This is a genomic window from Micromonospora sp. PRAS1, from assembly GCF_059553435.1.
In genome coordinates this window covers 1-55,628 of the sequence record NZ_JCANNB010000003.1, presented here as the reverse complement: position 1 = coordinate 55,628, position 55,628 = coordinate 1, and the positions used below count along the sequence as shown (strand labels likewise).

The 55,628-nt window shown below is 71.1% G+C and carries 55 protein-coding genes and 2 pseudogenes; 16 read left to right on the top strand and 41 right to left on the bottom strand.

Going from position 1 to position 55,628, the window contains the following annotated elements; genetic code table 11:
* Window positions 1-85: 85 nt before the first annotated feature.
* The 3 genes from AC507J_RS04060 (at window position 86) to AC507J_RS04050 (ending at window position 2,312) form a co-directional block, all read left to right on the top strand.
* Window positions 86-799: an NTP transferase domain-containing protein gene (locus tag AC507J_RS04060; protein WP_496287692.1), complete on the top strand. Its 714-nt coding sequence runs from the start codon at window positions 86-88 to the stop codon at window positions 797-799.
* A complete protein-coding gene (locus AC507J_RS04055; RefSeq protein WP_496287691.1) occupies window positions 796-1,053 on the top strand; it encodes a DUF6457 domain-containing protein in 258 nt (85 codons plus the stop codon). Before AC507J_RS04060 ends, AC507J_RS04055 begins: the two co-directional genes overlap by 4 nt.
* A 179-nt stretch (window positions 1,054-1,232) precedes the next feature.
* A complete protein-coding gene (locus AC507J_RS04050; protein WP_496287690.1) occupies window positions 1,233-2,312 on the top strand; it encodes a T3SS (YopN, CesT) and YbjN peptide-binding chaperone 1 in 1,080 nt (359 codons plus the stop codon).
* Between the two features lie 6 nt (window positions 2,313-2,318).
* On the opposite strand, the gene AC507J_RS04045 is transcribed toward AC507J_RS04050, so the two are convergent.
* The 4 genes from AC507J_RS04045 to AC507J_RS04030 form a co-directional block, all read right to left on the bottom strand.
* Entirely contained in the window at window positions 2,319-3,275 is a 957-nt protein-coding gene (locus tag AC507J_RS04045) for a zinc-binding dehydrogenase (protein WP_496287689.1), read from the bottom strand.
* 119 nt (window positions 3,276-3,394) lie between these two features.
* Entirely contained in the window at window positions 3,395-5,308 is a 1,914-nt protein-coding gene (locus AC507J_RS04040) for a beta-propeller domain-containing protein (RefSeq protein WP_496287688.1), read from the bottom strand.
* Between the two features lie 86 nt (window positions 5,309-5,394).
* Window positions 5,395-7,260, bottom strand: a complete 1,866-nt coding sequence (locus AC507J_RS04035) for a beta-propeller domain-containing protein (RefSeq protein WP_496287687.1) — start codon at window positions 7,258-7,260, stop codon at window positions 5,395-5,397.
* 117 nt (window positions 7,261-7,377) lie between these two features.
* Window positions 7,378-7,836 carry an Lrp/AsnC family transcriptional regulator gene (locus tag AC507J_RS04030; RefSeq protein WP_496287686.1) on the bottom strand — a complete coding sequence of 153 codons (459 nt, stop codon included), beginning with the start codon at window positions 7,834-7,836 and terminating at the stop codon, window positions 7,378-7,380.
* A 59-nt stretch (window positions 7,837-7,895) separates the two neighbouring features.
* On the opposite strand from AC507J_RS04030, the gene ddaH reads away from it, so the two are divergent.
* The gene (gene ddaH / locus AC507J_RS04025; RefSeq protein ID WP_496287685.1) at window positions 7,896-8,729 is read left to right on the top strand and encodes a dimethylargininase; all 834 of its coding nucleotides are present in this window, start codon (window positions 7,896-7,898) and stop codon (window positions 8,727-8,729) included.
* A gap of 97 nt (window positions 8,730-8,826) precedes the next feature.
* Here ddaH and AC507J_RS04020 read toward each other — a convergent pair whose 3' ends face one another.
* On the bottom strand, window positions 8,827-10,029 hold the full coding sequence (locus AC507J_RS04020) for an ABC transporter substrate-binding protein (protein WP_496287684.1): 1,203 nt from the start codon (window positions 10,027-10,029) through the stop codon (window positions 8,827-8,829).
* An 80-nt stretch (window positions 10,030-10,109) separates the two neighbouring features.
* Window positions 10,110-10,907, bottom strand: coding sequence for an alpha/beta hydrolase family protein (locus tag AC507J_RS04015; protein ID WP_496287683.1), 798 nt, complete (start codon window positions 10,905-10,907; stop codon window positions 10,110-10,112).
* An 89-nt stretch (window positions 10,908-10,996) separates the two neighbouring features.
* Between AC507J_RS04015 and AC507J_RS04010 the strand changes: the two genes are divergently transcribed.
* On the top strand, window positions 10,997-11,599 hold the full coding sequence (locus AC507J_RS04010; protein ID WP_496287682.1) for a bacterial proteasome activator family protein: 603 nt from the start codon (window positions 10,997-10,999) through the stop codon (window positions 11,597-11,599).
* An 89-nt stretch (window positions 11,600-11,688) separates the two neighbouring features.
* On the opposite strand, the gene AC507J_RS04005 is transcribed toward AC507J_RS04010, so the two are convergent.
* From AC507J_RS04005 to AC507J_RS03995, 3 genes are all read right to left on the bottom strand, one after another.
* Window positions 11,689-12,504, bottom strand: coding sequence for a Cof-type HAD-IIB family hydrolase (locus AC507J_RS04005; protein WP_496287681.1), 816 nt, complete (start codon window positions 12,502-12,504; stop codon window positions 11,689-11,691).
* Window positions 12,504-13,325, bottom strand: a complete 822-nt coding sequence (locus AC507J_RS04000) for an HAD family hydrolase (protein ID WP_496287680.1) — start codon at window positions 13,323-13,325, stop codon at window positions 12,504-12,506. Before AC507J_RS04000 ends, AC507J_RS04005 begins: the two co-directional genes overlap by 1 nt.
* Before the next feature lie 160 nt (window positions 13,326-13,485).
* The gene (locus AC507J_RS03995) at window positions 13,486-14,217 is read right to left on the bottom strand and encodes a hypothetical protein (RefSeq protein WP_496287679.1); all 732 of its coding nucleotides are present in this window, start codon (window positions 14,215-14,217) and stop codon (window positions 13,486-13,488) included.
* Window positions 14,218-14,384: 167 nt separating this feature from the next.
* Between AC507J_RS03995 and AC507J_RS03990 the strand changes: the two genes are divergently transcribed.
* Both AC507J_RS03990 and AC507J_RS03985 read left to right on the top strand, forming a co-directional pair.
* On the top strand, window positions 14,385-14,816 hold the full coding sequence (locus AC507J_RS03990; protein WP_119663789.1) for an OsmC family protein: 432 nt from the start codon (window positions 14,385-14,387) through the stop codon (window positions 14,814-14,816).
* Between the two features lie 113 nt (window positions 14,817-14,929).
* Window positions 14,930-15,274 (top strand): metallopeptidase family protein, encoded by a 345-nt coding sequence (locus tag AC507J_RS03985; RefSeq protein WP_496287903.1) that lies wholly within the window; start codon window positions 14,930-14,932, stop codon window positions 15,272-15,274.
* Window positions 15,275-15,290: 16 nt separating this feature from the next.
* Here the strand turns inward: AC507J_RS03985 and pheA are convergent, their stop codons facing one another.
* From pheA to AC507J_RS03965, 4 genes and pseudogenes are all read right to left on the bottom strand, one after another.
* Window positions 15,291-16,247 carry a prephenate dehydratase gene (pheA, locus tag AC507J_RS03980; RefSeq protein WP_496287678.1) on the bottom strand — a complete coding sequence of 319 codons (957 nt, stop codon included), beginning with the start codon at window positions 16,245-16,247 and terminating at the stop codon, window positions 15,291-15,293.
* A 142-nt stretch (window positions 16,248-16,389) separates the two neighbouring features.
* A pseudogene (locus tag AC507J_RS03975) lies at window positions 16,390-16,926 on the bottom strand (hypothetical protein); the annotation flags it as partial.
* 137 nt (window positions 16,927-17,063) lie between these two features.
* Complete coding sequence (locus AC507J_RS03970) at window positions 17,064-17,522, bottom strand: hypothetical protein (RefSeq protein ID WP_496287677.1); 459 nt, start codon at window positions 17,520-17,522, stop codon at window positions 17,064-17,066.
* A gap of 166 nt (window positions 17,523-17,688) precedes the next feature.
* Window positions 17,689-18,429, bottom strand: a complete 741-nt coding sequence (locus AC507J_RS03965) for a hypothetical protein (RefSeq protein WP_496287676.1) — start codon at window positions 18,427-18,429, stop codon at window positions 17,689-17,691.
* Window positions 18,430-18,593: 164 nt separating this feature from the next.
* Between AC507J_RS03965 and AC507J_RS03960 the strand changes: the two genes are divergently transcribed.
* Window positions 18,594-19,793: an arginine deiminase gene (locus AC507J_RS03960; protein WP_496287675.1), complete on the top strand. Its 1,200-nt coding sequence runs from the start codon at window positions 18,594-18,596 to the stop codon at window positions 19,791-19,793.
* Window positions 19,794-19,816: 23 nt separating this feature from the next.
* On the opposite strand, the gene AC507J_RS03955 is transcribed toward AC507J_RS03960, so the two are convergent.
* The 13 genes and pseudogenes from AC507J_RS03955 to AC507J_RS03895 all read right to left on the bottom strand — a co-directional run bounded on the left by AC507J_RS03955 (window position 19,817) and on the right by AC507J_RS03895 (window position 33,169).
* Window positions 19,817-20,701 carry a DUF5926 family protein gene (locus tag AC507J_RS03955; RefSeq protein WP_496287674.1) on the bottom strand — a complete coding sequence of 295 codons (885 nt, stop codon included), beginning with the start codon at window positions 20,699-20,701 and terminating at the stop codon, window positions 19,817-19,819.
* Between the two features lie 142 nt (window positions 20,702-20,843).
* Window positions 20,844-21,257, bottom strand: coding sequence for an ATP-binding protein (locus tag AC507J_RS03950; protein ID WP_496287902.1), 414 nt, complete (start codon window positions 21,255-21,257; stop codon window positions 20,844-20,846).
* 68 nt (window positions 21,258-21,325) lie between these two features.
* Window positions 21,326-22,783 carry a PAS domain-containing sensor histidine kinase gene (locus AC507J_RS03945; protein ID WP_496287673.1) on the bottom strand — a complete coding sequence of 486 codons (1,458 nt, stop codon included), beginning with the start codon at window positions 22,781-22,783 and terminating at the stop codon, window positions 21,326-21,328.
* Window positions 22,784-22,832: 49 nt separating this feature from the next.
* Entirely contained in the window at window positions 22,833-23,624 is a 792-nt protein-coding gene (locus tag AC507J_RS03940) for a glycerophosphodiester phosphodiesterase (protein ID WP_496287672.1), read from the bottom strand.
* A 9-nt stretch (window positions 23,625-23,633) separates the two neighbouring features.
* A complete protein-coding gene (locus AC507J_RS03935; protein ID WP_496287671.1) occupies window positions 23,634-23,969 on the bottom strand; it encodes a rhodanese-like domain-containing protein in 336 nt (111 codons plus the stop codon).
* A 31-nt stretch (window positions 23,970-24,000) separates the two neighbouring features.
* Window positions 24,001-25,062 carry an LCP family protein gene (locus AC507J_RS03930; protein WP_496287670.1) on the bottom strand — a complete coding sequence of 354 codons (1,062 nt, stop codon included), beginning with the start codon at window positions 25,060-25,062 and terminating at the stop codon, window positions 24,001-24,003.
* A 92-nt stretch (window positions 25,063-25,154) separates the two neighbouring features.
* The gene (locus AC507J_RS03925; RefSeq protein WP_496287669.1) at window positions 25,155-26,339 is read right to left on the bottom strand and encodes an LCP family protein; all 1,185 of its coding nucleotides are present in this window, start codon (window positions 26,337-26,339) and stop codon (window positions 25,155-25,157) included.
* A 174-nt stretch (window positions 26,340-26,513) separates the two neighbouring features.
* Window positions 26,514-27,734: an LCP family protein gene (locus AC507J_RS03920; RefSeq protein ID WP_496287668.1), complete on the bottom strand. Its 1,221-nt coding sequence runs from the start codon at window positions 27,732-27,734 to the stop codon at window positions 26,514-26,516.
* Window positions 27,735-27,800: 66 nt separating this feature from the next.
* Window positions 27,801-29,570 carry an NAD-dependent epimerase/dehydratase family protein gene (locus tag AC507J_RS03915; RefSeq protein WP_496287901.1) on the bottom strand — a complete coding sequence of 590 codons (1,770 nt, stop codon included), beginning with the start codon at window positions 29,568-29,570 and terminating at the stop codon, window positions 27,801-27,803.
* 15 nt (window positions 29,571-29,585) lie between these two features.
* A pseudogene (locus AC507J_RS03910) lies at window positions 29,586-30,152 on the bottom strand (GDP-mannose 4,6-dehydratase); the annotation flags it as partial.
* A gap of 230 nt (window positions 30,153-30,382) precedes the next feature.
* Window positions 30,383-32,050: a monocarboxylic acid transporter gene (locus tag AC507J_RS03905; RefSeq protein WP_496287900.1), complete on the bottom strand. Its 1,668-nt coding sequence runs from the start codon at window positions 32,048-32,050 to the stop codon at window positions 30,383-30,385.
* A gap of 5 nt (window positions 32,051-32,055) precedes the next feature.
* Complete coding sequence (locus AC507J_RS03900) at window positions 32,056-32,409, bottom strand: DUF485 domain-containing protein (RefSeq protein WP_496287667.1); 354 nt, start codon at window positions 32,407-32,409, stop codon at window positions 32,056-32,058.
* Window positions 32,410-32,638: 229 nt separating this feature from the next.
* Entirely contained in the window at window positions 32,639-33,169 is a 531-nt protein-coding gene (locus tag AC507J_RS03895) for a flavin reductase family protein (RefSeq protein ID WP_496287666.1), read from the bottom strand.
* 185 nt (window positions 33,170-33,354) lie between these two features.
* Here AC507J_RS03895 and AC507J_RS03890 point away from each other — a divergent pair, with 185 nt between their 5' ends.
* Entirely contained in the window at window positions 33,355-34,152 is a 798-nt protein-coding gene (locus tag AC507J_RS03890; protein WP_496287665.1) for a DUF559 domain-containing protein, read from the top strand.
* A gap of 5 nt (window positions 34,153-34,157) precedes the next feature.
* Here AC507J_RS03890 and AC507J_RS03885 read toward each other — a convergent pair whose 3' ends face one another.
* From AC507J_RS03885 to AC507J_RS03865, 5 genes are all read right to left on the bottom strand, one after another.
* Complete coding sequence (locus tag AC507J_RS03885; RefSeq protein WP_496287899.1) at window positions 34,158-35,861, bottom strand: ABC transporter permease; 1,704 nt, start codon at window positions 35,859-35,861, stop codon at window positions 34,158-34,160.
* 20 nt (window positions 35,862-35,881) lie between these two features.
* The gene (locus AC507J_RS03880) at window positions 35,882-36,646 is read right to left on the bottom strand and encodes an ABC transporter ATP-binding protein (RefSeq protein WP_496287664.1); all 765 of its coding nucleotides are present in this window, start codon (window positions 36,644-36,646) and stop codon (window positions 35,882-35,884) included.
* Window positions 36,647-36,733: 87 nt separating this feature from the next.
* Window positions 36,734-38,374 carry a sodium/solute symporter gene (locus AC507J_RS03875; protein WP_496287663.1) on the bottom strand — a complete coding sequence of 547 codons (1,641 nt, stop codon included), beginning with the start codon at window positions 38,372-38,374 and terminating at the stop codon, window positions 36,734-36,736.
* A 1-nt stretch (window position 38,375) separates the two neighbouring features.
* Window positions 38,376-38,846 (bottom strand): DUF485 domain-containing protein, encoded by a 471-nt coding sequence (locus AC507J_RS03870; RefSeq protein ID WP_496287662.1) that lies wholly within the window; start codon window positions 38,844-38,846, stop codon window positions 38,376-38,378.
* Window positions 38,847-38,956: 110 nt separating this feature from the next.
* Complete coding sequence (locus AC507J_RS03865) at window positions 38,957-39,196, bottom strand: flavin reductase (protein WP_496287661.1); 240 nt, start codon at window positions 39,194-39,196, stop codon at window positions 38,957-38,959.
* 184 nt (window positions 39,197-39,380) lie between these two features.
* On the opposite strand from AC507J_RS03865, the gene AC507J_RS03860 reads away from it, so the two are divergent.
* Window positions 39,381-39,602, top strand: a complete 222-nt coding sequence (locus tag AC507J_RS03860; RefSeq protein ID WP_341718162.1) for a helix-turn-helix transcriptional regulator — start codon at window positions 39,381-39,383, stop codon at window positions 39,600-39,602.
* 36 nt (window positions 39,603-39,638) lie between these two features.
* On the opposite strand, the gene AC507J_RS03855 is transcribed toward AC507J_RS03860, so the two are convergent.
* The 4 genes from AC507J_RS03855 to AC507J_RS03840 form a co-directional block, all read right to left on the bottom strand.
* On the bottom strand, window positions 39,639-40,412 hold the full coding sequence (locus AC507J_RS03855; protein WP_496287660.1) for a LytR/AlgR family response regulator transcription factor: 774 nt from the start codon (window positions 40,410-40,412) through the stop codon (window positions 39,639-39,641).
* A complete protein-coding gene (locus AC507J_RS03850) occupies window positions 40,409-41,635 on the bottom strand; it encodes a sensor histidine kinase (protein ID WP_496287659.1) in 1,227 nt (408 codons plus the stop codon). The genes AC507J_RS03855 and AC507J_RS03850 overlap by 4 nt, the downstream gene beginning before the upstream one ends.
* A gap of 43 nt (window positions 41,636-41,678) precedes the next feature.
* On the bottom strand, window positions 41,679-43,250 hold the full coding sequence (locus AC507J_RS03845; RefSeq protein ID WP_496287898.1) for a sugar transferase: 1,572 nt from the start codon (window positions 43,248-43,250) through the stop codon (window positions 41,679-41,681).
* Between the two features lie 267 nt (window positions 43,251-43,517).
* Window positions 43,518-44,378, bottom strand: a complete 861-nt coding sequence (locus AC507J_RS03840) for an Fpg/Nei family DNA glycosylase (RefSeq protein ID WP_496287658.1) — start codon at window positions 44,376-44,378, stop codon at window positions 43,518-43,520.
* A 24-nt stretch (window positions 44,379-44,402) separates the two neighbouring features.
* Between AC507J_RS03840 and AC507J_RS03835 the strand changes: the two genes are divergently transcribed.
* Window positions 44,403-45,710 carry a glycosyltransferase gene (locus tag AC507J_RS03835; protein ID WP_496287657.1) on the top strand — a complete coding sequence of 436 codons (1,308 nt, stop codon included), beginning with the start codon at window positions 44,403-44,405 and terminating at the stop codon, window positions 45,708-45,710.
* Between the two features lie 4 nt (window positions 45,711-45,714).
* On the opposite strand, the gene AC507J_RS03830 is transcribed toward AC507J_RS03835, so the two are convergent.
* The gene (locus tag AC507J_RS03830) at window positions 45,715-46,479 is read right to left on the bottom strand and encodes an SDR family oxidoreductase (protein WP_496287656.1); all 765 of its coding nucleotides are present in this window, start codon (window positions 46,477-46,479) and stop codon (window positions 45,715-45,717) included.
* 529 nt (window positions 46,480-47,008) lie between these two features.
* Here AC507J_RS03830 and AC507J_RS03825 point away from each other — a divergent pair.
* Entirely contained in the window at window positions 47,009-47,539 is a 531-nt protein-coding gene (locus AC507J_RS03825) for a GntR family transcriptional regulator (RefSeq protein ID WP_496287655.1), read from the top strand.
* Window positions 47,540-47,541: 2 nt separating this feature from the next.
* The gene (locus tag AC507J_RS03820; protein ID WP_496287897.1) at window positions 47,542-48,318 is read left to right on the top strand and encodes a GntR family transcriptional regulator; all 777 of its coding nucleotides are present in this window, start codon (window positions 47,542-47,544) and stop codon (window positions 48,316-48,318) included.
* A gap of 149 nt (window positions 48,319-48,467) precedes the next feature.
* Here AC507J_RS03820 and AC507J_RS03815 read toward each other — a convergent pair whose 3' ends face one another.
* The 5 genes from AC507J_RS03815 to AC507J_RS03795 form a co-directional block, all read right to left on the bottom strand.
* Window positions 48,468-49,181 carry a CDP-alcohol phosphatidyltransferase family protein gene (locus AC507J_RS03815; protein WP_496287654.1) on the bottom strand — a complete coding sequence of 238 codons (714 nt, stop codon included), beginning with the start codon at window positions 49,179-49,181 and terminating at the stop codon, window positions 48,468-48,470.
* A complete protein-coding gene (locus tag AC507J_RS03810) occupies window positions 49,165-50,232 on the bottom strand; it encodes an iron-containing alcohol dehydrogenase family protein (protein ID WP_496287653.1) in 1,068 nt (355 codons plus the stop codon). The genes AC507J_RS03815 and AC507J_RS03810 overlap by 17 nt, the downstream gene beginning before the upstream one ends.
* Window positions 50,220-50,951, bottom strand: coding sequence for a phosphocholine cytidylyltransferase family protein (locus AC507J_RS03805; RefSeq protein ID WP_496287896.1), 732 nt, complete (start codon window positions 50,949-50,951; stop codon window positions 50,220-50,222). The genes AC507J_RS03810 and AC507J_RS03805 overlap by 13 nt, the downstream gene beginning before the upstream one ends.
* Before the next feature lie 118 nt (window positions 50,952-51,069).
* Complete coding sequence (locus tag AC507J_RS03800; RefSeq protein WP_496287652.1) at window positions 51,070-51,852, bottom strand: hypothetical protein; 783 nt, start codon at window positions 51,850-51,852, stop codon at window positions 51,070-51,072.
* The gene (locus tag AC507J_RS03795) at window positions 51,849-52,298 is read right to left on the bottom strand and encodes an NUDIX domain-containing protein (protein ID WP_496287651.1); all 450 of its coding nucleotides are present in this window, start codon (window positions 52,296-52,298) and stop codon (window positions 51,849-51,851) included. Before AC507J_RS03795 ends, AC507J_RS03800 begins: the two co-directional genes overlap by 4 nt.
* Window positions 52,299-52,415: 117 nt before the next feature.
* Here AC507J_RS03795 and AC507J_RS03790 point away from each other — a divergent pair, with 117 nt between their 5' ends.
* The 3 genes from AC507J_RS03790 to corA all read left to right on the top strand — a co-directional run.
* Window positions 52,416-52,874, top strand: a complete 459-nt coding sequence (locus AC507J_RS03790; RefSeq protein ID WP_496287650.1) for an ester cyclase — start codon at window positions 52,416-52,418, stop codon at window positions 52,872-52,874.
* Window positions 52,875-53,003: 129 nt separating this feature from the next.
* Entirely contained in the window at window positions 53,004-54,098 is a 1,095-nt protein-coding gene (locus tag AC507J_RS03785) for an aminotransferase-like domain-containing protein (RefSeq protein WP_496287649.1), read from the top strand.
* Between the two features lie 344 nt (window positions 54,099-54,442).
* A partial coding sequence (corA, locus tag AC507J_RS03780) for a magnesium/cobalt transporter CorA (protein ID WP_496287648.1) occupies window positions 54,443-55,628 on the top strand: 1,186 nt, incomplete at its 3' end.

Below are 55,628 nucleotides of genomic sequence, written 5' to 3'. Positions count from 1 at the left end.
GATAGCGGCTTTGGCGGTATTTGTCGAGGCAGGAAGTGCAAGATCAGCGGCGGGGGGTGAGCGTGTCGCGGGATAGCGTGGCGGGGTGAGGGTGTACGCGGCGATGGTGCTCGCGGGGGGCGCTGGGCGCCGGATGGGCGGGCTGGACAAGACGGCGCTGCCGGTCGGTGGAGTACCGATGCGCGAGCGGGTGCTCGCCGAGGTGGCCGACGCGTCGGTCCGGATCCTGGTCGGACCGGGGCCGGCACCTCAAGGGGTACGCCTGACCCGGGAGGTGCCAGCGGGTGGTGGGCCGGTCGCCGCCATCGCCGCCGGGCTGGCCCTGCTCGACGCCGACGTGCCGGCCATCGCCCTGCTCGCGGCCGACCTGCCGCTGCTTACCCGCACCGCAGTCGGTGAACTGCTGCGTCACCTCGATGAGTCGCCGGCCCATGCGCTGGGCAGGATCGATGAGCGGCCCGCCGACGCGCTGGGCAGGATCGATGAGCCGCCAGCCCACGCGCTGGGCACGTTTGACGAGCCACCCGCCGGCGCGCTCGGCGCTGTGGACGGGGTGTGCTTCGTGGACGGGGGCGGGCGTCGGCAGACGCTCTGCGGGGTGTGGCGCCCCGATGCCCTGCGCGCCGCCCTCCACCGGCTCGCCGTCGAACGCGGCGGAGAACTGGCCGACGCCCCGCTGCGGGAGTTGCTCGCGGGGCTCGTCGTACGCGAGGTGAGTTGGTCCGGTGCTGGTCCGCCGCCGTGGTTCGACTGCGACACTGAGCGCGACGTACGCCGAGCGGAGGAGTGGATGCGGTGACCGTGATGGACGACTGGGTCACGGCGGCCTGTGCGGAGTTGGGTCTCGATCCGGCGCAGGTGCCGGTGCCGACCGTGCTCGACCTCGCCCGGGACGTGGCCCATCAGGTGCTGCGACCGGGTGCTCCGGTCACCGCGTACCTGCTCGGCCTGGCCGTCGGTCGCGGTGCCGATCCCGCCGCGACGGCCGCCCGCCTCACCGAGCTGGCCGGCACCTGGCCGGTCGAGCTCGGCCGCGACCGAACCGCCACCTGACCGGTCAGCCCCGTACCGGACCGCCACCTGACCGGTCAGCCCCGTACCGGACCGTTGACTGACCGGTCAGCGTCCGTGCCGTGCCGGGCAGCGGTCACATCGAGGGTGTCCGATCGCCGTCCGGGTCGAGTCCTCCGGCGGGCGGCTGGGTAGGGTGACCGGAACGGACGGAGGCGATCATGACGGCAGACCACCCCTCGGCGCCGCCCGGCGCCACGGCGCACCACGAGTCGATCCTGCTCGACGAGCCGAGCACGGCCGACCTGCGGGCGAAGGTGACCCAGGCGTGGCAGGAGTTCGCCCGGGCGCTGGCCGACCGGTTGGCCGCCCTGCCGCCGGGAGCACATGTCGAGCTGACCCTGGACCCGACCGCCTCCGGCACCGATGATGCCGTCTACTCCGTCGGCGTCGACATCGGCGAGGGTCGCTTCGAGGCGCGGGCGGTGGGCAACGCGGCGCTGCCCCAGGGACACCGGCTGGACCGGGCGGCCGTCGCTGACATGGTCGCGCTGGGCTGGTCGCCGCCGGGCGTGGTGGAGGGCTCCGGGGACCAGTTCGGGCTGCACAGCGCGGCCGAAGAGAGCGGTCGGTTGGCCGCCCTGCTCTCGCGTACGCTCCGCGACATCTACGGGGCCCCGCACCCGGCCTTCCTGGTCTACGTGATCGAGGACGCCGAGGGTGAGGCGCTGCCCGGACCGCCGCTGGGTACCGCGCGCGGTGGCTCCCTGCTGCTGCGGGAGATCGCGACCGACCTGGAGGAGGCGCTGGCCGTCGCCGGTGAGGCCGGGGCGGAGACCGAGGTGCTGGAGCTGGCCGAGCGGGTCCGGACGGTCGTCTCGACGATGCTCAAGTCCGACTCGGACCGGCTCCAGGTCGACTCCGACGGTGACATCAACATCCGCGCCGGCTCGGCCATGGTCTTCGTCCGGGTCCGCGACAATCCACCGCTGGTCGACGTCTTCTCGCCGGTGCTGACCGAGGTCGAGCCCACCGAGCGGTTGTACGTCAAGCTCTCCGAGCTGACCAACCGGATGCCCATCGGCCGTCTCTACTGCGCCGACGACACGGTGTGGGCGTCGATCCCGGTCTTCGGCCGCAACTTCCAGCCCACCCATCTGATGCTCGCGGTGCAGGTGATGACCGGGCTGGCGGACGAGTTGGACGACCGGCTGCACGGCGAGTTTGGCGGCAAGCGCTTCTTCAGCGAGGGGGACACGCCGGTCCGGCGCGGGGAGCACCGCACCGGCATGTACCTGTGAGCCCGGTCAGCCGAGGTCGAGCAGGGTCTTGCCGACGGTCGCCCGGGAACCGATCGCCGCATGCGCGTCGGCCGCGCGCTCCAGCGGAAACCGCTGGCCGATCACCGCGCGGAGCCGACCGGCCGCCGCCTCCGCGAGCGCCCGCTCGGTGTACGCCCGAAACTGCTGTGGCGTCGGCGTCGGCCGGATCAGCGTCACGCCCCGCCCGGCGGCCACCTCTGCGCCGATGCCGGCCCACTCGCCGCTTGCCAGCCCGAAGCTGAGCATCCGCCCGCCCGGGGCGAGCAGCTCGAACGCCGTGCGCCCGACCGCGCCGCCGACCCCGTCGAAGACGACGTCGACCCCGTCGACCGCCGCGCGGACCCGGTCCGGCCAGCCCGGCTCCAGGTAGTCGACGGCGACCTGCGCGCCCAACCCGGGCAGCAACGCCACCTTCCGGGCACCACCGGCGAGCCCGACCACCCGGGTACCGGCGGCGGCCGCGAGCTGAACCAGCAGGCTGCCCACCCCACCGGCGGCGGCCTCGACCAGCACCCGGTCGCTCGCGCGCAGCTCGGCTGCCTCGGCCAGCATCAGTGCGGTACGCCCGTCGGCGAGCACCGCCACCGCCTCGTCCAGCGGCAACCCCTCCGGCACCGGTACCGGTGCGGTGGCGTCGACCACCACCCGCTCGGCGTACGCGCCGGAGCCGCCGGTGCTGGTGACCACCCGCCGGCCGACCAGGCCCGGGTCGACGTCCGGCCCGACCGCGCCGATCACGCCGCCCACCCCGTTGCCCGGGATCACCGGCAGCGTGGCGGCCGACGGCCCGAAGCCGGTGGCCCGGAACTGCGTCTCCACGAATGTGACGTTGGCGTGCACCACGTCGACGAGAACCTGACCCGGGCCGGGTACCGGATCGGGTGCCGGACCGGGCACCAGCATCTCCGGTCCGCCGAACTCGCGCAGCCACACCGCCCGCATGTCTCCCCCTCCACGATCAGCCGAAGCCCAGTGGACTACCTCAACCTCGCTTCAGGTCAAGGCGGGTGGGGCCCGGAAACCCCGAAGAAACCGGGCCCCACCCGCTGGGGGAGGAAGGTTCAGGTCGTGCCGATCCAGCCCAGGCTGCGGGCGGTGGTCGGGTCGGTGGCGCGCAGGCCCGCCTCGGAGACGGTCCAGAGCACGTCGCCGATCACCAGCGCCCGGCGTACCGGCGGCGTCCACGACTGCTGGCCGTCGTCCTGGCGTACGGCGGGGTGGGTCACCTCGCCGATCTCGCCTATCGTGTCGTCGCTGACGCGCAGCAACCGGATGCCCTCGTTTACGGGCAACGCCAGCAGGCCGGTGTCCGGCCGGTACAGGAAGGCGTGCGGGTCGTGGTCGACTTTGGACCACGAGCGGGGCAGGTGCCACTGGTCCAGCCGGGTCGGTCGAGCCGGGTCGCGGACGTCGAAGAGGGACACCTGGACGCCCTCGACCCGCCCGTCCCGGTCGGCCTCCTGGCCGACGCCGAGCAGCCGCCCGTCGGGCAGCGGATGCAGGTACGCCGAATAGCCGGTGATCTTGAGTTCCCCGGTGACCGCGGGCGCGGTCGGGTCGGCCAGGTCGAGCGAGTAGAGCGGGTCGGTCTGCCGGAAGGTGACCACGTACGCGACCGGGCCGAGGTAGCGCACCGAGAAGATGCGCTCGCCCCGACCCAGCCCGCCGACCATCCCGGTGGGCACCAGCGCGCCACCCTCCCGGCGCAGCACCCGCACGGCGGACTCGGACGTGCGGCCCTCGCCCCACAGGTCGCCGGTGGTGGTCGCGACCCGGAGGTGACCGTCCCACTCGGAGAGCGCGTACTGGTTGATCAGCCAACCCGGCACCGAACCGGCGGCGAGGAAGCGGGGACGGCCCGGCGTCCCGGTGTCGAACTGGTAGATCTCGGTGACCTGGTCGGCCGGTGGCCGCCAGCGCGTCGTGCGGGCCACCGGCGCCGGCCGCTGGCCGGCCAGGTAGAGGCTGGTCGCCGTCCCGTAGACGGTGTCGGCGTCGGCCACCACGCCGACCGGTTCGCCGTCGCCGAGCCGGTCGGCGGTGAGGTCGAAGCTGAGTACGGTGAGCGTGGCCGAGCCGGTCATCCGGCCCGGGCGGCTGAGTTGGTCGCAGCCGAGCCGCCCGGCGTGCCGCTCGCCGCCGGCCGTCCACTCGTACTCCGGCAGCCATGCCTCGACACCGGCCCGCGCGATCACCTTGCGGTTTCGTTCGGTCCGGACCCGGTCGTCGCCCTTGCCGCCGGTCGGGAACTCCAGTTTGGCGTCCGCGCGGACCACCACCCGGGCGGTGTCGCCGGTCAGCCGGGCGTCGACGGTGTTGCCCTCGATCCGGTACGTGCCGAGCAGCCGGGGAGCGCCGGTCAGGTCAACCAGCAACAGGCGGGTGGCACCGACCGGCCGGATCGACCGGATGCTTTCGGCCGCCGTCGGCGCGTCCGCCGCGAGTACCAGCGCACGGTCGCCGAGCAGCAGGAGCCGCTGCTCGGCCCAGCGCAACTCGTCCCGCCCACCGGTCAGGTCGAGTTTTCCGGTGAGCCGGCGGCCGACCGGGTCCACCACCCGCAGTACGCCGTTGGCGACCGTGACGATCCGTCGGCCGTCGGTCTTGACCAGATCGGGCTCGTCCACGCCCGCCTCGTGGTTGTTGGTCGTCGAGTGCTTCACTCCGGCAGCCGGGCCGGCGGCACCGGCGAAGGTGCGCGCGGACGACTCGGTGCCGCCGACAGCCGCGCGTTCGCTGAGAGGCACCACCTCGCCGGCGAATCCGTAGGGGCCGACCGCTGCGGTGGCGGCCGAGCGCAGTTCGGTGAGGGCCTCGGCGCAGGAGTCGAAGGAGACCAGACTGACCGGCACCATCGACGACCCGACGCCGCCGGGTTCGGGCGGCGCGGGTGCCGGCGCGGCCATGCTGCCGGCGAGCAGAGTGAGCGCCACCAGCGATCCACCGGCCGTGGCGAGCTTGGTTCCCCGTTTCATGGCTGGTTCGACGCGGTCCGCGCTCATCCGGTTCCCCGGACGGATCTGCGACCGCCCGGTCCGACTAGGTTCTGGGTGTCGGCAGCCTAGGTTCTGGGTGTCGGCAGCCAGGCGATGCGTCGGGCGGTGCTCGGGTCATGGGCTGCGATGCCGACGCTGGAAACCGTCCAGAGCGCGCCACCGGCGAGCATCGACCTATCGATCTCGTTGTGCCGCTCGCGGTGGCGCCGTCCGTCTTCGGGGTGCTTGACCACGCCGATCTTGTCGACGGTTCCGTCGGTCAGCCGGAGCAGGTGCAGCTCATCATCGGTGGTGACCGCCATCAGCCCCGTTTCCGGCTGGTACTGGAAGGATCTGGAGCGGAACGTGTTGACCCGCGACTTCTGGTCCAGCGTCCAAGGGACGGCGGTGGCCGGTGCGGACGGGTCGCGCAGCTCCAGGAGTGAGATCCGCGGACCCAGGTAGTACCGACTGCCGCTCATCTCGTGCCCGACGCCGAGCAGTCGCCCGTCGGGCAGCGGATGCAGGTACGCCGTTTCGCCGGTGAGCTGCGCGTCACCGGCCACCCGAGGCTTGGCCGGGTCCTTCAGATCCAGTGTGTACAGCCGCTCCTCGTAGTCGCTGTACCGGTGGGTGACGAGGTATGCCCGGTCGTCGAGGTAGCGCACGAGTTGGAGCTGTGCGCCCTGACCGATGCCGTCGAGCGCGCCGGTCTCCACCATCGTGCCGTCGGCACCCCGCAGCACCCGCAGCGTCGAGGTAAGTTCGCCAGTCCCATCCGTCCTACCCGTGATCACCCGCAGCTGTCCCTGCCACCCCGACAGCGCGTCCGGGCTCTCGGGCCAGCCGGGCACCGAAGCGGAGGCGAGATAGCGGGGGCGGCCGGGGCCGGCGATGTCGAACTGGTAGATGTCCGTCTTCCGGCCCTGCTTGAGCGATGCTTCGGCGACGTAGAGGTGGGAGTCGGCCACGTGGACGAGGTCTGGCCGTGCGGCGATGCTCACCGGGTCGCCGTCATCGAAGCGATCGCCGGTCAGGTCGAAGCTGAGCACGGTAAGCGTCCACGCGCCGGTGGCCCGCTCCGAGCCGCTGAACCGGTCGCAGCCGACCTGCCCGGTGTGCCACTCGCTGCCGTCGTACCACTCGTATTTCGGCAGCCAGGAATCGATGCCGGCCTCGGCGATCACCTGCCGCTTCTGCTGGAGGAGGCCGTCCTCGCTCGCCTTCCCGTCGTCCGATGGGAAGTCGAAGCTTGCGTTCTTCCGGATCACCACCCGGACGGAGTCGCCGGTGACCCGGGCGGCCTCGGGGTAGCCCTGGATCTGGTACTTGCTGAGGATCCGTGGCGTTCCGGACAGGTCGATCAGGAGCATCCTGGCGATGCGGCCCGGTGGCAGCCGGGTGTTGTGTCGGTCCTCCGGCTGAGGCACGTCCGCGTCCGGGGGCAGGTCCTCATACAGGGACCAGGAGGTCACCACCAGTGCCCGGTCGCCGCGGAGCAGCAACTCGTACGTCTCCGAGTTGGCGTCGCCGTCGCCGTGCAACTTAAGCCGGCCGGTCTCCTGCCGACTCGTCGTGTCTATGACCCGCAGAAATCCCTTGTCGATCAGGACGATCCGCCGGTCGTCGGTCTTGACCATGTCCGGCACGTTGCCGCCCGACTCCGGGTCGGTGCCGGTGGGGGCCGGGCCGTTGGCGTTCAAGTACGACCGCAGTTGCTCCTCCCCGTACTCGTCACCCTCGTCGAGGAAGCCGTCCGGCCCGATGTAGGCCGCTGCCGCCGTCCGGAGCCCGGCCAGGGCCTGGTCGCAGGAGTCGTACCCGACCAGGGGCGGACCGGGCACGGGCCGCCCGTGGTCCTTCCGCTCGTCCGGTGAGTCGGTGCATCCGGCGAGCACGATCAATGCGGTGACGAGTGTGCCGGCGACGCCGATGCGGATCCCCCGAAGCATGGCGCCTTAGACGCGCCCGAGGTGTTTCCGGTTCCCTGTCGGCAGGATGTTTGTCGATGTCCGCCGGGCTGTCGTGGCTGCCGCTTTCGCCATGGCCAGCCGGGCCGATGCCGGCGGTCAGCGGGTGGACGGGCCGACGCCGGGCGACTCGACCAGCCGGGAGAGCACGATGGTGCTTCGCGAGGAGGTCACGAACGCCTCCGCCCGCAGCCGCTCCAACGCCTCCTCCAGGTGGGCGATGTCGGCGGCACGCAGGTGCACGAGCGCGTCGGCCTCCCCGGAGACGGTGTACGCCCCGACCACCTCCGGGTGACGCCGTACGGCGGCACCGATCTGGGCCGGGGTGGTCCGGCCGGCACAGAACAGCTCGACGAAGGCCTCGGTGGTCCAACCGACCGCGGCCGGGTCCACGACCGTGGTGAATCCCCGGATCACTCCGGCCGCGCGCAGCCGGTCGACCCGACGCTTGACCGCCGGAGCGGAGAGTGACACTCGGTTGCCGATGTCCGCGTACGACGCCCGAGCGTCTGCGACGAGCAACGCAATGATTCGCTGGTCTACGGCGTCAATCTGCAATGTTCCGCCTCAGAGAAGCAATAGTTCTGGCTGTTCCGGAAGTTCTACCCTACCTACTCTTGGTGACCGTGAACCAGCAGCGAGTGCCGCGAAAGCGGACATATCTCATGTGCTCGCCCGAGCACTTCGCGGTCGAGTACGCGATCAACCCGTGGATGGACGTGACCGCCCCGGTCGACCCGGAGTTGGCCGTCAAGCAGTGGGACCGCCTGCGGGAGACTCTGCTCGGCCTCGGCCATGACGTGCACCTGCTGGTTCCCGAGCCCGGCCTGCCCGACATGGTCTTCGCCGCAAACGGCGCCTTCATGGTGGACGGGACGGTCTACGGGGCGCAGTTCAAGCACCACCAGCGGACTGCCGAGGCGGCGGCGCACCGGGCCTTCTACGAGTCGCGTGACTGGCGGTTCATCGCGCCGAACGAGACGAACGAGGGCGAGGGCGACTTCGCGTACCTGCCGGAGGCGCACGGCGGGCTGATCCTGGCCGGCTACGGGTTCCGCACCGAGCTGCCCGCGCACGCCGAGGCGCAGGAGGCGCTGGACCGGCCGGTGGTCTCGCTGCGGCTGGTCGACCCGCGCTTCTACCACCTGGACGTGGCGCTCGCCTCGATCGACGACGGCAACATCGTCTACTACCCGGGTGCGTTCTCCGCGGCCAGCCAGAAGGTACTCGCCCAGCTCTTCCCGGACGCGGTGCTCGCGGACGACGACGACGCCCTCGCCTTCGGCCTGAACCTGGTCAGCGACGGTGCCAACGTGGTGCTCAACAGCGAGGCGACCCGGCTGGCCAGTCGGCTGAAGACGGCCGGCTACACGCCCGTGCCGGTGGAGCTGACCGAGCTGAAGAAGGGCGGCGGCAGCGTGAAGTGCTGCATCGCCGAGCTGCGGCCCTGAGCCGCTACGGCGGTTAAGCGTTAACAGGGGCCCCTTGCTATACCTGAGGCGTTAACAAGGGGCCCTTCCTTGCTGGCCCTTCCTTGCCTGGAGTTGGTCAGCCGAGCGTGGCCAGTTCGTTTACCAGCACGTTCGACAGCACCTGACCGTCGCGCTGCACCTCGCGCAGGTACCACTTCTGCTGCGGGGTGCGCGGCTGGTTGAACTGCCACGCGCCGCGCGGGCTGTCGATCTGGCCGATCCGGCCGAGCGCGAGGTTGACCTCCTGCGGGGTGGGTGCCGAGCCGGCCAGACGGATCGCCTGATCGAGCACCTTCGCCGCGTCGTACGAGGCCATCGCGTAGGTCGTCGGCGAGGCGTTGTGCTTCTTGCGGTACGCCGAGGCGAACCGCCGGTTCGCCGCGTTGTTCAGGTCGGCGGAGTAGTTCAACGCCGTACGGATGCCGAGCGCGTCGCCCGCCGGCCGGATGCTCTCCAGCACCGAGCCCTCGGTGAGGAAGCCGGGCGCGTAGACGGCACCCTTGAACCCGGCGTCGCGCAGCTGCATGATGAACTCCGCCGCCGCGGTGCCGGAGTAGAAGCAGAAGACCACCGTGGGGTTGCGGGCGAGCGCCCGGGCGATGTCGGAGACGTAGGCGGTCTTGCTCGGGCTCGGGCTGTTGGTCGTCCAGATCACCGGGTCGCCGATGCGCGAGTCGGACTCGCCGAACTCCTGACGGAAGCCGCGCAGCACGTCCTCGACGCCCACGCCCGCCTCCGGCAGGATGATCGAGACCTTGTCGCTGCTACCCAGCTCGTCCTTGAGGTAGCGGCCGAGCGCCCGACCCGCCTCGTCCAGCACGTACGAGGTACGCCAGATGTACACGACGCTCTGCAGGCTGGTCGGCGAGGCGTTCGAGCCGATGAGTGGGACCCGGGCCTGCTCGATGACGTCCCGGATGCCGAACATGACCGCCGAGCTGGCGACCCCGGTCAGGGCGAGCACACCCTGCTTGAGTAGCCCGTCCACGGCGGCCTGGCCGCTCTTGGCGTTGTCTCCCTCGTCCGCCACGAGCAGATTCACCGGGCGGCCACCGAGCCGGTTGTCGTTGAGTTCCAGGTACAGCTGGAAGCCGTTGTTGAGTTCGTCGCCGATGGGCTTGCCCGGGCCGGCCTGCGGCGCGATCAGGCCGATCTTGACCGGATCCAGGTTCTCCTCGGTGCCGCTCTCCTCGGCATTGGAGCCGCAGCCGGCGACGAGTCCCCCCGTACCGAGTGCGGCCAGCAGCTGGAGTGCCCGCCTGCGGTTCATCTGCGACACCGGGTTCCCTTCAATTACCTTGCCGGAGCGGCCTTTCGCCCCCTCGGCGTTCTACCCGCTCGGCGACGCTGCGTCAATGGCTATTGATCTTCGATAAGCGACCGCAATGCGCTGGTTACCTTGGGCCAGGCCGACGACTCCGGGTCGATGAGCCCGAAATGCTCGCATTTTGGCAGCTCGACAAGGTGCATATCGGCACCCGCTGCCTGAGCTGCGGCAACGTACGCGCGGCTGAGCTGCACCGGGACCTGCTGGTCCAGAGTGCCGTGGATCACTACGGTCCGTGGTGGGAGCGCGGCCAGGGTGCGGGGGTCGGCGTCCGCGTACCGTTCGGGCAGCTCGGCGGGGCCGCCACCCAGCAGGGCGGCCACCGCACCGCCGTCCAGGTCGAGCCGGTACGCCTCGGCCAGGTCGGCGACCGGAGCGAGGGCGAGCACCCCGTCGACGGCGTCCGGTGTCCGCGCCGCCGCGTAGAGCGCGAGGTGTCCGCCGGCCGAGTGCCCGACCAGGATCGCCCGTGCCGGCGCGACCTTTCCGGGCAGGGCGGCGGCGGCCAGCCGGGGCAGCGCGGCGACCCCGGCCAGCACGTCGGTGAGCGTGCCCGGCCAGCCGCCACCGGGTTGTCCGGTCCGGCGGTATTCCAGTTGTGCGACCGGGTGGCCGAGCGCCGCCAGCGCGGCGGCCAGCGGGCCGGTGTGCCGCCGGTCGTACTCAGCCCGCCAGAACCCACCGTGCACCACGATCAGCAGAGGGCGGGGCGGGCCGTCGCCTGCCGGCTGTCGCAGATCGGCGATCTGGTCGGGGTGCTCGCCGTAGGCGACGGTCACCTCCGGCTCAGGGGCCGGCCGGGTCAACACCTCGCGCGGGTCGGGCGACATCGGCCGACGGTAGCGCCAACCGTCCCGGACCGGGATAGGGGTCCCTCCTGGTCGGGCCGGCGGGCACCGAGCAAGCCGGCTGGGTAAAGATGGACGGCATGACCGAAGCACGCTCCGCTGGACAAGACGACGAGCCTGGCCGGGACGGCGCCGGGCACCCCGGCACGGTGGTGGTGGTCGGGCCGGACGGCCGACCGGTCGGCACGGTGCAGACCGACGACGGACCGGGGGAGGATCCGTCCCGCCTGGTCGAGCAACCGGCCAAGGTCATGCGGATCGGCAGCATGATCAAGCAACTGCTGGAGGAGGTCAAGGCCGCCCCGCTGGACGACGCCAGCCGGCACCGGATGCGCGAGATCCACCAACGATCGATCGTCGAACTGAAGGAAGGGCTGGCGCCCGAGCTGCGCGAGGAACTCGAACGGATCTCCCTGCCGTTCACCGAGGACCAGGCACCCAGCGAGGGTGAGCTGCGGATCGCCCACGCCCAGCTCGTGGGCTGGCTGGAGGGGCTTTTCCACGGCATCCAGGCCGCCCTCGTCGCCCAGCAGATGGCGGCCCGGGTGCAACTGGAGCAGATGCGATCCGGCCGACAGGCGCTGCCCAGCGGACCGGGTGGCGCGGTGCTGCCGGGCATGCCGGGCATGGGGCAGCCCGGTGGCGAGGGCCACAGCACCGGCCAGTACCTCTGACCACATCCGCGCGAGGCCGGGACGGCACGGCCCGCCGACTGACCGCGACCGCGCGGCCCGCCGATGGTCGGGCCGCGCGGCTCGGTGCCTCAGTCCACCCCGAAAACCTTCTCCAGGTACGTCGCGACCCCGTCGGTGGAGTTCGCCGAGGTGACGTCGTCGGCGACGGCAAGCACGGCGGGGTGTGCGTTGGCCACCGCCACCGCCCGACCGGCCCAGGTCAGCATCGGTACGTCGTTCGGCATGTCACCGAAGGCAAGCACGTCGGCCGCCTCGATACCGAGCCGGTGGCAGTACCAGGCCAGCCCGGCCGCCTTGGTCACGCCGACCGCCGAGATCTCCACCAGGCCGGAGCGCGAGGAGTGGGTGGCCTCGGCCAGTCCGGTGAGGGCGTCGGCGACCAACTGGGTGAACCGGTCCGGATCCGGGTGCGCCTCGGCCCGGGCCAGCAGCTTCACCGCCGGCAGCGAATGCAGTTCGTCGGCGTTCTCGACGACCCGGATCGCGGCCTCGTCGGCGTCCCACCGTAGCGGGTAGTGCGCCTCGTGGCGCATCTCCCGACCGTCGACGATCTCCACCGCCAGGCTCACCCCGGGCACCTCGGCCCGCAACCGGCGGGCCACCTCGGCGAGCAGGTCGGGGGCGAGCGGATCGGCCCGTAGCACCTCGTCCTCGACCGGGTCGTAGACCACCGCACCGTTTGCGCAGACTGCGGGCAGCGGCTCGGCGAGCTGGTCGTACACCAGTCGGAGCCAGCGGATCGGGCGGCCGGTGACCAGCACCACCGGCGTGCCCCGGGCGGAGATCCGGGCCAGTACGGCCGCGGTGTGGTCGCTGAGCGTACGGTCGTCGCGGAGCAGGGTGCCGTCGATGTCGCTGGCGATCAGGCGTGGCGTTGCCTCCATCACCTGGACAGTAGCCGGTCGAGGTAGATCGCCACCCCGTCGTCGTCGTTGCGCAGGGTGATCTCGTCGGCGGCGGCCCGCAGCGTCGGATGGGCGTTCGCGACCGCCACCCGGCTCCAGCCAGCCCACTCGAACATCGGCAGGTCGTTGGGCATGTCCCCGAAGACCAGCACCTCGGCCGGATCCACGCCGAGGCGCTGCGCCACCACGGTCAACCCGGTTGCCTTGTCGGTGCCGGGCGGGCAGATCTCGACGAAGCCCAGCCCGGCCTGGGTGAGCGTGGCGAGATGTGGCGGCACGATCTCCCGGGCGACCGCCAGCAACTCGTCGACGTGATGGTCGGCGGTCCGGGCGAACGCCTTGATCACATCGCCGGCGAGGCACTCGGCGCGGCTGCGTACCTCGAACCGGTCCTGGTACGGCCAGGCCGGGTGGTAATCGCCCCAGAGTGGGGCATCGTGCTCGTCGGACGCCTCGACCATCACGGTCAGCGGGCCGACCGCCGCCTCCAACTCGGCCAGCAGGGTGGCCAGCATCTCGCTGGAGAGCCGCTCGTCGCGGAGCACCACCGGCCCGGCCGGGTCGCTCTGGTCGACCACCTGGCCGCCGCCGGCCATCACCAGGAAGTCCGCGGCCCGGATGTCGTTGCGGGTCAGCTCGGCCAGCCGGGGACCGCGACCGGTCGCGCCGACCACCGGGATGCCTGCGGCACGGACCCGGTCGAGAACCTCGTGGGTGTACGCCGAGACGGTGTCGTCGCTGCGGACGAGGGTGCCGTCGAGGTCGGTGGCGATCAGCTTGGGCAGGCCCGGGCGGGTCATCGTTCCTCCTTCGCCCGCCGCCGTCGCGGCCAGCCGTACGGTCGCCGGTAGGCGACCCGGCGTGACGGCGGGCAGCAACCGTACCTCGCGGACCGGGCCGCAACCATGACTTCCCGGCGAATCGGGTGCCAACGGAGGGCGGCGCGGAAGTGATCCGTGCTCAGCCCAGCGGACCTCGGCGCGGGGGCGCCTCCCGGGCGAAGGGAACGGTCGGCGTGACGGTGAGGTCGACCGGCGGGCGCTCGTCGTCCGGCTCCGCGTCGTCGGGCCGGAATCCGGTACGGCGCGGCCGCCCGTCCGGCTCGGCGGGCGCTCCGGCCGGCTGTGGAACGGCCCGGACGAGCGCGGCGGCGAAGAGCAGCACGGCCCCGAAGGCCATCACCAGTCCCCGCCCATGCTCGATCTTGAAACCGTCCTCGGCGGAGTAGAACGGCACCCGACGGTTGTCGTCGAGCGTGACCGCCGTCGCCGCCAGCACCGCGAGCAGACCCACGGCCAGGGCCAGGCCGGTCACCCGCGCGTTGGCTTGTACGGCGGTGGTGCCGCGCAGCGCGAGCGCGACCACGACACCGAGCAGGAGGACGCCGACCACGTAGCCGGCCCCCAGCCCGCCGATCTCGGACACGCTGCTGGGCATCTCGACCGGTGCGACCCCGTCGCCCTCCCCAGCGGGAAGCGTGACGGTCACCCACTCGCCGAGCAGCGAGAGCAGGGCGGCCACCGCGCCGAGCCCGGCCAGCAGCAGTGGCACCCGGTGGTCGCCGCCGAGGCCGGCGAAGGCCCGACCGAGCCGTCCTGCGACCGGCGGCTTCTCGTCCTCCGTGCCCCACTCGACCACGCTGGTGCCGTCGGGGCGGTCGTCCTGGCGGGGAATGGGGAGGTCGTGGGTCATCACTCACCTCTCGTGACATGGCACCGGGCACCCCCGACCGCGCCGCATGCCGCCGGTACCGTCCGTCTCGAATGATGGCACAATCCGCGAGCCCCGCCAGGGAACAAGGTTGGGCAAGCCGCGCCGGTCGGTCGCCGGGCGGCGCGCGGTGCACTAGCGTCGGGTGCATGCCTATCCGTACCGCTTCCGCACGCTGGCAGGGCAACCTTCCCGAGGGTTCCGGCACCATCCGCACCGGCAAGGGCGGGCTGCAGGGGAACTACTCCTTCAAGTCCCGCTTCGAGGAGGGAGAGGGCACCAACCCCGAGGAGTTGATCGGCGCGGCACACGCCGGCTGCTTCTCGATGGCCTTCTCCAAGGCGCTCGCCGACGCCGGCGCGACGCCGACCTCTGTGGAGACCACCGCGAAGGTGCACCTGGACAAGACCGACGCCGGCTTCACCGTGACCCGGATCGAGTTGGACACCGTCGGCGAGGTGCCCGGCATCGACGAGGCGGAGTTCGCCAAGCTGGCCGAGACGGCCAAGCAGAACTGCCCGATCTCCCGCCTGCTCTCCCCCGCCGCCGAAATCACCCTGACCACCCGCCTGACCTCCTGACCGCTCCGCGCCGATCTTGCACTCTTGGTCGCCGTAATGCAGCAAGGTGAGCTGTATGTCCCGACCGGTAGTGCAAGATCGGCGCGCGGGTGGGGGAGAATGTGTGCGTGGCGGTGGAGATGGGGCGAGAGCGGTTCGAGGAGTTGGTGGGGGAGGCGCTGGACGAGGTCCCGGAGGAACTGCTGGCGCTGATGAGCAACGTGGTGATCCTGGTGGAGGACGATCCGCCTCCCGGCGAGGATCTGCTCGGGCTCTACGAGGGGCACGCGTTGACCGACCGGGGCTGGGACTATGCCGGCGTCCTGCCGGACCGCATCCTGATCTACCGCAACCCGATCCTGCGGATCTGCGACACCGACGAGGACGTCATCGACGAGGTGGCGGTGACCGTGGTGCACGAGATCGCCCACCACTTCGGCATCGACGACGAGCGCCTGCACGAACTCGGCTGGGGCTAGCCGAGCCGGCTCGCGCTCAGGTCAGCTCGCCGGCGCGTAGCCGGGCCAGCCAGGCGGCGGCGTCCGCGTAGTCGGCGTCGGAGAGGCCGGCCGGGGCGGAGACCGGGCGCTCGGTCATCGTCGGGTTCCACCGGTGCCTGGGGTAAGAGCCGAGAAAACGCAGGTCGGCGCAGACCCGACGCAACCCCTGCAACGCCTCACCGAGCCGGGCGTCGGCCACGTGACCGGTGCAGTCGAGGAAGAAGACGTACCGCCCGAGCGCCTCGCCGGTGGGACGGGACTCGATCCGACTCAGGTTGACGCCACGGACCGCCAACTCCATCAGCACGGACAACAGCGCACCCACCCGGTCGTGCGCGATGTACACCGCCAGTGACGTCACGTCGTCGCCGGTGGGTGGCGGTGGTGGGGCCGGCCGGGAGAGCATCGCGAACCGGGTCACCGCGTCGGGATGGTCGGCGATCTTGTCGGCCAGCACGGCGAGCCGGTGCCGGGTCGCGCCGATCGGGGCGCAGATCGCCGCGTCGTACTCGCCGGTGGCCGCGCCGGCCGCCGCCGCGCCGTTGGAGAGCACGTCGACCACGACCGCGTCCGGCAGGTGCGTGCGTAGCCAGCCGCGGCACTGGGTGGACGCCTGCGGGTGGGCGGCGACGGATCGTACGGCCGGCAGGAGCGTGCCGGTACGCGCGCCGAGGACGAACTCCACAGGCAGGATCACCTCGCGGGTGATCACCAGCGGCTCTCCCTCGGCCAGCTCGTCGAGGGTCACCCCGACCGCGCCGCCTATCGAGTTCTCCAGCGGCACCAGGGCGGCGTCGGCGTCCCCCGCGCGAACCGCCTCCAGGGCCTCGCCGACGCTGCGGGACGGCGTGCGGATGCCGTGCTCGGCGGCGGGCACGGTGCGCAGCGCCTGCTCGGCGAAGGTGCCCTCGGGCCCGAGGTAGACGAAACGTGGTGGCGGCGTTCCCGGCATGGCGCCCAGCCTACGCATCCGGCGTCGACGAGGACGCTTACTGTGCTGACGTGGTGGCGGTCGGCGTCGGAGTGGGCGTCGGCGTCGGCGACGGCGCGGCCGGCGTGGCTGCCGGCGGCGCCCCACCTTGGGCCTCGTCGCCGCAGGCCAGCGTCCGGATCCCGGGTGGGCTGGTGACGCGTACCTCGACCGAGCACACGTCGGTGCCGGCGGTCACCAGGCGCAGTTTCCCGGCCTGGTCGCGGGTGACCACCTGGAGCGGCTCGTGCCCGGTCACGTCGAGGGCGGTGAACTGCCAGCCGGCGGCGCAGAGCGGGCCGGTGCGGACGCGTACCCGTGCGTCCCGGGGCAGCAGGCCACCGCGACCGCGAACCAGGTCGACGATCCGCTGCTGGGTCGTTCCGCCCTGGCAGGCGACCGCCACCAGGCCCGGGTCGGCGGTCGGGCTGGACGCGACCGTGGCCGGTGGCACGGCGGTGGGCGGGGCTGTCGACGGGACCGGACCGTTCGCGCTCGGGGTGGCCGCCCGGGTGGGCAGGCTCGGGGGCGGCTCGCGCAGTTCCGGCGGCTCGCCACAGCCGGCCAGCAGGAGCGCGGCCAGCGCCAGCGTGGTGGGAAGGCGGCGGTGCCCCCGGCCGGAACCGTACGACGGGCGGCCGGCGGCGCGGCGGGCGGTCATCGGCGGCACGTGGCGGTCCTCAGGGCAGCGGCGAGCAGTCGTGGATGGCCGAGCCCATGCTAGGGCATATCTCCCGGATCTTCGCCGGCCTGCGCCCGCCCTGGGCCGATTCAGACCCCCGAAAAGCCCTGGCCCGATCAGACCTCCGAAAAGAAGGTCAACGTGCCGGCAACCGCGCCGTCGGCGAGCACCGGCGTGGAGATGGCGTCGACGGTCGCGTCCGATCCGCCATCCGCAGCCGCCTCGATCCGCAACAGGCCACGGGCCAGCCGGCCGGAGGAGAGCGCGAGCAGCGGTGGAATCTTGTCGAGCTCGGGCTCGGTCAGCTCATTGCGGTTGGCGGTGAAGTCGAGCAGGCGCAGACCCCCGTCGAGCAGCGGTAACCCGACCAGATCCTCCGGCGTGCCCAGGCAGAGCAACTCACAGCCGGCGGCGGAGACGGCAAGCACCCGGGTCTCGGCATCGATCAACAGGCAGGGCTCGTCGGCGCTGGAGACCGTCGCTGACCAGCGGCCGATGTTGTCGCACCCCGGCTCTGTCGGTGTCCTCGTCGTGGGCGCGAACACTTCCGAGAGCGAGAGTTCGACGTGGGCCACCGCGCCTCCTATGTACACCGACGGTACGTCCACGCTAGCTGGTCGTCGCGGTGAACGACGACCGTGCGCTGGGCTCCGGGCCGTCGGTGCTGACCGGTGCCGAGTTGGCGACGGCGCGGGCCAGCGGATGCTGGGCCGGCCCGACCGCGTGGCGTCGCCGCAGACGTTACCGGTGGGTGGCCCGCTTGTCAGCGGCCATTCGGCCGTCCTCGTACCACCGGTAGTCCGCCGCCGGTGAGTACGTGCCGTTCATCCAGGTGCCCGGGTGTTGCGCCACCCGGGAGAGCTTTTCGGCGGTGGCCGGGCTGATCCGGTTGCCGCCCGCGACGAGCAGCCGGTCGAGTTCCCGGTGCGTCGCCATGAGACAGTCCTTGGGGAGGCCGTAGACGCTGATCACGCCGGAGCCGACGAAGGTGAGCACCGGCGTCACCGGGATCGGATGGCCGACCGCGGCGGTGAGCGCCTTGCTGGCCCGCCGGGCGTCGCGCCGGGCCTCGGTCACGTACGGCGGCCGCTTGCCGTTGATCTGCACCACGTCGCCGGCGACCAGAACGCGGGCCCGGCCGTGGTCGGCGATGGTGACGGCGAAGAGCCCGCTCGGACCGATGGCGAGGAACCCGGCGCGGTTGTCCTCGCTGTCGTCGAGCAGAGCGTCGGCGGCGTCGGTGCGGGGCCAGTCGATGACGTGCCAGGCCGGCCCGAGATGGTCGAGTTGGCCGAGCGCGCGGGCACCGGCCGCCTCCAGCCGCCGGGCGCCCCGCTCGGCCCGGCGCCGGCGAGCCCACTCCAACGGGGACGGACGAGGGGCCGTGGTCACCCCTGGCGCCTCCACTCGGGGGTGCGGTACCGCCACGGGCGGCAGTGCCCGGGCGGACGGTACGGCTCGACGAGCGGGGAAGACAGTCATCGTGACCTCCGGCAAAAGGTCCCTCGAAGTTACTTACTCACTACCCTACGTTGCTGGTCCGGGTGGTCGGCAAGCCGGAGCGCCGGAATGAGTACGGATGAATGCCATATTCATCCACAGCCTTTTTGTCGGATACCGCCAAACCCTGCCCTACGCTGCCAAGCGTGACCCATCACGTCGACAACGAGGTAGGTCGGCTCGGCACCGTCCTGTTGCACCGGCCGGGCCCGGAACTTGCGCGGCTCACCCCACGCAACAACGACTCGCTGCTGTTCGACGCCATCCCCTGGGTCGGGCGCGCGCAGGAGGAGCACGACGCCTTCGCCGCCGCGCTGCGTCAGCGCGGCGTCGAGGTGCTCTACCTGACCGACCTGCTCACCGAGACGCTGGCCGTGCCGGATGCCCGGGCCGACCTGACTGAGCAGGTGCTCAGCTCGCCCCGACTCGGCGACACGCTCCGCGCCCGGGTCGCCGCACACCTGTCGTACCTCGATCCGGCCGCGCTCGGCGGGGTCCTGGTCGCCGGTCTGGCCCACGAGGAACTGCGACTCGGCCAGGACCGGCGCGGCGGCCTGGTCTACACCCTGATGGACCGGCATGACTTCGTGATCGAGCCACTCCCGAATCTGCTGTTCACCCGGGATTCGTCCATCTGGATCGGTGACCGGGTTGGCGTGACCAGCCTGGCCATGCCGGCCCGGCGACGGGAGAGCACGATCACCGACGCGATCTACCGGCACCATCCGCGCTTCGCAGGTACCGAGTTCGTCTACCGGCCGACCCTGGAGCCGCTGGAGGGCGGCGACGTGCTGCTGCTGGCCCCCGGGGTGCTGGCCGTCGGGGTGGGCGAGCGGACCACCCCGGCCGGTGCCGAGCGGCTGTCCCGCCAGGTCTTCGCCGCCGGCCTGGCACACACCATCCTGGTCGTTCCGATCGCCCAGGAGCGCGCGACCATGCACCTGGACACCGTCTGCACGATGGTCGACGTGGACGCGGTGCTCATGTACCCGAACGTCGCCAGCACGCTGTCGGCGTACACCGTGATCGCCGGCACGGACGGCGAGGCCCCCCGGGTGGACGGCCCGGCACCGTTTCTGCGGGCCGCCGCCGACGCGATGGACCTGGACCGGCTCCGGGTGATCGACACCGGGCTGGACCCGGTCACCGCCGAGCGCGAACAGTGGGACGACGGCAACAACACCCTGGCGCTGGCCCCCCGGCTCTGCGTCGGCTACGAACGCAACGTCGAGACCAACGCCCAGCTGGACCGTGCCGGCATCGAGGTCATCCCGATCGCCGGCTCCGAACTGGGCTCGGGTCGGGGCGGCCCCCGCTGCATGTCCTGCCCGCTGCTCCGGGAGTGAGGAAAGCAGCCCTGGTGCCGGCCTCAGCGCAGGGTGAGCTGGCGGCCCAGCAGGCCCTGCCGGGACCGCCGGGCGGCGGCGTCAAGCGGATCGGTGTCGGTCAGCGCGTCCGCGTAGCGCTTCGCGAAGTCGGCGACCGGCCCCTCCCAGTCGGCCGCCGGAGCCTGCTCGGGCAGATCCCAGACCGGCACCAGTCGTCCGTGGGCCCGGAACATGCCGGCGAACCTGGTCCCCTCGCCGAGGGTCAGCGAGCCCGCCGCGCCCAGCCGGGCCAACGCGTCCAGGGCGGGCTCCTCGGCCTCGGGCAGCACCCACCGGACGTGTGCCTTCTCCGGCACCTTGCACCAGTACGCGGCGCGGGCGGCGGCCAGCCGTACGGTGGGGTAGATCGCCGCGTTGGCCCGTTCCAGGGAGGCCTGCACGGTCGGGTCGTCGGCGGCCTCCGGGGCGAGCCAGAAGTCGAAACCCTCGTGCAGGGTGATCTCCAGCGGGCCGTCGACCAGGATGTCCTGGAGCCGAGGGCCGGGGCCGGGCAGCGGCGGCACCGAGACCGGGGCACCCGGCTCGGCCCGGACCGCGCAGAGCAGCGACTCGGCCAGGTCCCGGGAGACGTCGCCGGACTGGAGGTGGCGCTGGAGCCCGACGAAGACGTGCCCGTCCGTCCGGCTCATCGCGGGCGCGGCCATCGGCAGCACGGTGGCCAGCGTGATCGGCCGGTCGCCGTACTCCTCCACCAGCGCCGGCGTGAGCCGCAGCGGTGCGGAGGCGGCGGGGACCAGCTCCCGCAGGGCGATCCACTCCGGCTCGTCGGCGAGCCCCTCGAAGGGGCGGGGGACGAAGACGTCCCGTACCCGCTCCCGCTTCCCGCTCGGCGCGGCCGCCCGCTGGTTCTTTCGACGCTTGCTCACGGCGAGACAGCCTAGAGGTCGGCACGGCCCGGTGGGGTGACGACCCACCTCCGGAGTCGGCCAGCGGAGCCGGTTGCCGGCCCGCTCGCCCCGGTCAGCCGGCCACCACCAGGCCCGGCCGGTCGGCGGCTACCAGGCCCGGTCAGCCGGCCACCACCAGGCCCGGCCGGTCCGGGACGGGATCGAAGTCGGCCCAGACACTCTGGCCAAGACCGTCGCGTTCCACTCCCCACCGGCTCGCCAGGCCGGAGACGATGTGCAGGCCGCGACCGTCGGCCGCGTCCGGGTCCGCCGGGCGGATCCGGGGGCCACCGGCGGCACCCCCGTCGGTCACCCGCAGCTGGAGCTGTGCCCCCTCGGGCGTCGTCCGTAGCCGCCAGGCCACCCGGACCACGCCTCCGGGCAGCGGATCGGCGTGCCGGACGGCGTTGCCGACCAGCTCGGCCAGGACCGCCACCAGATCGGCCAGCACCGCCGGCGACACCACCTCGGCCAACTCGGCGGCGAGCCGGTGCCGGGCCGACCGGGCTCCCGTGGCGTGGTGCGGCACCACCACGCACCACGCTCGTTCGACCGCTCCAGTCGACACTTCCGCCCCTCTTCCGCCCCGTGACCCTGACCGGTTCACCTGCGGGGCAGCCGCACCTCTGCGACCGTACCGCCACCTGTTCTCGGTCGGAGGAATACCCACCCATTCTGCTGTTCAACGATCCGGCGGACGAGATAGAGGCCCAGACCGGTGCCGGGATAGCGACGCCGGTCGCCGGAGTCGCCCTGCCAGAACCGCTCGAAGGCCCGTTCGACGTGCTCGGGGCGTACGCCGATGCCGCGGTCGCTGACCCGGAAGCAGACGGTCCGGGCGTCCGCGCCCGCACTGATCTCGATCGGCGACCCGGGCGGGGAGTACTTGCCGGCGTTGGTGACCAGCTCGGTCAGCACGGTGCCCAGGCTCTGCCGGTGCCCCACCGCGCGGGGCAGATCGCGCGGCAGCTGGAGGGTGGCCCGGCGACGCAGGTCCGCGGGCAGGTCGGCGACGGCGAGCCGGAGGGCCTCGGCGAGGTCCAACGGCGCCGGCGGCCCGTCTCCCGGCCACGCCTCGGCGGCGGAGGAGAGCAGCCGGTCGAGCAGCCGGGCCAGCTCGTTCGCGCGCTGCCCGATCACCCGGGCCGCCTGCCGCCGGTCGGTCTCGCTGAGCGAATCCCAATGGTCGGTGAGGGTGTCCGCGTACCCCTTGATGACCGTCACCGGGGTCCGGAGTTCGTGGCTGGTGACGGCCACGAAGAGGTCCCGTTCGTCGTCGTGGCGTTGCTGGTCGGTGATGTCCCGGAAGGTGACCACCCGCAGGGTGCCCGGGCCGGGCAGTTCACCGGAGGTGACCCGCAGCCAGCGTCCGTCCGGTAGCTGGTGGTCGAGGACCTGCCCGGACGGCGGGAGCGGAAACGGCAGCGGCTGGTTGAGGGCGTCGGCGGGGGATCGCCCGGTCACCTGGGCGGCGGCCGGATTCCAGAGCCGGACGTAGGCGTCCCGGTCGACGACGGCCAGCCCGTCGGCGAGCGCCGCCACCACCGGGCCGTCGCCGTGCACCGGCAGGCCGCTCTGGTCGCCGTACATGTGGGCGATGCAGGAGCTCAGGTAGCCGACCACCCCGCGCTGCTCGGCGCTGGGCTCGTCGTCACCGGCCAGGTAGAGGGCGTGCAGGCTGCCGACGGTGTGCCCGGCGATCTCCGCCCGGCAGACGACCATCCGCCGCAGACCACGTTCGGCCAGCTCGACGGCGAGCTGGTTGGTGAACCGATCGGTCCGTACGCACTGCACGCGGGGACCGGTGAGCAGGCAGATGGTGACCGGGTCGGTGGCCGGCAGCGGCCGGCCCATGGTCCACTCGGCGGCACCGGTGGCGGCGATCACCCGGCCGCCGCTGGGCGCGAACTCGACGAACGCCATGCCCGCCGCGCCGAGCGCCGGCTGGGCCACCTGGAGTAACTGGTTCAGGACCGGCAGGCCCGCATCGCCCGAATTGATCATCTCGATGATGACGGTGTGTCCGGCGATGAGCGCGGGGTAGTCGGTGCGGTCCGGCATGTCCCCGAGTCTGCCCTGCCGCTCGCGTGGTTGGGCACCCCCGAGTGGCTCACCGAGGTAACCGGGCGAGCGTCTGCGCCGGACGGTCGGTGATCACGCCGTCCACCCCGGCGGCGAGCACCAGATCGAGGTCGGCCGGCTCGTTCACGGTCCAGACGTAGACCTGGTGACCGGCCGCCCGCAGCGCCGGCACCAGCGCGGGGCGGGCCCGGACCAGCCCGATGCCCGGACCGGCGATGCCGGCACCGAACGGCAGCCGGCCCAGGTGCGGCCAGCGGGGCAGCATCTCCAGCAGCAGTACCGTGGGGAGCGTGGGCGCCAGGGCCCGGATCCGGCGTACGGCCAGCGGGGAGAAGGACATCACCGAGACCCGTACCGGATCGTCGGGACGCGGCTCGGCGAGGCCGTACCGGCGTAGCAGGGCGACCAGCCGGCGCTCGACGTTGCCCCGGTAGCGGGACGGGTGCTTGGTCTCGATCAGCAACCGGACCGGCCGGCCGGCGGCGAGGACGGCCTCCAGCAGCCGTTCGAGGGTGAGTAGCCGGGTGTGCGAGTCGTCGAGCACCTCGTCGCCGTCGGACGGCACGCAGCCGGGGTGCCAGGAGCCGAAATCCAGCTCCTCCAGCTCGGCGAGGGTACGCGCGCTCACCAGCCCCCGGCCGTTGCTGGTCCGGTCCAGCCGGCGGTCGTGTACGCAGACCAGGTGCCCGTCGCGGGTCAGCCGGACGTCGCACTCCAGCCCGTCCGCACCCTCGTCGAGGGCGCGCAGGTAGGCGGCGAGAGTGTGCTCCGGCAGGTCGTACGACGCGCCACGGTGCGCGAAGACGAGGGGTGCACCCATCGGCGTCCGCTACCGGACCTGACCCGGCTGCCCGTCCGCGCCGATCACCGGTCGCCCGGCGGCTGCCCACTCGCCCATCCCGCCCTCGACGTTGCGCACCTGCTCCCATCCGTTGCGCATCAGGTACGCGACCACCTGGGCCGATCGCCCGCCGGAGCGGCAGATGACGGCCACGTCGCGGTCGGTCGGCACCTCGGCGAGCCGGGCCGGCAGCTCCATCATCGGCAGGTGGTGGGCGCTGGGGGCGTGACCGGCGGCCCACTCGTCGTCCTCCCGGACGTCGAGCAGGTACGTGTCGTCGCTGATCTCGGGGACGGTAACCGTGGGTATCTGAGGTCCGAACACGGCTACCAAGCCTAACGGTACCGGCCGGCGATCAGAGTCGGGTGACCCAGCGCGGGTGACCGCCGGCCCACTCGGGCATCCGGGTACCTCGGACCGCCTCGAACAGCCCCTGACCGCCGCCGTCGAGCACGACGTACGACACCTGGCCGATGGTCTGCGGGTGTGACGGCACCTGTACGCCGTGCAGCGTCTCGGCGGAGAGGCCGTGCAGCGCGAGCAGCAGATCCTCCACCGGCACCCCGTTGGTGTCCATGGTCAGCGAGTTGCCGACCGCCTCGATGAGCCGGTGCAGTTGGACGGGATCGGTGCGCAGCCGGGTCTCGCCCGCCCGGGCCAGCATGGCGCCCAGCAGTTGCTGCTGGTGGGTCTGCCGGTCGTAGTCGCCGCCGGGCAGGTCGTAGCGTTGGCGCACGTAGTCCAGCGCCTGCGCGCCGTCCATCTGCTGGCAGCCGGGGTGGAAGACCCGGTCGGTGTGGATCGAGCGCACTTCGGTGCGTACGCACATCCGGACCCCGCCGAGCAGGTCGATCACGTTGCGGAGGCCGGCGAAGTCGACCAGGGCGGCACCGTCGAAGCGGATCCCGGTGAGCCGGGCCAGGGTGGCCGAGAGCAGCCGCGCGCCGGCCGGGCCGCTGCCGCCGTACTCGTACGCTGTATTGATCTTGTCTTCGCCGCCCGGATAGCCGGCCGCGGGCGGGATGCTGACCAGCAGGTCGCGGGGTACGGAGATCAGGTATCCGGTGCGCAGTCCGGCCGGGACGTGCACGATCAGGATGGTGTCGGTGCGTTGCTGCGGCCCGGCGTCGCCCGGCCGGCGGTCCGAGCCCACCAGCAGGTAGTTGAGCGGCCCGTCCAGGTCGGTGCGGTCGGCGCGGGCGGAATCGTCAAGCAACTCCTCCCGGGTGATGGTGCGCTCGTACCGGTCGGTGAGCACCCGGAGGCCGACCACGGCGAGCGCGGCCAGTAGCACCACGGCCAGCCCCGCACCGAGCAGTACGCGGGGCCAGCGCGGGTGACGCGGGCCGTTGCCCGGTGTCCGCGCTGCACCGTCGTGTGCCGTCCTGGCCGTGACGTCCCCCCGTGGGCTTGACATGAATACTGCTCATATCAGGCTACGAAAGGACTACCCGGCGTGACGGAGGTTCGTCGCATCTCCCGCCGGAGCCGGATCTCTCCGGAGCGGGGTCACTCCCGGGAGGAGATCACCTCGGGGTTGTAGAAGACGAACTCGGCGAGCTTGTCCTGCTGGACGGCGCGGAACATGTCCAGGGTCTGCTCGTCGAGCGCCTCGTTGCCGTTGCCCTGGGTCTTGTACGTGCCGCCGTTGGTCTTCAGCATGATCAGCTCGTTGCCGGTGACCCCGCGCATGGTGAAGACGAAGTCCTCCACCGCGACGCCCCCGGTGTCCAGGATGAACGCCTTACCGGCGGCCTTGATCATCTCGTTCAGCTTGACCGGGTTGGTAAGCGTGCCGTTCGTGCTGGCCTTCTTCGCCATCGCCTTGATCAGCTGCTGCTGGTTCGCCTGCCGGTCGTAGTCGCCGCCCTTGAGGCCGTAGCGCTGGCGGGAGTAGTCCAGCGCCGCCCAGCCCTTCATCTCCCGGCAGCCCTTCTTGTGCACCACCGGGGTCCTCGGCTTGCCGGTCTTCTTGGCGTCCGCGTTCCACATCGGCTTGCCGTCGACGTACGACATGTGGAGCGACTCGACCTCCTGCTTGACGCAGATGCGTACCGAGCCGAGCGCGTCGATGACGCCCTTGAAGCCGCCGAAGTTGATGATCGCCGCGCCGTCGAAGCTGACGCCGGTCATGCCCTTGATCGTCTTTGCCATCAACTGGGCGCCGCCCTCCCAGCCGCCGCCGTTGCGGGCGCCTGCCTGGAAGGCGCTGTTGATCTTGCCGACCCCGCCCGGATAGCCGGTCTTCTCGAAGGCCGGGATCCTCGCCTCGGTGTCCCGCGGGATCGAGATCAGGTAGGCCTGGTCGTGGGTGGCCGGGATGTGCAGCACGATGATGCTGTCCGCCCGGACGTCGTCGGCGTCCCACCGCTCCCGGGCGTCCACCCCGAGCAGCAGCATGTCGATCGGACCCTCCAGGTCACCGCCGCCCTCCGCCTGCGACTTACCCGCCTCGTCGAGCAGGTTGCGCTGGGAGATGTTGCCGGTCGCCTGGCTGATCACCGCCTTGCTGCCGACGATGGCCACCCCGCTGGTCATCATCAGCACGGCACCCAGCACCACGGTGAGCCGGGCCCAGAGGGGATCCCTGCGGCGCTTCCCGCTCTTGCCGGACTTCTTCTTCTTGCCGGGAGGCGGGGGTGGCGTGGCGGATGCACGAGGCGGCTCGAGCAGGGCAGGGCTGTGAACCGGCATGCGTGCTCCAGCTCGTGTTCTCCGAAGGGGGCGGGAACACTTTACGTACGTCGTTCCGCCGTGGCGAGTTCGGGTGACGGCCAGACAGGGTTTCCCGCCGCGTCATCCTGCTGAAATGCCCGAACGGACAGATCCAAATGGATGGTCGGAGGTTGGTGCGCCAGGTCTGATTCCTCAGCCGTTGTCGTTGGCCGGCTCTTTGTTCGCCCGCATCCAGTCGGCCATCGTGTCGGCGGACATCGCGCGGTACATGGCCAGCGCCTTCTCCCGATCGGAGACCACCACCGACTCGCCGTTGATGGTCTGGCTACCCAGGTGCGGACTGGTCACGAAGGTCAGGTTCTCGCCCCGCAGGTTACGGAACTGCACCGCCATGTCGGTAAGCGAGAAGCCGTTGTCGACGGTGACCGCGTCGGTCACCGAGCGGAGGAAGTCGTTGAGCTTCTTCGGGTTGGTGAGCGTGCCCGTGCTCGCCGCCTTGTCCATCAGCGCACGCAGGAATTCCTGCTGGTGGCGCATCCGGGCGAAGTCGCCGTCGGGGAACTGCTTGCGCTGCCGGATCCAGTCCAGCGCCTCGGCACCGTTCATCTGGTTGGTGCCCTTGGTGAACTTCCGGTACGGCTTGTGGATCGAGGTGATGGTCCGCTCCACCTTCAGCTCCACCCCGCCGAGCGCGTCGGTGACCTGCTTGAAGCCGCTGAAGTCGATCGCCATCACATGATCGATGTGTACGTCGGTGAAGCACTCGACGGTGCGTACCGCCAGGGGCAGTCCGCCGAAGGCGAACGCTGCGTTGATCTTGCGGCGCTGGCCGGAACCGCAGTCGGCGCCAGCGCTCTCCGGGATCGGCACGTACAGGTCGCGCGGGATGGAGACGAGGTACGCCTCCTGGTGGTCGGCGGGGATGTGCATCACGATGATCGTGTCGGCCCGCCACTCGCCGGCCTGGTCCATCGGGGCGTCCGGATCCCGCGAGTCGGTGCCCACCATCAGGATGTTCAGCGCGCCGTCCACGGCCTTGGCCGGTCGGCCACCGGTGATCTCCGAGAACGGGTCGGTCCGGGCCAGGTTCTTGTCCAGGCTGCGGGCGTAGAACCAGGCGCCGGCCCCGGCGACCAGCGTCAACACCAGCACCACGACACCGGCCACCAGAACCATGCGCCGCCAGCGGGGTCGCCGGCCGCGCGGTGCGGGTGCGCCGCCGCCGGGCCCGTCCGGCCCCACCGGCCCGCGCGGGCCACCCGGCCCGCCGACCATGGGCGGCTCGTCGTGCGACGGGTACCAGCGGGTCTCGGCCGGTCCGGCGGGTCGCCCGCCCGGACCCGGCACGGCCGCGCGGCCCGCGCCGCGACGCAGGTGGAAGAACGGCTGCCCGGCGGGGATGGTCGCTGACATGTAACTCAGGGTACGCAGCAGTAGCCAGTGTCGCCGTGAGGCGAATTCCGCGTCGTGGCGGATCGGCTACCCTAGCCGCTCGCGAAAGTCCTCGATCGTGCGCCGCAGGCCTTCTTCCGGCGCCACCGTCGGCTCGTATCCGAGCAACTCACGGGCCAGGGTGAGGTCGGGCCGGCGCATCTCCGGGTCGTCGGCACTGCGGGTGACGTACGTCACCTCCGACTTGCTCTCGGAGAGTGACACGATCGTCTCGGCCAGTTCCCGCATGCTCATCTCGTGCTCGGTGCCACAGTTGACCGGCCCGCTCTCGGTGGAGTCCAGCAGCAACAGGATGCCCCGAACCAGGTCCGCCACGTAGCAGATCGAGCGGGTCTGGTTGCCGGTGCCGTGCACGGTGATCGGCTCGCCGCGCAGCGCCTGGGAGATGAAGGTCGGGATGGCCCGGCCGTCGTCCGGCCGCATCCGTGGCCCGTAGGTGTTGTGCGCCATGATTGCACCACCGGCCCAGAAGTTCTCCTTGCCGGGTACGCAGAAGTCGTAGACGAGCGGGGTTGCCTCTACCGGCTCCACGGTGGTCACGGACGCCCAGACCAGATCCCCTTGACGTTCGGCCGTGATCCTCTGCTCTACGCCCATGTCCCACTCAAGCGGGCTCCAGGGGGAAACATTGCAGAGGGTGAGCCGCCAGAAGGGATACTCCCGGTCACCCGTCTTCGTCATGGTGGTTGTGTAGCGCCCGATCGAGGGAAGGAGGCCAAACCGTGCGAAGGCGACCACCAGGTCGTCCTTGAGACGCTTCGAAACCGTCGAAAACTCGTGCCGGATCCCCGCGGCCAGCTTCTTTCCCGAGTGGACGCCGTCACCCTGCCGGTATCCCTCGATGAACCACTTCAGTCGAGACAACGGCAGGCCGAGAATCCAGCCGGGGATACCCTTCGCGTCGGTAGCCAAGCCGAGGTGCCGCCAGAGATCCACGAGAAGGTGGCTATGCACATAGAGCGCTCCTCCGCGCTGTGCAGTTTGGCGGCTTCGTATCACATGCAAGTCAAAGGCCGTTTTGATTACCGACTGTGCCCGGCCAAGCGTCTCCTCGTCGCAGGAAATATTCAGATAGGCACTCTTTGGCCGCTGGTCCACCGAGCAGCCCTCGGCTACATAGAGGCCCATCAGCCAGAGCACCTCATCGGTCAGATCGACCTGGACGGGGAGCCGAGCCTTGGCGCCAGCCACATATCGCCGGACAGTCGCCTCGGCGGGCACCGGAATGCCAAGCGCGTGGACGACGGCCAGCGGAGCATCCTCGGCTGATCTCCAGCGCGCCAGGGTCCCCCAGCATGAACGCCGCTCACCGGTACCACGTCGCGCCGCGATGACATCCACGACTTCACGCCGTCGCTCGTGCAGAAGATGGCCCAGCCCACTCCAGGAAACGGCGACACTCCACGGGTCGGTACCGTTCTGTTCGAACATGCTCAGTAGTGAGGCAGACTTGCGGTCCCGCTCAACAACCTCCACCCGGGAGGCGATCGCGACGCGGTCGTCAACCTTGAGATCGCGTACGGGAACGGCCTCGATCGCCCCGGTTGCACTGTTTCGACGGAACAGGCTGTGATCGCCCGTTACTGAGAGGCTGCGACCGTACGCGGTGGTGACCCGGAAACATGGTGCGCTGGTGGGATGGCCCACCAGCCAGGTCGCTTCCGATGCGCTTACTCGTCCGTTCAGGTCGAAGGCAGGAACCGTGTAGCCGTCAAGCGGCACCGAGGCTCCGATCCGATCCGCGAGCGCCTGGACCGGCTCATGGCGCAGCTCGCTGCCGTCATCGAACAACACCATCTCGTCGGCGAGAATGGAGTTGAAGATCCGGACGATCGCGGTGTCCACGCCCCGGCTGCGGCGGTACGCCATCGTGGCCGCCTCGGAGAAGCGCTTCGCCTCGTCGTAGACGCTGCGGACGCCGATCGGGTTGACGTTGCCCCAGTAGGTCTCCCGCTGCGGGTGCTCCTTCGGGTCGCCGTACGCCTCGGAGGTGGAGGCCAGCAGGAACCGGGCACCGTCGGCAGCCGCCCGCTCCAGCAGGTGCAGGGTGGCCACCGAGCCGACCCGCAGGATCTCCACCGGCAGCTTCTCGAAGTCCGTCGGGCTGGCCGGGGAGGCCATGTGCAGGATCGCGTCGAAGCGCTCGGCGAGCGCCGGATGCTCGGGCAGGCCGTCGGAGATGTCCGCCTCGACCAGGGTGAAGGTCGGCTTGTCGAGCAGGTGCGCGATGTTCTCCCGCGACCCGGTGACGAAGTTGTCAAGCGCGACCACCGTGCAGCCACGGGCGATCAGCACGTCCACCAGATGCGAGGGAACGAAGCCCGCCCCGCCGGTGACCAGAATGCGATGACCGGGCCCGAAACGCTGCTCAACCTTCATGCGGCTGAGCATATAAGGAGGGGCCCCTTGTTAACGCCTGGCGTAGTAGAGGGGCCCCTTCTTAACACTCAACCCACGAGCGCCGGGCCGCGCCGGGCGAGCGCCGTGAACGAGCCGGGTCGCGCCGGGTGAGCGCCGTGAACGAGCCGGGCCGCGCCGGGCGAGCGCCGTGAACGAGCCGGGTCGCGCCGGGCCGCGCCGGGTGAGCGCCGGGCTGAGCCTGGCGTCGGTCAGTGCGCGCCGGCTCCGGTCAGCGAGCGCACCTCCAGTTCGGCGTACTTCTCCTCGTCGCTCTCCTTCGAGATGACCGTGCCGATCCAGCCGCAGAGGAAGCCGATCGGGATGGAGAGGATGCCCGGGTTGGAGAGCGGGAACCACTGCCAGTCGTGGTCGGGGAACATCGCCGTCGGCGCTCCGGACACCACAGGCGAGAAGAACACCAGCAGTACGGCCGCCAGCAGACCGCCGTAGATCGCCCAGACTGCGCCCGAGGTGTTGAACCGCTTCCAGAACAGGCTGTAGAGGATCGCCGGCAGGTTGCCCGAGGCGGCCACGGCGAAGGCCAGCGCCACCAGGAAGGCGACGTTCAGGTTCTGCGCGAAGATGGACAGCGCGATGGCGACCGCGCCGATCACCAGCGCGGAGATCCGGGCGACGCTCACCTCCTGCCGTTCGGACGCTTCGCCCCGCTTGATGACGTTCGCGTAGAAGTCGTGCGCCAGGCTGGACGACGAGGCCAGGGTCAACCCGGCGACCACCGCCAGGATGGTGGCGAAGGCGACCGCCGCGATGATCGCCAGCAGTGCGGCACCGCCCAGTTCGCCGCCGAAGAAGGTGATCCCGAGTTCCTCGGCGAGCTGTGGTGCGGCGGTGTTCCCGGCCGGGTCCTGGGCGCGGATGGCCTCCCCGCCGACCAGCGCCGCCGCGCCGAAGCCGAGCGCCAGGGTGAGCAGGTAGAACGAGCCGATGATGCCGATCGCCCAGAGCACGCTCTTGCGGGCCGCCTTGGCGGTGGGGACGGTGTAGAAGCGGATCAGGATGTGCGGCAGGCCGGCGGTGCCGAGCACCAGGGCGATGCCGAGGGAGAGCAGGTCGACCTTGTTGTAGAAGGTCTGGGTCGCGTTGCCGGCCACCTCGACGCCGTACCGCAGCCCGGGCCCCAGGAAGTCGACGCCGTGCCCGGAACTGGCCGCCGCGTCGCCGAGCAGCGACGACAGGTTGAACTTGTACTTGGCGAGCACCAGCAGCGTCATCAGCAGCGCGCCACCCATGAGCAGGAACGCCTTGACGATCTGTACGTAGGTGGTGCCCTTCATGCCACCCACCGTGACGTAGATGATCATGAGTGCACCGACCATGATGATGGTCGCCACCTTGGCGGTCGCCGCGTCCATGCCCAGGAAGGTGGTGCCGGGCCGGATGCCGAGCAGCAGCGCCACCAGGGCGCCCGCGCCGACCATCTGGGCCAGCAGGTAGAAGATCGACACGGTGATCGTGGAGACCGCCGCCGCCGTACGCACCGGACGCTGCCGCATCCGGAAGGCCAGCACGTCGGCCATCGTGTACCGACCGGAGTTCCGCAGCAGCTCGGCGACCAGCAGGAGCGCCACCAGCCAGGCCACCAGGAAGCCGATCGAGTAGAGGAAGCCGTCGTACCCGTAGAGCGCGATGATGCCGGCGATGCCGAGGAAGGACGCGGCGGACATGTAGTCGCCGCCGATCGCCATGCCGTTCTGGAAACCGGAGAAGGACCGGCCACCGGCGTAGAAGTCGGTGGCGGTCTTGGTCTGCCGGCTGGCCCAGATGGTGATGGCCAGGGTGGCCGCGACGAAGGCGAGGAAGAGCACGATTGTCAGGTTGCGGGCGGTGGTGTTGCCCGCCTCGACCGCGAGGTTCATCGCGTTCACGACTCACCCCCGGTCATCTCGTCGCGGATCTTGTCGGCCACCGGGTCGATCTTCCGGTCCGCGTACCGCGAGTAGTACCAGGCGATGAGGAAGGTCGAGACGAACTGGAGCAGGCCGAAGACCAACGCCACGTTGATGTTGCTGCCGAACAGCCGCGTGCCCATGAAGTCGCGCGCGTACGCGGAGAGGATCACGTAGAGCGCGTACCACAGGAAGAACGCGATGGTCATCGGGAAGACGAAGCCGCGCAACGCGCGACGTAACCCGGCGAACTCGTCCGACCGTTGAACCGCGAGGTACCGCTTCGAAAGTGAATCGCTCGGCGCGGCGGGGGGCGTGTCCGTGGACATTCTGTGGATCACCACCTTCACAGGCGACAGGAACACTGCGCACGGTAAGTAGCGCGCTACCCGCCGAAGAAGGTGAATATCGGCATCGGTCGTTGAATGCGCCGAGCGGCGGTGCCGCTGCGCCGAGTGACCATTGCGGCTGCGCCAAGCGACCGGTGCTGTTGCGCGGAAGCGACCGGTGCTGTTGCGCCAAGCGACCGACCGCACTGCGGAGACCGGTATGTGATGATCAGTCCAGTTCGCGGTAGCGGCCCCGGTGATGCAGCAGCGGTTCGCTCTCCTCGGTCAGCTCTACCCGTTCGATGGTCGCCTCGACCAGCAGACTCCAGCCGTACTCCCGGACGGCGTCCAGCCGGCAACCCGCCCAGCCGCCAGCGTCGGCCGGCACCGGCCCGTACGGCGTGTCGGTCCAGCTACCGGTCGCGAAGAGGCCGCCGGGAGAGGGGAAGAGCCCGGCGAAGCGGTCGGCCAGCTGTCGGTGCGGCGGGCCGAGCGGCGTCACGGCGAACACCTCGGCCTCCTCGACCGCCGTCCAGAGATCCGACTCCGCGTCGACCAGGCCGAGCAACCGACCCGGGTCACCATCGGCCACCAGAGCCGACGACACGGTCAGCCCGGCCGGCCCGGGCGCCGTCCAGAGCGTCACCGGCGCGGCGAGCCGACCCCGCAGCCGGCGTACGGGTGAACGCTGCCCCGCCGGCACGGCGAACGGGTCGGTGTGGTGGATCTGGGCACCCGGCTCATGATTCACGTGAAACATTGTGACCGGGTCAAGCGGGTGTTTGCGGGCCGGACCGGAAGATCACGCTCGTTCATGGATCGAGTGGTCTCCTCCGACGTGGGATGCCACTCGTTCCTGGATCGAGCGTGATCATGGCGGGCCGCCCTCGGCGGGTTATCCACAGGGGCAGCGCGGCGGCGGGCGGGGATGCCACCGTCAGGGACATGCCTCGATCGCCTCGTCGGCCGCCGCAGCTGCGGGGACGTGTGTTCCGTGGCTCGGTCGCCATCACCCGTGGCCTGCTCACTCGCAATGATCTTCGCAGCACCGCCTGGCGCCCGCTCTTCCGTGACGTCTATGCGGATGCCGAACTGCTCGACACCCATCGGGTCCGGTGTGCCGCGGCCGGGCAGTGGCTGGTCCCGCCGGGCGCGGCGATCGCGGGCCGATCCGCCGCAGCGCTCTTCGGTTGCGCCCAGGGCAGGGCTGATGATCCGGTGGACGTGCTCGTACCCCGTGGCGTACGCCTCGCGCCGCACGCGGGGCTGCGCGTCCATCAAGGGCCGGTCGACCAGGGGGACATCGTCGAGCGGCCGGGGACGGCAGTTACCTCACCCGAGCGCACCTGCTGGGACCTGGCGAACTGGCTCGACCTCGTGGAGGCAGTGGTAATCATTGACGCGCTGCTGTCACGTCGGCTCACCGATGTGCCGGCACTGCGCGGGTACGCCCTGGCCAGGGCGGGCCGTCGAGGTTGGCGGGCGATGCTCCGGGCGGTCGACCTGGCGGATGCCGGTGCCGAATCTCCGCAGGAATCCCGCACTCGTGTTCGGCTGGTGCTGGCCGGGCTGCCCCGTCCTCGTACCCAATGGGTCGTGTCGCGGCAGGGCCGTTTCGTCGCCCGCCTCGATCTTGCCTGGCCGGAATATCGGGTGGCGGGAAGTTCGCGCCGCCCTGCGTTCCCGGGGCCACCAGGCCCGCGCGACCCCGCGCGAACCGCGATGACCGCGGGAACCAGGTGACCGGGTCAGCGGCGTGGGGTGACCATCGCCAGCAGTTCGGGCAGGCGGCGGTCCAGTGTGTCGCCGGCCAGGTACGTGCCGAGCAGTGCCGCGCCGACGCCGTACGCCACACCGAGCGGGAGGCCCAGCCAGAGCCAGGCGTCACCGAGCAGCGCGGCGGCGAGCACCAGCGGTACGGCGATCGCGGCCGTGGCGACCATGGCGAGCAGCGTCAGCAGGCTCTTGACCATCCCGGCGCCGCTGTTCATCGCGAACGGGTTGCTCGTCTCCGGCAGCGAGTAGGCGCCGAGCACCGACACGAACGAGTTGACCGCCAACCCCGCGCCGTAGGTGGCGACAAGCGTGCCCGCCATGAACCCGATCCAGGCCGGCTCGCCGAGCACCACGGCGATCACCACGGCGACCACCGCCAGCATGGGCAGTACGTACAGCGAGAAGGCGGTGATCCGGGCCCGCAGCTCCACCCGGCCGGGCACCCCGGCCACCACGTTCGCGGCGTACGCGCTGCCGTCGAAACCGAACTGGTTGGCCAGCGTCACCGCGGCGAGTAGCCCGACGAAGACCATGGAGAGGCTGACCAGCACCGGTGACGTGTCACCGGCGAGGCTGAAGCCCTGCTCGTTGTCGACCGTGAAACCCTGCCCGCCAAAGTTGACCATCACCGGCACGAAGAGGCCGACCACCGCGATGGTGATCAAGTTGGCCCGCCGCCGGGCGTCCCGCCACCAGTAGCGGGCCTCCCGCGCGACAAGCGCGCCGAACCTGTCCCGGCGCAGCCAGCCGGTGGCGCGGGGGAAGAACTGGGCCACCACCCCGCCGGTCACCGACGCCTTGGCCTGGGCCGGGCCGCCGCTCGCCGCGCCCACCATCGCCGACTCCAGCGAACGCGACCACCAGGCCAGCAGCGCAACGATCGTGGCGACGGTGATCAGGAGCTTCAGGGGTGCGGCCCAGACCCGGCCCTGGGCCACGTCGATGCCGGCCGTCCACGGCGCGCCGAACGGCGTCCAGCCGATCACGGTCGCCACCCCGGCCAGCCGGTCCCAGTTGACGTCCTGGATCGCGGCGAGCCCGGCGAGCTGCAACGGCCCGAGCAGCGCGGCGACCACCGCGAGCAGCACGGCGGCCAGGTCGCGTACCCGCCGGGAGCGGAGCATGGTGGCGAAGGCGCTGGTCACCGCCCGGGCCGCGGCCACGCAGAGCAGCAGCCCGCAGACCACCCCGACCGCCGCGACCACGGCGGCGGACCAGCCGCCGAAGACACCGGCCGTGACGACCAGGCCGGAGAGCGCCACCAGCACGGCGACCGTGGGTACGCTCACCAGCGCCGCCGCGAACAGCCCGGTGACCAGGGTGCGTCGGGGCAGCGGCAGCAGCGCGAAGCGGGCCGGGTCGAGCGTCTCGTCGACGCCGAAGAAGACAAGCGGCAGTAGCAGCCAGCCGAGTACGGTCAGCCCACCGACGAAGGCGGCGATCAGCATCGCGTACTTGTCGTTGCCGGCCAGCCCGGGTGCCGCCAGGCCGAAGAAGGCGCTGACCGCGAACCAGAGCCCGAACAGCGACCCGATCAGGAAGAGCGCGATCCGCCAGCCCTGACCCCGGAAGTTGTTGCCCATCACCCGCAGCTTGAGCCGGACGAAGTGCCACGCCGACACGCGCCGGACGGGAGCCGTCGAGCCGCCCACCGAGCCGCCCACCGAGCCGTTCATCGGGGCGTTCCCCGGTGTGTTCACTGGGACAGCCACGCCAGCTCCTCACCGGTGGCCGTACGCCCGCCGACCACCTCGACGAAGACCTCCTCCAGGGAGCGCTCGCCGCGTACCTGCTCCAGGGTGCCGACCCGCTTGATGGTGCCCTCGGCGAGGATCGCCACGTGCGAGCAGAGGCGCTGCACCACCTCCATGACGTGACTGGAGAAGACGACCGTCCCGCCTCCGGCGACGTACCGCTTGAGGATGTCCCGGATCAGCGCCGCCGAGACCGGATCGACGGCCTCGAAGGGCTCGTCCAGCACCAGCAGGCGAGGACCGTGCAGCAGCGCGCAGGCCAGCCCGATCTTCTTCTTCATGCCGGCCGAGTAGTCGACCACGAGGGTGCGGCCGGCATCGGCGAGGGCGAGCACGTCGAGCAGTTCCGCCGCGCGCTGGTCGACCACCGCCGGGTCCATGCCGCGCAGCAGTCCGTGGTACGCCAGCAGCTCACCGCCGCTGAGCCGGTCGAAGAGCCGTACGCCGTCCGGCATGACGCCGAGCAGCTGCTTGGCGCCGACCGGGTCGGCCCACACGTCCCGCCCGAGCACCCAGGCCCCGCCGGAGTCCGGCCGCAGCAGCCCGACCGCCATCGACAGGGTGGTGGTCTTGCCCGCGCCGTTCGGGCCGAGCAGGCCGTAGAACGAGCCGGTCGGCACGTCCAGGTCCACGCCGGCCACCGCGATCTTGCCGTCGAAGCTCTTGGCCAGGCCACGCAGCGCCAGGGCAGGGTGCTCACCAGTCATGTACCCGACCGTATCGGGTCCTGGCCAGGGTCCTGCCAGCCCGGAGGCGGATTCCGGGCTCCTCCCTCAGGCGTACGCCCGCGCTGGTCAGAGCCGGAGGCTGTCCGGGGCGTGCAGCCGGAGCATGGTGCGGTTGACGTCGGCGGGTGCGCGGCGGCGGGTCGCCAGCGAGACCAGCGCCATCACCGTGAAGGCCAGCGGCACGGTCCAGGCGGCCGGCTGTGCGGTGAGGGTCGCCGGCCAGCCGGACAGCGGCGGGCCGAGCACGGTGAGCAGCACCGCGCCCACCGCCGCACCGCCGCCGACCAGGATTCCGGCCGCCGCCCCGGCGTCGGTGAGCCCACGCCACCAGATGCCGAGCACCAGCAGCGGGCAGAAGCTGGATGCGGCGACGGCGAAGGCCAACCCGACCACCTGCGAGACGTCCAGCCCGGAGACGTTAAGCGCGAGGATCAGCGGCACCCCACCGGCGATCACCGTGGCCAGCCGGAAGCCGCGTACCGAGCCGTGCCCGAGCACGTCCGTGGAGATCACCCCGGCGACGCTTGTGAGCAGCCCGGACGAGGTGGAGAGGAAGGCCGCGAACGCCCCGGCGGCGACCAGTGCGGCGAGTAGCCGGCCGACCGTCCCGGCACCGAGCGCCGCCTCGGGCAGCAGCACCACCACCGCGTCGGTCTTGCCGCTGATCAGCAGTTGCGGGGTGTAGATCCGGCCCAGCACGCCGTAGATCGTGGGAAACAGGTAGAAGCCGCCGACCAGGGCCAGCACCACCAGGGTGGTTCGGCGGGCCGCCGCGCCGTCCGGGTTGGTGTAGAACCGTACGAGTACGTGCGGCAGTCCCATGGTGCCCAGGAAGGTGGCCAAAATCAGCGAGTAGGTGGCGAAGAGCCCGCGGTCGTCGGAGCCGGCCGCGCTGGGCAGCAGCCAGTCGGTGGCACTCGTGGCCACCCCGGAGACCTCCGGAATCGGCTCGCCCGCCGCGAAGGTCAACTCGTCACCGGGCTGCACCTCGCGGGACTGCCCGTCGGGCAAGGTGAGCACCGCACGGTGCTCGACCACGACGGTGGTGGCGGTGCGGAACGTCGGTCCCTCGGGCGGGGTCACCGCCGGCCGCCCGTCGGCCTGCCACTGAAGGGCCAGGAAGATCGCGGGTACGGCGAGCGCGGTCAGCTTCAGCCAGTACTGGAACGCCTGCACGAAGGTGATCGCCCGCATCCCGCCCAGCGCCACGTTGGCGGTGACCACCACCGCCACCACCAGGGCACCCACCGGGTACGGCGAGCCGGCCAGCGTGGCCAGCGTCAGCCCGGCCCCCTGTAGCTGCGGCACCAGATAGAGCCAGCCGATGAAGATGACGAAGACGGTTGCCAGGGTGCGCAGCCGGCGGGAGCCGAGCCGCACCTCGCAGAAGTCGGGCAGGGTGAACGCGCCGGAGCGGCGCAGCGGCGCGGCCACGAAGAGCAGCAGGGCCAGGTAGCCGGCGGCGAAGCCGACCGGGTACCAGAGCACGTCCACGCCGTACTTGAGGACCAGCCCGGCGACGCCGAGGAAGCTCGCCGCCGACAGGTACTCGCCACCGATCGCGGCAGCGTTCCAGGTCGGGCTGACCACGCGCGAGGCGACCAGGAAGTCGGAGGTGGTCCGGGCCAACCGCAGCCCGTAGAAGCCGATCCCGACGGTGACCAGGGTGACCGCCACGATCGCCGGTACGACCAGTCCGTTGCCCACCTCAGCGCTCCGGCCGCTGGACCAGGTCGGTGAAGTCCTGCTCGTTACGCTCGGCCAGCCGGGTGTAGGTCCAGCCGACCGCGACCAGGAACGGGAAGGCGAGCACCCCGAGCAGCAGCCACGGCAGGTTGACGCCGAGCACGGTCGTCCGGCCGACCGAGGGCGCGACAGCGAAGAGCAGGGGCAGCCCACCCAGCCCCACCATGACCACCGCCGACAGTTGCAGTGCCAGCGCCAACTGGGCGCGGACCAGGCCGTGGATCAGCGCCTCGCCGACCCGGGTCTGTTGGGTCAGCTCGGTGCGGGCGCCCCCGGGCCGGTGTTGCCGCCGGGACACCTCAGCCAACACCACCCGGGTACGCCCGGGCGAGTGCCGTACGTCCGCTGTGACGCCCACGCCTTCCGGCTGCGCCCCGTCGGCCCGATACGGCTCGGGGCGACGGGGTGCCGGCACTGGTTCCTCGGCGACCATCCCGGCAGTCTGGTCCGCTGCCCACAATTGTCAAGAGGGCTGTGGACAACCTGTGGACAACGCTTCATCCCTGTGGATAACCCCGTGGACGAAGCTCTCGCATTCGACGCTCAGCAGGTCGGTTTCCTGATCCAGCCCAGGAACCGGACGTGCATGTCGCGGGGGTCGAAGGGCGCGCCGAGGCGGGTCAGGTCGGCGGTCGCCTCGGTGAGCAGGTCGGCCATGTCCAGGCCCAACAGCCGACCCGTGCCGTACTCGGCGCGTAGGTCGGTGCGGGCCTGTCGGCAGGGCCAGCCGTGCGCGCACGCGGCGCAGAACCAGAGGGGTTTGACGGGTGCGTGGCGCTGCATCGACGGCTCCTCCCACACAGGTCCAGGCACCCCCGGCCGCCGGGCTCCGCCTCCAACAGCCGAGGGGCTATCTAAATCACACCCGCAATCTCCCCAACTGTCAATCATCTGGGGACCCCCAATCGGGGGTGAATGAGCGGGGACCCCCGACTGGGGAGGGTATCGCGCACATACCTTCGGCTCTATGGCTGCTGGGAAGGGACCAGGCGAGCTGGTTGGGCCGTGGGAGATCGCCCAGATGCTCGGCGTTACCCGCTCGCGCTTTCAGCAGATCGCGATGCGGCCCACCTTCCCGGAGCCCTACCAGGAGCTACGGGCTACCAAGGTCTGGCTCAAGGCTGATGTGGAAGCCTGGATCGCGAAGTATCGGCAGCCACGCGCCACCGACGGCGACGAGCAGGAATAGCGACGACGAGCCGCTGGCGGCTCAGCCGTTGGCTGGTCAGCGACCCCACTCCTGCTTGGCGGCCCGGACGAGCTTGTCCTTCAGCTCGCGGGTGTGCCGCCGGCTCACCGGCAGTTCGGTGCCGTCGACCACCACCACGTAGCCGGAGTTGACCAGCCGCAGCTCGGCGATGAGCCGGAGCTGTACCAGGTACGACCGGTGGATCCGGACGAACCCGGCGTCGGCCCACCGCTCGGCGAGCGTCGCCAGCGACACCCGGACCAGGTGTGAACCCTCTGCGGTGTGCAGCCGGGCGTAGTCGCCCTGCGCCTCCACCCAGCGCACCGCCGACCGGGGCAGCATCCGGGTGCTGCCGGCCAGCTCCACCGGGATCGTCGGATCCGCCTCGGCGCGGGCCAACGCGGCCGGATGAGACGGCACCACCCGCGAGCCGACCACCCGGCGCAGCGCCTCGGCCAGCCGCTCGGCGCGTACCGGCTTGCGGACGTAGTCGGTGGCGCCCAGGTCGAAGGCGTCCGCCGCGCCGTCGTCGTACGCGGTGACGAAGACGATCGCCGGTGGCCGGGCGAAGCGGCGCAGCACCCGGGCCAGCTCCATGCCGTCCAGGCCGGGCATCCGGATGTCCAGGAAGACCACGTCCACGTCGCCGTCGCGGAGCACCCGCAGCGCTTCGGTGGCGTCACCGGCCGTGTGCAGCCGGGCCACCCGGGAGTCGGCCCGCAGGTGGTACGCCAACTCGTCAAGCGCCGGTGGCTCGTCGTCCACCGCCAGTACGCGCAGGAAGCCTGACGTCCCGCCGTTGCCGGTCATGAGCTGGCCCGTACGCCGGGATGGAACTTCGGCACCCGCATGCTCACCTTCGTACCCGAACCCAGACCCGTCTCCACGACCAGGCCGAAGCCGTCCCCGAAGACCGACCGGAGTCGCTCGTCGACGTTCGAGAGACCGACGTGCTGGCCCGGGTCGTCCCCCGGGTCGCCGGTGCTTCCGGCCAGCTCGGCGATCCCGGCGGTAAGCGTGCCTGGATCCATCCCCACTCCGTCGTCCTCCACCGTGATGTGGCATTCGGCGCCCGCGTCCTGGGCCTCGATGCTCACCATGCCCGTGCCGGGCTTGCGCGACAACCCGTGCCGGACGGCGTTCTCCACAAGCGGTTGAAGGCAGAGGAAGGGCAGGATCACCGGCAGCACCTCGGGGGCGATCTGGAGGCGTACCTGGAGCCGGTCGCCGAACCGGGCCCGCTCGATGGTCAGGTAGCGATCGATCGAGCGCAACTCCTCGGCCAACGTGGTGAACTCGCCGTGCGCCCGGAACGAGTAGCGGGTGAACTCGGCGAACTCCAGGATCAGCTCCCGCGCGCGCTCCGGGTCGGTCCGGACGAACGAGCCGATCGCGGTAAGCGCGTTGTAGATGAAGTGCGGGCTGATCTGCGCCCGCAGCGCCCGGACCTCGGCGCGGGCCAGCCGCTCCCGGGAGGAGTCCAGCTCGGCCAGGGCGAGTTGGCTGCCGGCCCAGTGCGCGGTCTCCAGGGTGGCCTGCAACAGGCCGGGCGCGGGTACCCCGTCGGTGACCGCGACAAGCGCACCGACGATCCGCCCCTCCGCGCCCGACAACGGCGCCACCACCGCCCCCCGGACCGGGCAGTCGAGCCGGTCGCAGGCAAGTTCTGACTCGGCGAGCACGGTGGAACGTGCCGAGGCGACCACCCGCCGCGCCGCCGCCCGCAGCTGCTCACCGTGGTGGGTGCCCCGCCCGTCGAGGGCGAGCACCTCGTCGGTGTCGGTGAGCGCCAGCCCTTCCGCCCCGATCAGGGTGCGCAGATGCCGGGCGGCCTTTGCCGCGTTTACCGGGTTCAGCCCGGCGCGCAGTGGCTCGGCGGCCAGCCCGGCGGTGTGCAGCACCTCGTAGGTGGCCCGCTGACCGGGGGTGGCGATGGCCCGGCGGCCGCGTAGCCGGGCGACCGCGACCAGGGCCGCGGCCACGACGGTGACCAGCGAGAAGACTCCGACGATCGCGGAGAGGTTGCCACCCACGCCGATGATCCTGCTGGTTGCGCCCGGGTGAGGGGAAGAGGGATCAGTACGCGCCCTTGCGGGCCAGCACCACGCCCACCGTGCGCCACAGGATGCTCAGGTCGTACGCGAGCGACCAGTTGTCGACGTAGTAGAGGTCGAGCCGGACCGCCTCGTCCCAGGACAGGTCGGAGCGGCCGGACACCTGCCACAACCCGGTCATGCCGGGGCGGACCAGCAGCCGGCGTCGCACATCGCCCAGGAAGTCACCGTCGTCGGCGGGCAGCGGTCGCGGGCCGACAAGCGACATCTCGCCTTTCAGCACGTTGATCAGCTGCGGCAGTTCGTCGAGGGAGGAGGCGCGCAGGAAGCGGCCCACCGGGAAGACCCGGGGGTCCTGCTTCATCTTGAACAGCATGCCGTCGGTTTCGTTCTGGTCGACCAGGCTGGCCAGCCGGTCCTCCGCGTCGACGTACATGGTCCGGAACTTCCACACCCGGAACGTGCGCCCCTCGTGCCCCACCCGGGGTTGGCGGAAGAAGACCGGCCCGGGGTCGGAGATCCGGATCGCGACGGCGATTGCGAGGAAGACCGGGGCCAGCATCAGCAGGCCGAGCCCGGCGCCGACCCGGTCCATCATGCTCTTGGCCAGCAGCGCCGGCCCGGAGAGCGTCGGCTCCTCGACGTGCAGCAGCGGTAGGCCCTCGATCGGGCGGATGTGCACCCGGGGGCCGGCGATGTCGGTCAGTTGCGGAGCCACCACCAGGTCGACGCCGGAGCCCTCCAACTGCCAGGCCAGCCGGCGCAGTTCGCCCGGTTCGGCGCTGGCCGAGCCGCAGACCGCGATGGTGTCGCCGCCGACCTCCCGCACCAGGGCCAGCACGTCGCGGCCGGCGTACACCGGCACCGGGGTCTGCACGCCCTTGGCCGCGGCGTAACCGTCGGTGATGTGGATGGCCACCGGCACCAGCCCGGCCGACGGGTTACGGGTGACCGCCGTGTAGACCTCCAGGCACTCCGGCAGGGTGCCGACCAGCACCATCCGGTGCGCCGCCTGCCGAGTGTTGCGACGCATCACGTGCAGCACGAAGCGGGTCAGGATCCGGCCCAGCAGGATCAGCAGCAGGGCCATCAACAGCGCGGTGCCCACCGTGAACCGGGACAGGTCGGTCTTGGTGGCGAAGGCGATGAAGGAGACCGCCGCGCAGACCGCCACGCCGCCCCGGATCACCCGCTTGAACTCGTCCGGCCCGAGACCCAGACAGCGCCGGTCGTAGGCGCCGTTGAACCACAGGATGATCAGCCAGCCGAGCGGCAGCAGCAGGAAGGCGACGGTGAAGAACCAGGTCGGGTCGTCCTGGGCCTCGTGGAAACCGGCGGTGGCCTGGTCGAAGGTGTGGATCGCGGTGAAGCTGGAGAAGGCCACCGCGGCGAAGTCGAGCAGCAGCAGGACCAGGGTGTACGGGCGGTGCCAGCGGGAGACGCGGCGCCGGGCCCGAGCCCAGGCCGACCGGGGCACGCCGTTGTGGGACGGCTGATTCGGCGGCTGGATCTCGAAGCTGTCGACGTGCCGCACGGGTCTGCTCCGGCCTTCGTTGGTTACCGGGCGCTGGAGGCTAGTCGTCACCTCACCCATGTCCTCCCGCATGCCGCGCGCCGCTCACTCGCCGTGAGGACGCGGGTCGCCCACCGTTCCAGTCTTCCACGCGTGATCCGTTGCATCGCCGACCCGAGGGACATTGCGCGACGGGCTCGTTTTCGCCTGGCATCTGGCCGGCTCCACGCCATCCGGAAGCCGGGGACCGGGCCACTATACCGATGGATGGCGGCCCGGGTAGAGCGGCGGACCGGTGGTTCCGTACCGGACGTCCGATTCCGTTCCGTAACCAGCGAGTGGCGTTACTCACCGTACGAGTCTGGACAACCGACGGTCAGCGAGGGGTTTGCCGCCGGTCTGGCAGGTCGGGCAGTACTGGAGGTCGGAATCGGCGAACGAAACCTCCCGGATGGTGTCGCCACAGACCGGGCAGGGCAGGCCGGTACGGGCGTGCACCTTCAGCCCAGAGCGCTTCTCGCCCTTCAGCTCCGCGGCCCGCTGGCCCAGCGAGCGGGTCACCGCGTCGCCGAGTACCCGCCGGGTCGCCGCGTGCAGGGTCGCCAGCTGGTCGTCGGTCAGCCGGTTGGTCAACGCGAACGGTGACAGCTTCGCCGCATGCAGGATCTCGTCCGAGTACGCGTTGCCCACCCCGGCCAGCACCGCCTGGTCGGTGAGTACGCCCTTGAGCTGTCCCCGGCGGCTGCGCAACGCGCCAGCGAAGGTGGCGAGGTCGGCCGAGAGCGCGTCCGGTCCGAGTTTGGCCACCCCGGGCACCGTCTGCGGGTCGGTCACCAGGTACACGGCGAGCTTCTTCTGCGTACCGGCCTCGGTCAGGTCGAAACCGGAACCGTCGTCGAGGCGGACCCGCAGCGCGATCGGCCCCTTACCGGGACGCAACGGCACGGTCGAGGCGAACGCCTCGCGGTAGTGCAGCCAACCCGCCCGGGCCAGGTGCACCACCAGGTGCAGGCCGCCGTCGAAGACGATGTCGAGGAACTTGCCGTGCCGCCGCGCGTCGGCCACCGCCCGGCCCGCGACAGCGGTCGGCGGCGGATCGTACGTCTTCAGGGCGCTGATGGCGGTGATCTCCAGCCGGTCGACGCGGCGGCCCACCGCGCGCTGCCGCAGGTAACCCGCGAGCGCCTCCACCTCTGGAAGTTCGGGCACCGTTCAACGGTAGCCTTCTTTGCCGTGAGAATCGTGGTGGCACACAACCGGTACCGGGAAGCTCAGCCCTCCGGTGAGAACACCATCGTCGACGCGGAGATTGCCCAGCTCACCGCGGCCGGCGTGGAGGTGCTGCCGTTCCTGCGCAGCTCCGACGAGATCGCTTCGATGCCGAAGACGGCCAAGGCGCTGTTGCCGATCTCCCCGATCTACGCGCCCCGGGCCCAGCAGGACCTGGCCCGCCTGCTCACCGAGCACCGGCCGGACGTGCTGCACCTGCACAATCCGTACCCGCTGCTCTCGCCCTGGGTGGTGCGGACCGCGCACAAGCACGGCGTACCGGTGGTGCAGACGGTGCACAACTACCGCCAGGTCTGCTCCTCCGGGCTCTACTTCCGCGACGGCGTGATCTGCCAGGACTGCCGGGGCCGGGCGCTCGGCGTGCCGGCGGTCGTGCACCGCTGCTACCGGGGGTCGCGGGCGCAGAGCGCCCTGATGGCCACCACGCTTGCCGTGCACCGGGGCACCTGGAAGTCGGTGGACCGGTTCATCGCCCTGACCAGCGCGGTCGCCGATCACCTGCGCGACTACGGCATCCCGGACGATCGAATCGTGGTGAAGCCGAACGGGATCCCCGACCCGGGTACGCCCGCACCGCTCGGCCAGGGCTTCCTCTTCCTCGGCCGGCTCTCTCCGGAGAAGGGGCTCGGCCTGCTGCTGGAAGCCTGGCGCCGGCACCCGGACGGCGCACTCGGCCCGCTGCGGATCGCCGGTGACGGCGAGCTGCGTCCACTCGTCGAGTCGGTGGCGGCCGAACGCGCCGACGTCACCTTCCTCGGCCCGCTGGACCGGGCCGGCGTACGCGCCGCGCTGGCCGCCAGCGCCGTGGTGCTGGCCACCTCCACCTGGCACGACGTGCTGCCAACCGTGATCATCGAGGCGCTGGCCAGCGGCCGGCCGGTGCTCGGCACCGCGCTCGGCGGCATCCCGTACCTGGTCGGCGCGGACACCCCCCGCGAACCCGCCGGCACCGGCCCCGCCACCGTCGCTTCCGCCGGAGTGGAGTCGGCCGTCGGTGTGGAGTCGGCCGTCGGTGTGGAGCCGGCCGTCGGTGTGAGCGCCCTGCCCACCGGGATCCAGCCCGGCGAGGCCGGTTGGGTGGTGCCCCCGGAGCCGGCCGCGCTGGCCGCCGCGCTACCGGTGGCCATGGCCGGCGCCGCCGCACTCTCCGCCGCCGCTCGAGCCCGCTACGAGCGCACCTTCCACCCCGACGTGGTCACCAAACGCCTGATCGACGTCTACGCCTCGCTGAACTCTTCCGGAGGGAGCTGACCGCCTACCTGCCGTGCGGGTCGGTGGCGTTGAGCGTCTTGACCACCGTGGCGTAGTCGCCGCGCACCTCGGCGTACCGGAGGAACTTCACCCGCTCGACCTGGATCTCCGTCGCGTCCGGCTGCTTCTCGATCAGCCCGAGCACCTCGCGTACGAACTCGTCCAGTGGCACTGCGGCCTCGTTGTTCTCGTGCCCCGGCAGCAGTTCGGTACGCACCCCTGGCGGCACCAACTCCAGCACCTTGACACTCGTGTCGGCGAGCTGGAGGCGCAGGGACTCGCTGAGCAGGTGGATCGCGGCCTTCGACGCGTTGTAGCTCGGCGTGGCCTTCAGCGGCGTGAACCCCAGGCCGGAGGAGACCGTCATGATCGTGGCGTCTGGCCGGGACCGCAGGTGCTCGATGAACGCGGCGATCAGTCGGATCGGGCCGAGCACGTTGGTGGTCACCACCGACTCGGCTGAGGCGAGGAACGACTCCGGCTGGTGCCAGTCCTCGACCCGCATGATTCCGGCCATCGTGATCAGCACGTTCAGGTCGGGATGCCGGGCCAGCACGTCCTGGGCGGCCGAGGCGATGCTCGCCGGGTCCGCCGTGTCGATCGTGACGGTGTCGATGCCGGGATTGTCTGCGGCGATTTTGTCCAGCAGTTCCCTGCGGCGGCCACCGAGGATCACGGTGTTGCCCCGGGCCTGAAGTTCGAGGGCGAGCGCGAGGCCGATCCCGCTCGTCGAGCCGGGAATGAAGATCGTGTTACCAGAGCTGTCCATGCCCTCACCCTGCCGCCGCCGCGACCCCAGAGGCAGGGCTCAGCCATCCCAGGACCCGCGATCCCCCGCCCCCGCCCCCGCCCCTTCACCCCTCCCGTTGATCATGAGGTTAGCGGCGGTCTTGATCTTCTTCACTGCCGCTAACCTCATGATCAACGGGGATTGGTTGGCCTCTCTCGGTGGTTGGGGTTCGGCTGTGCGGTGGGCTTCGGCACGATGGTCGCCTCCGGCGTGGTAGGTCGGTCGGTCGAGCACTCGGATGGGGCGGAGCATGATCGCGTCCATCGCCGTTAACAGATATGTGCGGCCCGGGTCGAAGCGGGCGGCGGTGTCGGAGGTGCCGCCCGGACCGGCGCTCCCAGGGCTCGGCCCCGGTGAACCGCGACCTGCATGCGTGGCGGGGTCTGCTGATCGGGTGTGGCGTCGAACGTAACCATACTGCCATACCTAGTAGGGCTCAAGTTGGTGAAGAGTGAGGTTGCTAGGTAGGGCAGTAGAGTCGTCTTCGCATGAGGGAGGGAGGGTTCGGGTGGGCCATCACCAGCAAGGAAGCACGTCAGACCGGTACGTGAACCCCGGCAGCGGCGACGCGTGGGCTGACGAAGCAGCCTCGACAGGCAAGCAGGGAACCCAGCGGATCGTCGCAGCGGAAGAGACTGTCGCGCCAGCAGAGGTCGCCGAGGCCCTGCGTCTGACGCCGAACACTCGTGTCGTGCTCCGGCAGCGGGTGATGCTGCTGGATGGTCACGTCGTCGAACTCACCGACTCCTACTACCCGAGCCGCATTGCCGCCGGAACACCGTTGGCTGGCCGCGCCAAGATTCCCGGCGGCTCAGTCACTCTGCTCGCCAACCTCGGATACACCACCGATCGCGCGGTGGACGACATCACCGCGCGTCTCCCGACTCTCAGGGAGCAACGTGAACTCGGCATCTCCGAGCAAGATCCGGTAATTGTTTTGACCCGGCTCACGTTCGCCGCCGACGGTACGCCCTTTGAATACAGCGTCATGACCATGACTGCTGCGGGCCGTCACCTCCGCTATCAAACCAAGGCGTGACCATGCCTCGACCCAACAAGGACCCGCGTGCTCGCCATCAGCAGGTGGCCGCCGACCTGCGGGCGATGATTCTCGCCAAGGATCTGCCGCCGGGCAGCAAGCTGCCGAGCACCGCGCAGCTCCAGCAGGAGTACGGCGTACCTAATCAGACTGTGCAGAACGCCATCGCTGTCCTCAAGCGCGAGGGTTACGCGGACAGTGCGCCGGGCAAGGGCGTGTTCGTCCGTGAACGGCCGCAGCACATCGTCACGCCAGCAGCCTTCATCACGCCTCCGCCGGTCGGGCAGCCATATCCGTGGCTCAGCGAGGCCGAACGGCGTGGGTTGAAGGGGGCGGTTGACCTGTTGCACGTCGCTGAGGCCACCCCACCCGCTCAGGTTCGACTCGCGTTCGGCCTCGCCGATGGCGACGTGGCTGTGCTGCGCAAGCAACTGATGCGGCTCGACGACGAACCCGCCGAACTTGTGCACTCCTACTACCCGGTCGACATCGCGCGGGGAACGCCGCTCGCCGAGAAGCGGCGTATCAAGGGCGGCACGCCGCGCATCCTCAGCGACCTCGGGTTCGTTCCCTACGAGTTCATCGACCAGGTGTCGACGCGTCCGCCGACCCCGGAGGAGTTCATCGCACTGGAGCTACCTCCGGACATCTCGATCATCCGGACGTTCCGGGTCGTCTACGCGGAGGGCCGCCGCCCGATCGAGGCGACGGTCATGGTGAAGGCCGGGCACATGTACGAGTTGCAATACCACAAAATCGTGGCCCCGACCTCCGGCTAGCGTTCTCTGGCCGAGGTGGACCTTGGACGGAAACGACCTTTATAGGGGCAGAATCCGTCCAAGATCGCCAATGCGAGAAGGTGGGGCGAGAATGGCCGTGTTAATAGGGGGCCCTTCCTATACACGAGACGTTAATAGGGGGCCCCTCCTTACAAGGAAGCGCGGGCGGAGAAGGCGATGCTGGCGAGCAGGAAGCCGCCGTTGACGACGGTGAAGGCGATGATCACCCAGAAGACGAGGGCGGGGGCGAACATCAGGACCAGGGCGGCGACGAAGATGACCGCGCCGTAGTCGCGGACCAGCTTGACCAGGCGTACCGGGAGGCTGGTGGAGGTGACCATGCTGGCGGCGTTCGGGCCGGACTGCATGACCGAGGTGACCAGGTTGACCATCCAGGTGCCGGCGAAGGCGGCCACCAGCCAGACCGGCGTCTCCGGGCGCTGCGCCACCGCCACTGCGGAGAGGGCGGTGACCAGGGCGATCTGGGCGGCCACGTCGCAGAGCACGTCGAGGCGGGCACCGGCCGCGCTGCCCTGCCCGGTGACCCGGGCGAGCTGACCGTCGGCGCAGTCCAGGGCGTACGCGATGTGCCAGCCCAGCAGGGCCGCGAGCCCGACCACCCAGGCCGGTACGTCCCCGGCGGCGACCGGGCCGGCGAGCGCGACCACGGTGGCCGAGGTGGCCAGGCCCAGGATCAGGTTGGTGATGGTGAGTGCGCTGGGGCGCAGCCCGAGCCGCTGGGCGACCAGCGCGAAGACCGCGCCGATCCACTGGCTGATCGACTCGCTGAACAGGCCGCCGCCCCGATTGACGCGGTGAAAGTCGGCGACCGTGGGGTGGGAGGGCTCAGCCAAGGTGCTCACGGAGGGCGTCACGATAGTCTCCCAGGCGGGATCGAAGGTCATCAGCGGGCAACGCGAGGTGTTCGAGGATGGTGTAGCGGTCCGGTCGGGTGTTCGGCGCGAAGACGACCGCCTCGACGAACTGCTCGTCGGTGAGGCCGAGGTCGGCGGGCCGGGTGGAGAGCCCGTGCCGGTGCAGGCAGCGGGCGAGCTGGCCGAAGCGTTCCAGGTCGTCCCGGAGGAAGGTGCAGAACAGCGCGCCCAGCCCGACCTGCTCGCCGTGCGAGGCGGTGCCCGGGAAGAGTCGGTCGATGGCGTGCGAGATCTCGTGGTCGCCGCCGCTGACCGGGCGGGTGGAGCCGCAGACCGCGCTGGCGATGCCGCCCAGGATCAGCGCCTCGGCCAGCGTGGTGAGGAAGCCGTCGTCGGTGATTTTGCCGGGGTGGTTGAGCAGGGCCTCCGCGCCGGTACGCGCCAGCGTGACCGCCAGCCCGTCGATCGGCTCGCCGCGCATCTCGTGGGCCAGCTCCCAGTCGGCGCAGGCGTTGATGTTGCTCACCGCGTCACCGATGCCGGCCTGGGTCTGCCGGTCCGGCCCGTTCTCCACGAAGTCCAGGTCGACGATTACCGCGATCGGCATCTGCACCCCGTAGGAGCCCTTGCCGCCCTCGTGGTCCAGGGAGGCGGTGGGCGAGGCGATGCCGTCGTTGGCCAGGCTGGTCGCCACGGTCACCATCGGGATGCCGTACCGGGTGGCGGCGTACTTGGTGGTGTCGATGGTCCTGCCGCCGCCGATGCCGACCACCGCGTCGTACGGGCGGTGGCGCAGCCGGTCGCCCAACTCGTTCGCGGCGTCGATGGTGCCCCCCGCGACCGTGAACACGTCGGCCGACCCGAGGGACGGCCGGCACAACTCGACGATCTTCTCGCCCTGTCCCGGGCCGACCACCACCGCCACGTCGCCGCCGCCGGAGATCCGCCGGTCGGCCAGCAGGGCACCGAGGTTGGCCACCGCGCCCCGGCGCACCTCGATGGAGAGCGGCGTGGTGACGGTACGGGCTAGTAGCGGCATGCGATCTCCCGCGCCCGGGTCAGGTCGTCGTGGTTGTCGACCTCCACCCAGGCGACGTCGCCGATCGGCGCGGGCCGCACCTCGCCACCCCGGTCGGCGAACTCCTGGTAGCCGTCCTCGTAGTAGAGGTTCGGGTCGCGCCGCCAGGTCGCCTCCAGCGCGTCGGCGAGGGCGTCGGCCACCTGCGGCTCGATAAGCGTTGCGCCGATGTACTCGCCGTACGCCTCGCCCGGGTCCATGAGTTTGGTGATCCGGGTGAGCTGGCCGGCGGCGTCGAAGGTGGTCTTCATCTCCTCCTCGGCCAGCTTCTTGATGGTGTCGATCGCCAGCAGTACGCCGGGACCGCGCTCGGCCAGCAGCGTCTTCTCCACGCTCACCGGGTGCACGGTGTCGCCGTTGACCAGCAGCACCCCCCGGGCGAACCAGTCGCGGGCCAGCCAGAGGGAGTACGCGTTGTTCCACTCCTCGGCCTTGTCGTTGTGCACGAGGGTGAGCGTGACGCCGTACCGGCGTTCCAGGTCGGCCTGGCGCTCGCGGACGGCGTCCGCCGCGTAGCCGACCACGACCACCACGTCGGTGAGCCCTACCTCGGCGAGGTTGCGTAGTGCGATGTCGAGGATGGTGATCTCGCCATCCACCGGCACCAGCGCCTTGGGCAGGGTGTCGGTGTACGGGCGCAGCCGGCGGCCGGCTCCCGCCGCCAGCACCATTCCGACCATGCCGGCATCGGTTCCTGTTCTCGGGGCAGTCACCGAAGGAGGATAGCGCCGCCCGTGCCGCGCCCGTCGCCGGTCAGCGCCGTAGCCGCGTGGCAGTCGTCAGTCACCCGGCGGGCCGTCAGCCGGGCAGCGCCGCCAGGTCGGCGAGCAGCTCCAACCGCTCCGGGGCGGTAAGCGTGGCGTACGGGCCGGCGGCCCGCCGGTCGGTCTCCAGCTCGATGGCCCGCCGCTGCGCTCCGTCGGGCAGCTCGGCGATGGTGCGCGGGGTGTGCCCGGCGGCGGCCCAGGCTGCGGCGTGCGCGTCGGCCCGGTGGTATCGCAGCGTGCCGAGCCGGTTGAGCAGCAGCACGCCGGCCGGGGTGCCGTCCGGTTCGTGCGGGGGCGCGAGCGCGGCGAAGGCGCTGCCGTCGCCGGCCTCGGCCGGGTCGTCCGGAAATCCCTCCCCGGTCAACGCGGCGGCCAGCAGCCGGCCGGTCATCGCCGCCAACCGGAGCACCCGGTCGTCGTGACCGGCCCAGAGTTCCTCGGTCACCTCGGCGTGCACCTGGTACAGCTCGGCCAGGAATGCCAGGCCGCGTTCGGTTGCGGTAAGCGCGCCGTCCGGCGCGCGATGGACCATCCCGTACGCGACGTGCCGGTCCACGGTCCGCCGGCAGGCGACTGGATCGCGGTAGCGGTTGACGGCGGCGAAGCCGGGACCGTCGACGGTGCCGCCCGGTACGGCCAGCCGGGTGCGCAGCTCCACCAGGAGGCCGGTGGCGCTCGGGCCGCCGTACCGCTGACTGAGCTCGGCGCCACCGCCGTCCCGGCCGGCCTGCATGGCCGCGATGAACACCCGGTCGACGGCGGGCGCGACGAGCGCGGCGTGCCGGTGCGGAGGAAGACCGACGGTGTCGCTCACGAACCGGTCGACCCCAGCATGGTGAAGGCCCGCTCGGCGATCCGCCGGATCAGGCCGTCGTTGACGTCGCGGTGCTCGTCGAGCAGGTCGAGGTCGCCGGGGCCGAGCCAGCGGTACTCGGTGTGCTTCTCCGCCTCCAGCACCGGCCGGGTCAGGTCGCCCTCGACCCGGACCAGCCAGTCGCTCTCGATCCGGGCCAGGCCGTCGTCGCCGACGTAGTGGTATTCGCCGACCCGGCCGAGGATCTCCGACACCCGCCAACCGGTCTCCTCGGTGACCTCGCGGCGCAGGGCCTCCTCGACGGTCTCGCCCGGTTCGAGGTGCCCGCCGACGATGTCCCAGCAGTTGGGGAAGAGGCGTCGGTGCGGGGAGCGGCGTTGGAAGAAGAGGCGTCCCTCGGGGGCGACGATCAGCGCTCCGGCGCAGCGCAGCGGCTCGATGGGCACCTCGAAACAGTAGCTGCCACGAACCAGCCTCGCCGATGTCGGTCGGTGTGCGGCGGCGCTGCCGGGGGTAAGGCCTTCCTTGCGGGTACGGCCGAGCGTGCCCGTGGGGAGGCATCCATGCGCGACGCGGACCGGTTGATCGAGCAGCAGTACACGATGCTCCTGCGGCGGGACGTGGCGCGGCTGCCTGAGCTGTACGCCACCGACGCCGAGTACGCCATGCCCGGGGTGACCGTGCGTCCGGCCGAGTTGCCGGCCCTGCTGCGTACCTGGACGGGTGCCTTTCCCGACCTGCGGGTCGACCCGCTCGGCGTGGTACGCACGGCCGGCGGGGCAGCGGTCGAGCAGCGCCTGACCGGCACCCACACCGGCGTGCTGCACACCCCGTTCGGCACCGTCGCCCCCACCGGACGCAGCGTCTCCTGGGAGGTGGCGGACGTGGTCCGGGTGCGCCGAGGCCGGATCGTGGCGTGGCGGTCCTACTTCGACTGGGGGCAGCTGATCGCGCTGCTCGGGCTTCAGGTGGCGGGGCTGTCCCGGGCACCGCAACCGGAACCGCTCGGCCTTCCGGCCTGACCTGGCACACAGCCGACCCGTCGGCACCGGCTCCCCGGATGGTCGGGTTCACCCGACCCGGTGGCTCAGGATGCGGACATCGCCGTGCCGTCCGCGTACGCCCCGCCATCGCCCGTACGCTGAACAGCCATGACCGCCGAGCAGCTGATCTCCTTCGCCCGTGGCGCCCCCTCACTGGACATCGTCGATGTCGAGGGACTCAAGGCCGCCGCCGTCCGTGCCTTCGACGCCGATCCTGCCGGAGTGACCGCGTACGGCACCTCCGTCGGCTACCTCCCGCTGCGTAGGTGGGTCGCCGAGAAGCACGGGGTCGAGGCGGACCAGGTGCTGATCACCAACGGGTCGTTGCAGGCCGACGCCTTCCTCTTCGACCACCTGGTCCGGGCCGGTGACGCGGTGGTGGTCGAGCGGCCGACCTACGACCGGACCCTGCTCAACCTTCAGCGGGCGGGCGCCGAGCTGCACGGGGTGACCATCGAGCCGGACGGTCTGGACACGGTCGAGCTGCGCAAGCTGCTGGAGTCCGGGGTGCGTCCCCGGCTGGCGCACATCATTCCGAACTACCAGAACCCGGCCGGCGTCACGCTCTCCCTGGACAAGCGTCGTGAGCTGCTCGACCTCGCCGCCGAGTACGGCTTCACGATCTTCGAGGACGACCCGTACGCCGACATCCGGTTCCGGGGCGAGCCGCTGCCGTCGATGCTCTCGATGGACACCCGCAACGTCGTGGTGCACGCCTCCAGCTTCACCAAGACGGTCTGCCCCGGGGTCCGGGTGGGCTACCTGGTGGGTCCGGCGGACCTGATCGCCGACATCGCGAAGAAGGCCACCAGCCTCTACATCTCCCCGGGCATGGTCTCCGAGGCGATCGTGCACCAGTTCTGCGTCTCCGGGGACATCGAGCGCTCGATCGAGACGGTCCGGGCGGCCCTCGGCGAGCGGGCCCGGGTACTCGCCGAGTCGCTGCGCCGGCACATTCCCGAGGCCCGGTTCGTGGAGCCGGACGGCGGTTACTTCCTCTGGGTCGAGCTGCCCGAGGACGTGGACGTCGACAAGCTCGCCCCGGCGGCGGCCGAGCGCGGCGTCGCGGTGGTCAAGGGCAGTGACTTCGTCATCGACGGTGGGCGGCACGCGCTCCGGTTGGCCTACTCGGCGGTGACCGCCGATCGGATCGACGAGGGCGTACGGCGGTTGGCGGAGGCGATGGAGGCGGTTCGCGGCTGATATCTGTCAGATTTCTGACAGAAAGCGAATCCGGCTCGCCTCGGGGCTCCCGCTGGCGTCGCTGGCAGCCCACAATGCTGCGAGCGTCATTCACCACGCGTACTGGCTGATCCGTCGGCGCAGCTCGCCGCGGTTCCCTTCCGGCGCGGCCCGGCCGCCCCGCACGCTGGTGTGGCGCGCCAGCACAACCCCCCGCCCCCATGGCGCCGGGCGGGCCGGATCGCCCCTCACCCCCCGATGCGGTCCGGTCCGTCCGGCGCCACCCCTCGCTCTTCGCCGTTGTCTCGATGATCGGCGCGGCGGCGTAACCTGCAAGCCGCAGCCGGGCGCGAGAGGGGGGCGGGATGGCGGATCGGATCCAGCGAGGACGGGCGACCTCCACCAGCGATCACCGGGCGGCTCCCGCCGGCACTCCGGCCGGGACCCCGGAGAGTGGCCGGGCGCTGCGGCCCCGCAACTGGTCACCGGTACGGGCCGTGACCCGCCGGCTCAACCCCGACGGCTCCCCGCCGGCCGAGCACCCGGCCGGCCCCCGCCGCAGCGCCATGGTCGACTGCGCGCTCTACCTCGACGGCCGGCGGCAGTCCGGCGACTGGGACTACGCCGAGGCGCTCGCCGAGGCCCGCCGCGCCGAGACCGGCTTCGTCTGGCTCGGGCTGCACGAGCCGGACCTGACCGAGATGAGCGAGATCGCCGCGACCTACGGGCTGCACGAACTGGCCGTGGAGGATGCGGTCAAGGCCCAGCAGCGGCCCAAGCTGGAGCGCTTCGGTGAGGTCAGCTTCCTGGTGCTGCGGACCGCCCGGTACTGCGAGCACGACGAGCTGACCGAGAACTCCGACGTGGTGGAGACCGGGCAGGTGATGCTCTTCATCGGCCCGCAGTTCCTGATCAGCGTCCGGCACGGGGACGCCTGCCGGCTCGCCCCGGTCCGCGAGGAACTCGAAGCTCGACGGGAGTTGCTGCTGCACGGTCCCTGGGCGGTGGCGTACGCGATCACCGACCGGGTGGTCGACCTCTACCTGGAGGTCGCCGACCGGCTCGAGGACGACATGGACGTGCTGGAGGCGGAGGTCTTCGACCGGCAGTCCAGCGGCCGGATCCAGCGGATCTACCAGATGAAGCGGGAACTGGTCGAGTTCAAGCGGGCGGTGATGCCGTTGCAGCGTCCGCTGCTGGCGCTGGCCACCCAGCTGACCCGGGAGGTGCCCAAGGAGGTACGCCGCTACTTCCGCGACGTGCAGGACCACCTCAGCCGCACCGTGGAGCAGGTCAACTCGTACGACGACCTGCTGAACTCGATCCTCCAGGCGCGGCTGGCCCAGGTGACGGTCGACCAGAACAACGACATGCGCAAGATCGCCGCGTGGGCGGCCATCGCCGCCGTCTGGACCGCCATCGCCGGCATCTACGGCATGAACTTCGACTTCATGCCGGAACTCAAGGTCACGTACGGCTACCCGGTGGTCCTGGCCCTGATGCTCACCATCTCCCTGACCCTCTACCGCTGGTTCCGCCGCAACGACTGGC

What these genes read in the sequence shown, in the direction of transcription:
- AC507J_RS04050 (WP_496287690.1), top strand. Translation starts at nt 1,233, where the DNA reads ATGACGGCAGACCACCCCTCGGCGCCGCCCGGCGCCACGGCGCACCAC.
- AC507J_RS04045 (WP_496287689.1), bottom strand. Translation starts at nt 3,275, where the DNA reads ATGCGGGCGGTGTGGCTGCGCGAGTTCGGCGGACCGGAGATGCTGGTG.
- AC507J_RS04040 (WP_496287688.1), bottom strand. Translation starts at nt 5,308, where the DNA reads ATGAAACGGGGAACCAAGCTCGCCACGGCCGGTGGATCGCTGGTGGCG.
- AC507J_RS04035 (WP_496287687.1), bottom strand. Translation starts at nt 7,260, where the DNA reads ATGCTTCGGGGGATCCGCATCGGCGTCGCCGGCACACTCGTCACCGCA.
- AC507J_RS04015 (WP_496287683.1), bottom strand. Translation starts at nt 10,907, where the DNA reads ATGTCGCCCGACCCGCGCGAGGTGTTGACCCGGCCGGCCCCTGAGCCG.
- AC507J_RS04010 (WP_496287682.1), top strand. Translation starts at nt 10,997, where the DNA reads ATGGACGGCATGACCGAAGCACGCTCCGCTGGACAAGACGACGAGCCT.
- AC507J_RS04005 (WP_496287681.1), bottom strand. Translation starts at nt 12,504, where the DNA reads ATGGAGGCAACGCCACGCCTGATCGCCAGCGACATCGACGGCACCCTG.
- AC507J_RS04000 (WP_496287680.1), bottom strand. Translation starts at nt 13,325, where the DNA reads ATGACCCGCCCGGGCCTGCCCAAGCTGATCGCCACCGACCTCGACGGC.
- AC507J_RS03995 (WP_496287679.1), bottom strand. Translation starts at nt 14,217, where the DNA reads ATGACCCACGACCTCCCCATTCCCCGCCAGGACGACCGCCCCGACGGC.
- AC507J_RS03990 (WP_119663789.1), top strand. Translation starts at nt 14,385, where the DNA reads ATGCCTATCCGTACCGCTTCCGCACGCTGGCAGGGCAACCTTCCCGAG.
- pheA (WP_496287678.1), bottom strand. Translation starts at nt 16,247, where the DNA reads ATGCCGGGAACGCCGCCACCACGTTTCGTCTACCTCGGGCCCGAGGGC.
- AC507J_RS03965 (WP_496287676.1), bottom strand. Translation starts at nt 18,429, where the DNA reads ATGACTGTCTTCCCCGCTCGTCGAGCCGTACCGTCCGCCCGGGCACTG.
- AC507J_RS03945 (WP_496287673.1), bottom strand. Translation starts at nt 22,783, where the DNA reads ATGCCGGACCGCACCGACTACCCCGCGCTCATCGCCGGACACACCGTC.
- AC507J_RS03940 (WP_496287672.1), bottom strand. Translation starts at nt 23,624, where the DNA reads ATGGGTGCACCCCTCGTCTTCGCGCACCGTGGCGCGTCGTACGACCTG.
- AC507J_RS03930 (WP_496287670.1), bottom strand. Translation starts at nt 25,062, where the DNA reads ATGTCAAGCCCACGGGGGGACGTCACGGCCAGGACGGCACACGACGGT.
- AC507J_RS03925 (WP_496287669.1), bottom strand. Translation starts at nt 26,339, where the DNA reads ATGCCGGTTCACAGCCCTGCCCTGCTCGAGCCGCCTCGTGCATCCGCC.
- AC507J_RS03920 (WP_496287668.1), bottom strand. Translation starts at nt 27,734, where the DNA reads ATGTCAGCGACCATCCCCGCCGGGCAGCCGTTCTTCCACCTGCGTCGC.
- AC507J_RS03915 (WP_496287901.1), bottom strand. Translation starts at nt 29,570, where the DNA reads ATGGTGTTGTTCGATGACGGCAGCGAGCTGCGCCATGAGCCGGTCCAG.
- AC507J_RS03905 (WP_496287900.1), bottom strand. Translation starts at nt 32,050, where the DNA reads ATGAACCTCGCGGTCGAGGCGGGCAACACCACCGCCCGCAACCTGACA.
- AC507J_RS03900 (WP_496287667.1), bottom strand. Translation starts at nt 32,409, where the DNA reads ATGTCCACGGACACGCCCCCCGCCGCGCCGAGCGATTCACTTTCGAAG.
- AC507J_RS03895 (WP_496287666.1), bottom strand. Translation starts at nt 33,169, where the DNA reads ATGTTTCACGTGAATCATGAGCCGGGTGCCCAGATCCACCACACCGAC.
- AC507J_RS03890 (WP_496287665.1), top strand. Translation starts at nt 33,355, where the DNA reads ATGCCTCGATCGCCTCGTCGGCCGCCGCAGCTGCGGGGACGTGTGTTC.
- AC507J_RS03885 (WP_496287899.1), bottom strand. Translation starts at nt 35,861, where the DNA reads ATGAACGGCTCGGTGGGCGGCTCGGTGGGCGGCTCGACGGCTCCCGTC.
- AC507J_RS03880 (WP_496287664.1), bottom strand. Translation starts at nt 36,646, where the DNA reads ATGACTGGTGAGCACCCTGCCCTGGCGCTGCGTGGCCTGGCCAAGAGC.
- AC507J_RS03870 (WP_496287662.1), bottom strand. Translation starts at nt 38,846, where the DNA reads ATGGTCGCCGAGGAACCAGTGCCGGCACCCCGTCGCCCCGAGCCGTAT.
- AC507J_RS03865 (WP_496287661.1), bottom strand. Translation starts at nt 39,196, where the DNA reads ATGCAGCGCCACGCACCCGTCAAACCCCTCTGGTTCTGCGCCGCGTGC.
- AC507J_RS03860 (WP_341718162.1), top strand. Translation starts at nt 39,381, where the DNA reads ATGGCTGCTGGGAAGGGACCAGGCGAGCTGGTTGGGCCGTGGGAGATC.
- AC507J_RS03855 (WP_496287660.1), bottom strand. Translation starts at nt 40,412, where the DNA reads ATGACCGGCAACGGCGGGACGTCAGGCTTCCTGCGCGTACTGGCGGTG.
- AC507J_RS03845 (WP_496287898.1), bottom strand. Translation starts at nt 43,250, where the DNA reads ATGGGTGAGGTGACGACTAGCCTCCAGCGCCCGGTAACCAACGAAGGC.
- AC507J_RS03830 (WP_496287656.1), bottom strand. Translation starts at nt 46,479, where the DNA reads ATGGACAGCTCTGGTAACACGATCTTCATTCCCGGCTCGACGAGCGGG.
- AC507J_RS03820 (WP_496287897.1), top strand. Translation starts at nt 47,542, where the DNA reads ATGCCTCGACCCAACAAGGACCCGCGTGCTCGCCATCAGCAGGTGGCC.
- AC507J_RS03810 (WP_496287653.1), bottom strand. Translation starts at nt 50,232, where the DNA reads ATGCCGCTACTAGCCCGTACCGTCACCACGCCGCTCTCCATCGAGGTG.
- AC507J_RS03805 (WP_496287896.1), bottom strand. Translation starts at nt 50,951, where the DNA reads ATGGTCGGAATGGTGCTGGCGGCGGGAGCCGGCCGCCGGCTGCGCCCG.
- AC507J_RS03790 (WP_496287650.1), top strand. Translation starts at nt 52,416, where the DNA reads ATGCGCGACGCGGACCGGTTGATCGAGCAGCAGTACACGATGCTCCTG.
- AC507J_RS03785 (WP_496287649.1), top strand. Translation starts at nt 53,004, where the DNA reads ATGACCGCCGAGCAGCTGATCTCCTTCGCCCGTGGCGCCCCCTCACTG.